Raw genomic sequence first — 57,671 nt, forward strand, 5'->3', positions numbered from 1 at the left:
AAAGTATGATGATGGTCATCACTTCGCTCATCGTCATACGGCCAGGGCGTTGACGCTTGCGTGTACCATCGGTTAACAGCGTTTTTTCCCATTCTGGAATGAAAACAGCGCAAAAATCATCGACATCGCAAAACACTTCCACTAATTTATGCATAGGCCCTCCGGTGTGATGGGGTTTCTCTTGGTCGAAAGATCCGATCACTTGGAGGGCTATTAGTTCAACATTTCTTATCCCGAGTTCAGGTTAATCAGTTCAGAGCCTCACAGGCATTTCAATCCAAGGCGCATTGACGCAGAAATGGTTATTCCCTTTTAAGTCAATGCAACACCGGAGTGGGATGCCTGTGTGGCTCCCGAAGGGCGGCTGATGTTCACTACATGGCAACGTGCTTTATACTGCGTTTAAGGCTTTCGACAGAGCACCACTATGCCTTCAAGCCTTCGCCTTGTCTAAAGCGCGTTGAACTCCCGCTGAATGAACAGATATTTAATACGATTGGTATAACACTCAACTTGTAGGCTTTGCGCTCCATTCTCATATTTTACAATCTTGTAAACTATTTGCGCGAGCTCACAAAACTCGCCATACTGGGTACAGCCAAAAGAACAATAAATAACAGGGAATTGCCAATGGATACAGCGATTAAGACGCCAATTGAAATGCTGGCGCACTGGGCTAATACTCAGGGGGACCAAGTCTATTTACGCCAACCGATCAAGGGTCAATTCCTTGATTTTACTTGGGCTGAAGTTCAAGAAAAAGTTCAACAACTTGCCGGTGCCTTACATCACTTAGGCTTAGAGCGTGGTGATAAAATTGCCGTTCTCTCTAAAAACTGTGCCGAATGGTTTATCACCGACCTCGCGTTGATGCACGGCGGCTATGTCAGCGTACCTATTTATCCTACCGCCAACACAGATACTATTCGCTATGTGCTGCAACACAGTGGCGCAAAAGCCATTTTTCTCGGCAAGCTTGACCATTGGGCTGACCAAGAGGCTGGTGTCGGCGGCGAGCTACTACGCCTTGCCATGCCCTATGATACGATGCCAGCACAATATCAATGGGAACAATTGCTTAAACTAGGCTACCCCTTAGTTAACGCCCCGCTGCCTACTCCAGATCAAGTGATGACACTCATCTATACCTCTGGCTCGACTGGCCAACCTAAGGGCGCGATTCAAACCTTCGCCAGCTATGGCTGGACTTGCCAAGCGGTCGTCCGTGACCTGCGCACCGATGGCGACGATAGACTTTTATCCTATTTACCCTTAGCCCACATCACTGAGCGCGTTGCGATTGAAGGATCATCCTTCTACTCAGGTAGTGTGGTGGCTTTCGTTGAAAGTCTCGACTCCTTCGTTGTCGATGTTCAACGGGCAAAACCAACGGTATTCTTCTCGGTACCACGGTTATGGAGCCTGTTTCAGAAAAACATTATCGACAAAATTGGGGTCAGTAAACTTAATCTATTGCTGAAAATCCCACTGCTTAGCAGCTTTGTGAAATACAAAATCCATAAGGGTTTAGGCTTGAACCATTGTCGTCTACTCGGCTCTGGCTCGGCGCCAATTCCGCCATCACTGATCCACTGGTATCACAGTATTGGTCTTAATATCTGCGAAGCTTGGGGTATGACAGAAAACTGTGCCTATTCGATCATCAACTATCCTTTTGATGCGCGTAAAATTGGTACTGTTGGCCGCCCAGTTGAGGATTGCCAGATCCGCCAAGGCGAGGATGGTGAGCTACTGCTCAAGAGCCCGGGATTAATGACAGCTTATTATCTGCAGCCTGAAGCTACTGCAGCGGCATTCGATGCTGATGGTTTCTTCCACACAGGCGATTTGTGCTCAATTGATGCCGATGGTTGTGTCACTATTACTGGCCGTGTAAAAGACAACTTTAAAACCGCCAAGGGCAAATATGTAGCGCCCGTGCCTATCGAACGTAAATTGGCGCAGGATCCCCATGTTGAACTGATCTGCGTGATTGGTTCTGGTCTGCCGCATCCCGTCGCACTAGTGCAGTTATCCGAAGGGGCAAATCTACAAGCCCGTGAAGAAGTCCGCACCTCACTCAAAGCGACACTCGATAGCGTTAATCCGCACTTAGAGTCACACGAACATGTCGATGCGATTGTCGTGGTCAGTGATCCTTGGACGATTGAGAATGATGCGCTCACGCCTACCCTCAAAATCAAACGCCATGTGCTTGAAAAAGCCTTTAGCGAACGAGTTGACGGCATTCGTGGCGCCCAAGTCCGCTGGGAAGATGAATTAACTCAAAAATAACTAGGCCAAACAATCAGTTGGCGAGCATGGTCATCAGCTAAAACTAAGCACGCCTAGGGTGTGCTTTTTTATGACATATTCTGTCAAAATCCGATAAAACCACGTATCATGTGCGCCAGTCGGCCAAGGGGCAATTCCCTTGTACTTTTCCATTCAATATTAGGTTTAACAGAGTCTAACGATGCTAATTACACTATCGATTATTGGCGGTTTTATTATTTTAACCTTAGGCGCAGAAGCCCTAGTGCGTGGCGCGAGTTCAATCGCTCTACGTTTAGGTATTACGCCACTTATCATAGGCTTAACTATTGTAGCCTTTGGTACTAGCGCACCAGAACTGGCTGTGAGTGTAAAATCTGCTCTAGCAGGAAACAGCGGTATCGCCTTAGGTAACGTTATTGGCTCTAACATTGCTAACATAGGTTTGATTTTAGCCATCACGGCACTTATCCGCCCTATTCAAGTGCAATCTCAAGTCGTAAAGCGTGATATCCCTTTGATGATATTGGCTTCCATGTTGTTCTGGGCACTCTTGTTAGATGGCGAGCTCAGCCTAATTGACGGTGTGATATTGCTGTCACTACTGTTCGGTTATTTAGCCTTTAGTTACATCAGCTCGAAAAATGGTAATGAAGAGGAAGAGATTGAAGCAGGTCCAAATAATCCGCTACTTTCAGCCCTATTTATCTTAGTCGGTATTGGTATGTTAGTCGGTGGCGGTATTTTGTTTGTCAACGGCGCGGTAGATTTAGCCAAGACCTTCGGTATCAGTGAAGTCATTATCGGCTTAACGATCGTGGCGATTGGTACCAGTATGCCAGAGTTAGTAACTTCTGTTCTAGCGGCACTGAAAGGTCAGAGTGACATAGCCATAGGTAACGTTGTTGGTTCTAACATATTCAATATTTTGGGTATTTTAGGTATTACTGCAATAGTACAGCCGGTATCATCACTTGGCTTCCAACCCTTTGATTTCATAGTGATGTTGGCATTTGCCATCATGATTTTACCTTTCGCTTGGACAGGATTTCGTATTGGCCGCCGTGAAGGTTCAGTATTACTACTGTGCTACTTAGGTTACTTGGGCTACCTAATAAACCAAGCGAGCACTCAAGCTGTGGTATAACACTTAGCTGCTCATTTACGATAAAAAAACACCGGAGCCTCTCCGGTGTTTTGCTCTCTAGGTATTGCTGTCCTTTATTAATCACGCACTTTCTTTAAAGCACACCTAATAAAGAATATAAGCAAATAACTCAACTGATGACATTTGTCATGCCAAAGCCATGACCTTTGTGTCTGCACTTCTTCTATCGAATTTCTGATAATGAGCCCGTACCCAAACATTGGGAAACTCACTCAATAAGGAAATACCATGAAAACATTACTCCTCGCCTCCAGCTTTATACTTATCAGTACTCACTCGTTTGCAGCAACGCCATCAAACACTAACATCACCAACGTAGATGCAGCCTCGAATGCGATTAATATAAATCAATTACAACAACTTAGCGGCAGCACTCAAGATTATGATAAAGCCTATGCGAACTATCGCTTAGCCATCAGTGCCAATGTAATGGGGCAGAAAACGCTCGCTAGCAGCGCACTGACTACAGCGCAAACCACATTAGAAGCACTCGAAACCAGCCAAGCGAATGCAGAATCCCTTGCGCTGTTATCGTCGGTTTATGGCATGCAAATCGCCTTAGATAATAGTAAAGGTGCAACGCTCGGCATGAAATCCGCCAAGGCGATTGCCAGTGCCGAACAATTAGAACCACAAAATCCACGGGTCGCATTGGTTAAAGCCATCGCCGCCTATAACACGCCAGCTATGTTTGGCGGCAGCATGCAAAATGCTAAGACCTTAGCCACTACGGCCATAGAAAGATTCGCCCAGCCTTGCGACAATATTTGCTGGGGTGAAGCCGAAGCTTACACGTGGCGCGGGCTCGCTAAACAGGAATTAGGCGATAGCCAAGGGGCGATTGAAGATTGGCAACAAGCGATCAAAGTACAAGCAGATTACGGTTGGGCAAAATTTTTGCTTCAACAAAATCAGCAATTAAGTGCAAAATAGACAAAGTTGTTAACGGGGATCTATGGCGCTGACGATAGCGCCAATCCCTAAAAAGAATAAATTAAAACAGATGCCATCGGTGGGCATTGAACAACCAACTCAGTGACACAGAGGCATCATGATAAGCACTCCCCTTCAGCTCGAACGAAAACTTGCTTGGGTGTATTTGATAAACTTAGTGTTTTATCTGATCCCACTTGCCATAAATCCCTATCCAAGCTGGAAAATCGCCCTCAGTTTTGCCGTGTTAATCCCTTTTATTGCCAGTTATTTTTGGACCTATAAGTGCAATAGCCGTAGCGCCTATCTGCCCATTCTCATTATGGTGGCCATAGCAATAGCGATCACACCAATCAACCCAGGCTCTATCTCGCTATTTACCTTTGCCGCCTTCTTCATTGGCTTTTTTTATCCCCTCCGGACCTGTCTGTTGGCTATTGCAGCCCTCATCGGCCTGTTGTTTGCCCTCAATGAGATTTACCACTTTAACAGTTACTACTTTCCGCTTTACGGCTCGGGATTAGTGCTCGGCGTGGGCATGTTTGGTGTCGCCGAACGCAGACGTTATCGACATAAATTGAAAGAACAGCAAAGTGCCCAAGAAATTACCACCTTGGCCACTATGCTTGAGCGTGAACGTATCGCGCGGGATCTACACGACATTATGGGGCATAGCCTATCTTCCATCGCCCTTAAGGCTGAGCTAGCCGAAAAGCTTATCGCAAAACAAGAATATGAACTCGCATCAACCCAATTGACTGAGCTAGGACAAATTGCGAGGGAAAGTTTAAGCCAGATCCGCCACACAGTGTCAGACTACAAACACAAGGGCCTAGAGAGTTGCGTGACGCAGCTTTGTAAATCCTTAAGGGATAAAGGCTTAAGTGTCGAGCTCAGTGGTGAGCTACCCAAGCTAGGTGCAACCACAGAAAGCCAACTGAGTTTGATCCTCACCGAACTCATTAATAATATTCTTCGCCATAGCGGTGCAAGTGAATGCTCTATCCACTTTTCTAAGCAATCAGATCGCCTGCTGCTCGAAGTCAAAGACAATGCCGTGGCCAAACCTTTTATAGAGGGTAATGGCCTCACTGGTATACGCGAGCGTCTCGACAGTTTAGGCGGCAGCTTGAGCTATAATCTCGAACAGGGATATACATTTACCGTCAGTTTACCTTTGCAGGGAGCAACACATTAATGAAGATTTTATTGGCGGAAGATCAAGCTATGGTGCGAGGAGCACTCGCCGCACTCCTCACGCTTGCAGGGGGTTTTAGTATCACCCAAGCGAGTGACGGCGACGAAGCTCTAAGCTTACTCAAACAGCAAAGCTTTGATCTCTTGCTAACGGATATCGAAATGCCCGGCCGCACAGGCTTAGAGCTGGCCACATGGTTAAAGGAGCAACATAGCCAAACCAAGATAGTGGTCATTACCACCTTCGGCCGTGCGGGCTATATTAAACGTGCCATCGAAGCGGGTGTGGGCGGCTTTCTGCTTAAAGATGCGCCCTCGGAAACCTTAGTCAACGCGATTCAACAAGTAATGGCTGGAAAACGAGTGATAGATCCTGAACTTGCCATGATGGCGATTGGCGATGTCGACCCGCTCAACGACAAAGAACGCCGCGCTCTTCGCCTCGCTAGCGAAGGCAAATCCACCTCCGACATCGCCGAAACTCTTTTTATCGCTGAAGGGACTGTTCGCAACTACCTCTCTGAAGCCATAGCCAAACTCAATGCCAGTAATCGAATCGATGCAGCCCGCATTGCCAAGCAAAAAGGCTGGTTGTAATAACACTCACAGTTAACCACGCTTTCAGCCTAATGATATCTTATCAACAATTTTGTGGTCTTAAGGCCACAGAAGGATATTAGCTATGCTTCCAAACAAAATTTGATAACACCCTAATTCCCCTTGAGATTGCCTTACGCTTATTCTCTGTTAATATATGTATAAATTCACAGTGATTGAGTGCTAACGACTTGCAGCAATTGGATCTTGTTCCGATCACCGACCTCAAAGGCGTCGCCAAAAAGGTCGCGGAGAAACTCGCAAAGCTCGGCATCACAACAGTACAAGATCTGCTGTTTCACTTACCCCTGCGCTACGAAGATAGAACCCAAATCTATCCCATTGCCGCCCTCAGCCTAGGCGGTTATGGCACTATAGAAGCTGAAATCCAATCGACACAAATCATCCAAGGCCGCAAGCGCATGCTGGTCTGCAATGTGCGCGACGATACGGGCAGCTTAAGCCTGCGCTTCTTTAACTTTTCCGTTGCTCAGCGTAATGCCATGCAAAATGGTTTGATGATCCGCGCCTATGGTGAAGTGCGCCGTGGTAGTCATCAAGCTGAGATAGTGCATCCAGAATATAAAGTGGTGTATCCCGGTGAAGATGTTCACCTGAGTGATACCCTAACGCCGATTTATCCCACGACTGAGGGCTTAAAACAGGCGAGTTGGCTAAAGCTGACGGAGCAAGCCTTGGTATTGCTGGAAGAGGGTGGCTTAACTGAACTTCTGCCACCACAATTGCAACCTAACAACATCAGCCTTAAACAAGCGCTGCAGACGCTACATCGCCCTCCTGCGGGGATCTCTCAGTTCGATTTAGAGCTAGGTCAACACCCAGTCCAGCAACGACTCGTGCAGGAAGAATTACTCGCCCACAATCTCAGCATGTTACGCCTAAGGCAGCGCAGTAATTTAGATGCCGCTGTCACCATGCAGGCCACGGGGCAGTTGCTCAATCCCTTCCTCGCGGCTTTGCCCTTTAAGCCGACTGGCGCCCAGCAAAGAGTCGTGGCTGATATAGGCAAAGATTTAGAAAAACCGCACCCTATGATGCGCTTAGTGCAAGGGGATGTTGGCTCGGGCAAAACCTTAGTCGCGGCGATGGCGGCATTACAAGCGATTGAAAACGGTTATCAAGTTGCCATGATGGCACCGACCGAGTTATTGGCCGAGCAACATGCAACTAACTTTGCCGCTTGGTTTGAGCCACTCGGACTTAAGGTAGGTTGGCTGGCGGGAAAACTTAAAGGCAAGGCCAGAACCCAATCCCTTGCGGATATTGAATCTGGCGCAGCCCAGATGGTGATTGGTACCCATGCCATCTTCCAGCAGCATGTAGTCTTTAGCAAACTCGCGTTAATTATTATCGATGAGCAACACAGATTCGGCGTACACCAACGCTTAGGCCTGCGGGAAAAGGGCGTGAACCAAGGTTTCCACCCGCATCAATTGATCATGACAGCCACACCTATTCCCCGCACGCTGGCGATGACGGCCTATGCAGATCTCGACACGTCCATTATCGATGAACTGCCGCCGGGACGAACTCCAGTGACCACAGTGGCGATTGCTGATTTACGCCGTAACGAAGTGCTTGAACGGGTGCGTAACGCCGTCATCACCGACCAACGTCAGGCCTATTGGGTGTGTACTCTGATTGAAGAATCCGAAGTGCTCGAATGCCAAGCCGCCGAAGACACAGCCGAAGAACTGCGCCTCGCCCTGCCCGAGCTCAATATTGGCCTAGTGCATGGCAGATTAAAGAGCGCCGAGAAACAGCAAATCATGGCCGACTTTAAGGCTGGTATTATTCATCTACTGGTAGCGACAACCGTGATTGAAGTGGGCGTCGACGTGCCTAATGCCAGCCTGATGATCATTGAAAACCCTGAACGTTTAGGTCTAGCACAACTACATCAACTGCGCGGACGAGTCGGTCGAGGCGCCATCGCAAGCCATTGTGTGTTACTCTACAAGGCGCCGTTGAGCCATACCGCCACCCAAAGACTGAGTGTACTCAGACAAAGCAATGATGGTTTCATCATAGCGCAGAAAGATTTAGAAATTCGTGGCCCAGGTGAAGTGCTTGGCACTAAGCAGACGGGACTGGCTGAGCTCAAAATTGCCGATCTGGTGCGCGATCAAGCTTTGATCCCACACATTCAGAAATTAGCGAGCCATGTAATGGCGCAAGCTCCCGAAAAAGTCGATGCAATTATTTTACGTTGGCTCGGGCACAGACAGCACTATGTGCAGGCTTAGGCCGTAAATATTAAAGGGTAAAGAACGAGGCGTAACATCTGCCTTTACTCGAAATAAATTGTTTATGTTCAGCTAAGCGCTATAGACAAGCGCATGGAAACTTGCAAAATGAACCTGCGGCCTTCAAATAGCCCGCTCTTGCACTTTAATGTTAGCTGCATGTATTCACCAAGTTACCTTGACACTCAAGCGAAGGATATAAAATGCAAGTTAATCAAGATGATAGAATAACACCTCAAGAGACTTCTTCTAGCAGCAATCGCTTTGCGCTTTTTGCGATAGTGCTCGTCGTGCTACTTTCTGCCGGAGGATATTATTACTACAGCGGTGATTCTGACTCACCTAAACTCATCCCTAACGCCCCTATTGTATTGCCTGAAACACCGCCATCTGAACCTATGACGCTCGAAAGTGCGCCAGAGTCTGAAACCACTGAGACGACGCCTGCCGTTACAGAAACGAACACCAATAGCACTCAAACCACTGCAGTGGCAGAGCCTGAAGTTGTCGTAGAACCTGTGCCTGTGCTGGCTGAAAGTGATGCATTTGTGCAACAAAAAGCCCTCGCCATGATCAATAACAATGTGCTGAGTTCTTCGTTAGTGCAGCAAGATCTCGTCCGCCAATTTGTGGTATTCGTGGATAACCTAGCTCAGGGTGAATTAACCCGTAAAGTTAGCCCACTTAAAGGACCAGAGAAGCTGTTCTCAGTCTCAGAAATCACCAACAAAGTGTATTTAAATCCTGAGGGTTTCCACAGATACGATGCCTATGTTGACTCGATTGCCAAAATGGACGAACAGAGCTTAATCACAACTTACAAGCAACTGACGCCGCTCCTAGAGGAAGCCTTTACCGAACTCGGCTACAGCAACGCCAAATTTAACGACAGAATGCTGCAAGCGATTAAAATGTTACTCGCAGCACCTATTATTGAAGATCCGATTGAGCTGAATTCAATTAGCGTTAACTATCAATTCGTTGACCCTAACTTAGAGGCACTACCCAGTGCCCAAAAACTGTTGATCCGTATGGGTCCAGAAAATACTCGCAAGTTGAAAGTAGCGCTGCGTAAAATCGAGAATCAATTGTCGCAATAGGTTATCAAGCTCATGCCAAAAGGCGCTCAGTGCGCCTTTTTTCATTTTAACCTGTAAGTTAAAGCGTCTGCGAAATCAGATAGCCACTGCGATGTTTGTTACTCAATGTCGAATAAGTGCTGTAAATCACAGCACTTGATCCCATTCCGTTAACCCGCACAATGCAAATGGCTTCATAAAAAGAAGGGGCATAGTGTAGAATGACCACGCTGTAGAGGGCATTTCGAGCGTCATTCTTCTAACGCGTATACTCCTCACTATGGTATGACAATCCATTAATGTTCTAACTTAGTTAGGGATAACTAAGACAGCTTAAATTTAGTGTCGAGGCAAAGTAGTGCAACTAACATTCAGCATTCTCTCTTGGGGCGCTTGGGCCCCCCAATATCAGCACCATCAAAGTTGGCAAACTTGGTGCGAGAGTTCGGCTGAGCTCAATCTCGATACGCCACCACAGTCGGATACCACCGCTCCCGCACTCAAACAAATTCCCGCCATGCAGCGCCGCCGTTTTAGTCGCTTGACTAAGATGATGTTAGAGGTGAGTTTTCAGTGCGAAATGCCTGCAAATTGTCGCTCTATTTTTGCCTCGCGCCATGGAGAGTTACAGCGCACCATTGGCCTGCTCGAAGACATTATCGCCAAACAGCCCTTATCGCCCTTAGGTTTTAGTCAGTCGGTGCACAACACCGCCAGCGGCATTTTTGGCATAATGGCGGCCAATACCGCGCCTTCAACCTCAGTTGCGGCGGGCACCGAAACCCTGTCCCAAGCTATGGTCGAAGCCTTCGCCCAATTACATCAATCGCCAGAGCCATTGTTATTAGTCTTCGGTGATGATCCAGTGCCACCAGTGTACGATGAGTTTACCCAAGAATTTGAATTACCTTTAGCCCTAGGCCTACAGCTCGCGCCCTTCGATACACCCGCTTCGGCCAAGCTCACGGTGAGCCGCATTTCTAAGGCAACAGCTTTAAATCCGCTGACCTATGGTGCATTTATCCACGCCCTAGCGACGGCGCAAAATATTTCAGGCTGCTTATCCCAATGGCATTGGAGACTTGAGCATGTTTGATGCAGCCCACAGCCATCATGCCGCTAAGGGCCATGAAGATTCAATGCTCAATGCCGCTTATACCCTGCCGGAAACTCGCCGCAAAGGGCTGAATTATGTGCCACGTTGGCTAGGTGGCGTGAGTTGTTATATCGCCTTTGGCTTAGGCGGCTTATTAAGCTCCTTGACCATTCTGCCGCTACTGCGTTTTTGGCCAGGCACACCAGAGGCGCGGATTATTCGGGTACAAAAGGCCGTGCATTTAATGTTCAAAGGCTTTGTCGCTATGCTCACTTGGGCTGGTGTGATTAAGGTCAGCAGCCACGATGCCCAAAAATTACATGATGCCAAAGGCGTTATCGTCATTGCCAACCACCCCAGTTTAGTCGATGTGGTGGTATTGATAAGTCTCATGCCCAATGCGGGCTGCATAGTCAAACAAGCTTTGTGGCGTAATCCATTTTTGCGTGGTGTGGTGTCCTGCGCGGGTTATATTCCCAATCGCGGCGCCAAACTCATGCTAGAGGATTGCCGCGAAGTGCTCGCAAGAGGCACCAATTTAATCATCTTCCCCGAGGGCACGCGTACGGTGGTCGGTGCGACCATTAACCACTTTGCCCGCGGCGCTGCCAATATAGCCTTAAGGGCTGAAGCGGATATTTTACCTGTGGTGCTACGTACCAATGTGCGTGGTTTGACAAAGGAGCAACCTTGGTATGAAATCCCAAGGCAAACCATGGGAATGGCCGTTGAAATCGGCACAATCGTTTCTTACCAGAAGTACCAAGCGGCTTTAGGTGAGCATGCAAAAATGGCCCGGCAGCTGACGCGGGATCTTGAACATTACTATAAACAACAACTCGAAAATAATTATGAACTTAAACAATGAAATAAAGCAGTTAATCATCGACTGTCTCGATCTAGAAGACGTCAGCATTGATGATATTGAAACCGATGCGCCGCTATTTGGCGAAGGTTTAGGCTTAGATTCTATCGACGCCCTCGAGCTCGGCTTAGCCATCAAGAAAAAATTTGATGTCAAAATCGAAGCCAATTCGGATGCCACTAAGGCCCATTTCCACAGTGTTGCCAGCTTAGCTCGCTTTATCGAATCACAGCGTCCATAGGAGAGGAATATGCAAAATCGTGAACAAATCCTCGCTATGCTGACCACTATTTTAGTGGACGAATTCGAAATTGATGCCGAGGCGATTACGCCTGAGGCTAACCTGTATGAAGAGCTCGATCTCGACAGCATTGATGCAGTCGACTTAGTGATAAAACTGCAGCAACTGACAGGTAAAAAGATCCAACCCGATGAATTTAAATCAGTTCGCACAATCAATGATGTGATTAATGCTATCGAAGGTTTAGTTAAAACCTAATGCGAGCCTTGCTACAGGTCTTAACCGCCCTAACTTTGCTGGCCTACCCCGTTGCCGTGTATTTAGGGCTCAATTACTTACCTGCTGGCACCATAGCGCTCGTGCTGTGTTTATTGCTGATAATGCGGCTAATGCTACAAAAGCAAAAGGTTAAGACATTAGTTTTACCACTATTGGTGGGGATTATGCTCACGGCAGGCAGTTATCTTGCCAAGCGCAGTGATTGGCTGCTGTATTACCCAGTAGTGATAAATCTCACTATGCTGGCGCTGTTCAGTTATTCACTGCACACTGGCCCTAGCATGATCGAACGTTTAGCCCGTTTGAAAGAACCCGATTTACCGGATGAAGCCACTGGGTATCTTAAAAAAGTCACTCTACTTTGGTGCGGCTTATTTATCTTCAATGGCACTATGGCGGCTTACACCGCTGGCTTTACTAGCTTAGCAACCTGGACCTTGTATAACGGTTTGATTGCATACGTACTCATGGGACTGCTCCTCGGTGGGGAGTGGTTATATCGCAGCTTTTGGTTGAAGAAAACATGACACAGCTACTCAAAAACTGGTTAACCCAAGGGCCCTTTGCCCAACAACTGATCAGCTTTAATCACCACGACATAGTCACAGGTGCATTATTTACCAATCAGGTGGCGTATTTTTATGAGCAACTGCTGGCCGCGCCAGAGAAAAAATGGCTGCTCGCGAGTGATACCAGCGATCTGTTTGCTGTCGGTTTATGTGCGGCGCTGTTAGCAGGCAAGGAAATTATCTTACCAGCCAACACCCAAACGGGCACGCTGAGCGAGTTAACCCACCAGTTTGAAGGCATATTGTCGGACAAGCCATTGTGTGAAAGTCAGGCCTTTATTCTACTGAGAAAAGAGCTGAGCCTGCCGAGCAAGCCTTGGCCGGCGAGCGAGGCTATCGGTGAACTTGTGCTATTTACCTCCGGCAGCAGTGGCGAACCTAAGGCGATCCGTAAAACACTTCAGCAATTAGACGTTGAAGTCTCAGTGCTCGAACATACCTTTGCCGAACATTTACCCCATTGCAGTGTGGTTTCAACGGTTTCCCACCAGCATATCTATGGCCTGTTATTCAAAATTTTGTGGCCACTCGCCGCCAGTCGGCCGTTTTTAAGTGAGCAGATTGAATACCCAGAAACCTTAAGCTATTACACAGCCTTACTGCCAAACCTATGTTTGATCAGTAGCCCAGCCCAGTTATCGCGTTTACCTAAGGCCTTAGAGCACGAGCGGCAGCTGCGCTCACCTAGCTTAGTGTTTAGCTCTGGCGGGCCCTTAAGTTTTGCGGCGGCTCAGGGGATCAGCCAATGCTATGGCCATCTGCCCATCGAAATTTTTGGTAGCACAGAAACGGGCGGCATCGCCTATCGCCGTCAGCATGAGGCCGATGAACCTTGGCAAGTGTTTGACAGAATATCGATAGATCAAGATCCTAACGACGGAGCCTTGCTACTTAAATCACCCTATTTGGCCGACGATGAATGGTTGCGCTGCGAAGATAAAATCGAACCAACCGAAAATGGCCAGTTTAGACTCAAGGGCCGACTCGATCGCATCGTTAAGATTGAAGAGAAACGCCTATCACTGGCACAAATGGAAACGCTGCTCTGCAGTCACGCCTATGTTGAGCAAGCCGTACTTGTCGTATTGCCGCAGTTTAAATCCCAACTGGGCGCGGTAGTGACCCTCTCCGCACTTGGCCGCAGCGTGCATCAAGAGCAGGGAAAACTCAGTATCAACAATGCGTTAAAAGCACATTTACTAACACAATTTGAGCGAGTCACCCTGCCACGCCGCTGGCGTTATCCCGATATTTTGCCGCTGAACACTCAGGGTAAGCGTGTCACTGCCCAGTTAGTCGAGTTATTTGATCATGATTAAATCGAGTTTACCGCCGATCCTGCATTCCAATATCGGCATGGATAACATTGAATTACGTCTGTTAGTGGCGGCCGACCTTGAATCTTTTAAGGGACATTTTCCCGAGCAAGCCGTACTGCCAGGCGTGACGCAATTAGATTGGGCGGTGCGTTTAGGCTGCCAATATTTCGGCTATTGCGAAGCCGTAGCCAACTTAGAAGTGCTTAAGTTTCAGCAACTCATACTGCCGGGGCAAGAAGTCACCTTAAGCATTAGCAACAATGCAGCTAAGGGAAAACTCACCTTCGCCTATAGCGATGGTGAAAACCGCTACGCGTCAGGTCGTATCGCCTTCGATATCTCGCCAGTTAACTGCAAGCCTTCTGATACCAACAGCAGCGATGGGGCGAGCCAGTGCTAACACCTCCCAGCGACTTAGTAAAGTCGGCGCCCATCAAGCTCGCCTTAGTGATCCCCAATTACAATCACAGTGCCGCAATTGCCCAGACCTTGGCCGAACTCGCCCAATTTAATCTGCCCTGTTATTTGATTGATGATGGCAGCAATGACGAAACCCGTTATCTACTGCAATCCTTAGCCCAAACCTATCCTTGGGTGACTTTGCTGCTGCATCCTTACAACCGTGGTAAAGGCGCTGCTGTGATGACGGGCCTACGCCGAGCCTACCGCGATGGCTTTAGTCATGCACTGCAGGTCGATGCCGATGGTCAACACAATCTAGCCGATATTCCAGCTATGGTAGCAAGGGCGCAGGCTAAACCCGATGAACTGATTTCAGGCAAACCCGAGTACGATGAATCCGTGCCTAAGGGCAGGCTCTATGGCCGTTATATCACCCATTTTTGGGTGTGGGTCGAAACCTTAAGCTTTGATATTCAAGATTCTATGTGTGGCTTTCGCGTTTATCCGCTGGCCGCTACTGAGCGATTACTGCGCCAGCAAGCCTTAACGGAGCGAATGGATTTTGATATTGAAATCCTCGTAAAACTCTACTGGCAAGGGATGGAAATTTTATTCCAGCCGACTAAGGTGATTTATCCCGAAGGTGGTGTTAGTCACTTTCAAGGTGTGGCCGACAATGTGCGCATCACTAAACTGCATACCAAGTTATTTTTCGGCATGCTCAAACGCCTGCCTTGGCTATTGAAGCGTAAATCACAGCAACAAGCCGCGCAAAACTCCCATTGCTCGTCAGCAACACAATCGACTTCAGCAACATCATCAACTTCAGCCACCCATTGGTCGGGCATGAAGGAGCGCGGCAGTTACTGGGGCATCAAACTGTTAGCCGAGAGCTATCGTATTGGCGGCCATTGGTTGTGCCGCGCCATTATGTATCCTGTGATTTGCTATTTCTTTCTCACGGGCAAAGTCACCCGTAACGCCTCGTTAGACTTCCTGCGCCGCGTACAAGTACTTGAGCCGCAACATCCTAAGCTCAATCAGCCCATAGGCTGGCGCGATAGCCTGAATCACTTTTTAGCCTTTGGCAATGCCGCACTCGATAGAATCGATGCCTGGTGCGATCGCATCCAATTGAGCCAAGTGGATTTCCCCGATCGCCAAGTGCTGGCCGACCAACTCGAAAGCGGTAAAGGCGCCGTGTTATTAGTGTCGCACCTCGGTAATTTAGAGCTCTGCCGCGCCATTTCGGTCCACCAGCGCAAGGTCAAAGTAAACGTCATGGTGTTAACGAGCCATGCTGAAAATTTCAATAAGGTACTCAAACAGTTAAACCCTGATAGCACGCTTAATCTTATTCAAGTGACCGAGCTTAACCCCGCGACGTCTATGCTGTTGCAGCAAAAAATTGAAGACGGTGAACTGGTGGTGATCGCGGGCGATAGAACCTCGCCGAATACCCAAGGTCGCGTCATGTATGCGCCGTTTATGGGTCAAGATGCCGCGTTTCCCCAAGGGCCGTTTATTTTGGCTGGCTTACTCGATTGCCCTGTGTTTTTAATGTTTTGCCTACGGGAACAGGGCCGTTATCGGGTGCATTTAGAGCACTTCGCCGAAACACTAAAAGGCCCAAGGGCGGGCAGAATGGACAGATTACAGCAGGCGGTAAATCGCTACAGCGAACGCTTAGAATACTTTGCCAGACGCGAGCCTTTGCAATGGTTTAACTTCTTCGATTTCTGGCGTAAAGACAGCGAGTTAGAACGCGCATCAGCCAATTCAGTACAAGCCGATGCTGTAACAACAGAATCAGCATCATCGCAGATCCCAGAGCAGGATCATAAGACAGACAGGACAAGTCATTCATGAGCCACACCCAAGCCGCCGACTCAAAGAATCAATCAGACTTAAAAACTGTTGAGTTCGGCCGTCAATTTCTTACCTTAGAACAAGTGGTTGCCATCGCCAAGGGCGCACCAGTCAAGCTCTGTGACGATGCGGATTATCAAGAATACATTCAAAAAGGTGCGCGCTTTATCGATAGCCTGCTGCACGAAGAAGGCGTGGTTTATGGTGTAACAACTGGTTATGGCGACTCTTGCACAGTCAATGTGAGCTTAGATCTGGTCCACGAATTGCCACTGCATTTAACCCGCTTCCACGGCTGCGGTTTAGGCGAGACCTTAAGCATAATGCAGGCCCGCGCGGTGATGGCTTGCCGTTTAAACTCCTTAGCCATTGGCAAATCTGGCGTGACCTATGAGCTATTAAAGCGCATCGAAACTTTGCTCAATCTCAACATAGTCCCTGTAATCCCAGAAGAAGGTTCGGTCGGTGCCAGTGGTGATTTAACACCGCTGTCGTATTTAGCCGCCGTGTTAGTCGGTGAGCGCGAAGTGATTTACCAAGGTGAGCGCCAAGCGACTCAAGATGTCTACGCTAAGCTCAACATTATCCCGCATGTCCTGCGTCCAAAAGAAGGCTTAGCCCTGATGAACGGCACGGCTGTGATGACGGCCTTGGCCTGTTTAGCCTTCGATCGCGCCCAATATCTTGCCCGCTTAAGTAGCCGCATTACCGCTATGGCTTCGTTAACGCTAAAAGGCAACTCGAACCATTTTGATGAAATCTTATTTGCCGCTAAACCGCATCCGGGACAAAACCAAATCGCCACTTGGATACGGGAAGATTTAAATCACCACGAACATCCGCGCAATTCGGACAGGCTGCAGGACAGATATTCCATCCGCTGCGCACCGCACATTATCGGCGTATTGCAGGATGCGCTGCCCTTTATGCGTCAGTTTATCGAAACCGAAGTCAACAGCGCTAACGACAACCCGATTGTCGACGGCGAAGGCGAGCATATTCTCCACGGGGGGCATTTCTATGGTGGGCATATCGCCTTTGCGATGGATTCACTGAAAAATACTGTGGCTAACTTGGCCGATCTTATCGATCGCCAAATGGCACTGGTAATGGACCCTAAGTTTAATAATGGCTTACCCGCTAACTTATCCGGCTCAACCGGCACGCGCCGCGCAATTAATCATGGCTTTAAAGCGGTGCAAATTGGCGTATCGGCGTGGACAGCAGAAGCACTCAAGCACACTATGCCCGCCAGCGTGTTCTCGCGCTCGACCGAATGCCACAACCAAGACAAGGTGAGCATGGGCACTATTGCCGCCCGCGACTGTATGCGCGTGCTGCAATTGACCGAACAAGTCGCGGCGGCAGCCCTGCTCGCCATGACCCAAGGTATTGGTCTGCGTATCGCCCAAAATGAACTGGACGAAGCCTCGCTCACCCCTTCATTGGCGAAAACCCTCGCTCAAGTGCGCGGTGATTTTGAGACCTTAATCGAAGACCGGCCGCTTGAAGCCGTGCTGCGCCAAACCATAGCTAAAATCCAAGCGGGTGAATGGGAAGTGTGCCGATGAAATCATTGCTCACTATCGATATGGAAATGCAAATCCCCTTCCACGATGTGGATTCCATGGGGATCACTTGGCATGGTAATTACCTGCGTTATTTCGAGATTGCTCGCTGCAAACTGCTCGATGAGCTGGGCTATAACTACCGCCAAATGCAAGCATCTAACTATGCGTGGCCAATTATCGATTTGCAGATTAAATACGTCAAAGCCAGCACCTTCGAGCAAAAAATCACAGTCCGCGCCGAGTTAGTCGAGTGGGAAAACCGCTTAAAGATCAATTATCAAATTCGCGACGTTGAAACCGGTGCGCGCATCACTAAGGGTTATACCATTCAAGCGGCGGTCGATATGTGCACCCAAGAATTGTGTTTTGTCACCCCAGAGGTGTTCCGTGACAAAATCGCCACCCTGCTCGCTAAGGTGGAAGACTAATGAACTCAGTACTCGCCAAGAGCTCTGCGCTGACGAAGAATCCTGTGCTGACAAAGTGTGCATTATTTCTCTGCTTAGCTTTTGCTTTGATAAGCCTGCCACTCAAGGCTGAGACTTTAGCCGCGCCCGACGCTTATCAAACACTCTTTAGCCAAAGTGCAGATACCGCGCAGCTTGTCACCTTAAGCCAAAAACTTAACTTGGGCGAAACGGTGAGAGGTCAGTTTGTGCAATCTCGGCAGTTAAAGGTGCTCAAAAAGCCGTTAATCAGCCAAGGTCAGTTTATCTTCGATCAAACCCAAGGACTGATTTGGCAGCAGATAAAGCCCTTCGAATCCCTGCTGATTTTAAAAGATAAGCAGCTTATTCAGCGCGATAGCCAAGGTCGAGTCCAAGTCAGCAAGGCCGATGCCTCGGCGAGCGCCGCCGCTATGGGGGATTTATTGCCCAGCCTAGTGCGCGCTATGCTCGGCGGTGATATTTCCGGTTTAAGTGAAAACTTTGAACTGCACTTCCTCATTACAGACAAGTTAAGCCCAGAGAGGTTGAGCACAGACGGCCAATGGCAATTGGGCCTAACGCCCAAAGATCCCTTAATGAAAAAAGCCATCGCCAATATGGTGTTAGAGGGTGGCGATACCTTGCAATCCTTAGTGCTGCTGAGCGCAGCGCCGAATGTGAGCCCACAGGATATGACCCGCATCGACTTTAGTGCGCTTTCCCAAGGTAAACTCAGCGAAACCGAATTGACGCAGTATGCTGTGGCGATAGAGGCGAATAAACCTTAACCATGGCCTCCAACTTCGCCGTGCGCGCCAATCAAGCGCTAATACAATCATCCCCTAAATGGCGCCTCGCCATTTGGTTGCTAGTGATGCTGTCTGCCAGTCTATGGACGTTGCAACTCTGGCAAAACGGCGCACGGGTGCAGAGCGATATTCTCGCCATGCTGCCGCATTTACAGCAAGACAAACTCACCGAACGCGCCCTTAACCAAGTAGAAGCCACGCTCGCCGATCAAGTCTATATTGCGCTCGTCGCCAAGGATGAAACCACGGCAATCGCTGCGGCTAAGCTGTTGATGCAAAAGCTTGAAACAGACCTTGTTGCTACTGGCAAAAATGCTGCACTCACAGAGATTCGCAGCGCCGATATGCAGCTCGGTGAAGCCTTGGGGCAATACTATTTCCCCCACAGATTTAAATTACTGACAGCGCCACAAGCTGAGGCGTTAGCAACGAAAGACATTGGAAATCTGATTGAAGCGGCCACAGCGCAGCTTTACAACGCCTTTAGTTACGCCAATAGCAACTTGCTTGCCCAAGATCCGCTGCTGTTATTCCCCGCCAATTTACTCGCCCTCGCGCCGAGTTCAAAAGTCAGAGCCAGCCAAGGTATTCTGCTGGCTAATCAAGGCGATAATGTCGCTGCGGTTGTTATGGCAAAGGGCCAAGAAAGTGCTTTTAATCCCAATGCGCAATTGGCGCAGATGACGGCATTAACCCTAGGATTGGATGCGGTTAAACAAAGCTATCCCGATATTACCCTGCTTAAGGCTGGTGCCCTGTTTCACGCGATTGCAGCGACCCAAACGGCTAAGAGTGAAATATCGATCCTCGGTCTTGCATCTTTACTTGGGGTAATAGCTTTAGTCTGGCTGGCGTTTCGTTCTGTGATGCCGCTACTGCTAGCAATCGTGACTATTTCCAGCGGGCTGTTGCTGGCCGTAACTTTTACCTTAAGCGTGTTTGGCGAGCTGCATTTACTCACCTTAGTGTTTGGTACTAGCTTGATTGGCATTGCCATCGACTACAGCTTTCATTTTTACTGCGAGCGCTTAAGCGATACCGAACGGAGCGCTCAGGCGACGGTCGCGTATATCTTCCCCACAGTGACACTTGCCTTTATCACCAGTGCGTTAGCTTATGTGGGCATAGGTTTAGCGCCGTTTCCAGGAATGCAGCAAGTGGCGATTTTCTGCGCCGCGGGGCTGCTCGGGGCTTATCTCACCCTCATTCTCGCCTACCCACAGTTAGCGGGAAGTCGTTTGCCATCTGGCTCCCGCCCATTAGCGTTAGCGGGGAAGTACCTTGCCAACCTCACTCAGTTATCCAACAGATTGACCACGCCTTTAGGCATGAGCATGTTTGCTTTAGTGATAGTGGTGTGGTGTCTGGTTGGCGTAACCAAGTTAACCGTCGATGACGATATTCGCCATTTGCAGCAAAGCCCCGCGAGCGTGACTGAACCTGAAAATCAGCTCAGGCAGCTGCTCAGCGGCGGCACAGATAATCAATTCTTACTGGTACGCGCCGCGAGTGAAGAAGCACTGCTGCAACAGCTTGAGCGAGTGTCGCCACAGCTCGATGCCGCTATTGCGAACCAAGAGTTAGGCAACTACGTCAGCCTCAGCCGGTATCTTCCCAGCCATCAAAGGCAAGACACGGCTTATCGCTTACAGGGTGATATCTATCAAACTCAGATAGATACTGTGCTCACAAGCCTTGGGTTGGATGAGAACTTAAAGCCAGAGCTGCAAGCAAGCTACTTAGCAGCTAAAGAGCAATATATCGCCCCAGCGGATTTCTTTACGCTAGAGGCAGGTAAGCAACTCGCACCGCTGTGGCTAGCACCAAATAGCAAGGCCACCGACTATGACGATCTAAATGATGGCGGCGCGATAAATGATGATGGGGCGAGCGCTGAGTATGGTGCCATTGTCTTGCTTGGTGGCATTCAGCAGATCGATGCGCTCAAGGCGCGCTTTGCCCATGATGAAAGCGTACAACTTATCGATAAAGTCGCGGATATCTCCGCCGTCATGGGCCATTACCGACTGTTAACCCTAAAGCTGTTAGCGCTCGCACTCGGTATCGCACTCTTGTTGTTTAGCCTGAATTTTGGCATTAAAAAAGCCGCGGTTGTCGTTGCCGTTCCAGCCCTTGCGGCCTTGCTAACGCTTGCAACCTTAGGCTTAACGGGCTCGCCACTGAGTCTGTTCCATGCACTCGCGCTCATTTTAGTTTTCGGGATTGGGATAGACTACAGCTTGTTCTTTGCCTCTGCTCAAAACCACGGCAAGGCAGTGATGATGGCGGTATTTATGTCCGCCTGCTCGACCCTATTAGCCTTTGGTTTACTCGCCTTTAGCCAGACCCAAGCGATTCATTATTTTGGTTTAACCCTGTCGCTAGGTATAGGTTTAACCTTTTTACTTTCGCCACTGATTTTAACGACTAAAAAGTCCTGATAACGACAAGGAACGTACTTTACATGCCTACACCCGCTCACGATTTATCGGCTATGCCAAATTCACTTGCCGTCGATGTGGCTATTATCGGCGCAGGACCTTCAGGCGCCATTGCCGCCAGCTTGCTACACCAACAAGGCAAGCGCGTGCTGGTGTTAGAAAAACAACATTTCCCCCGTTTTTCCATCGGTGAAAGTTTACTGCCCTGCTGCATGCAATTAATCGAAGAAGCCGGCATGTTAGACGCACTCAATGCCGCCGGATTCCAGCATAAAAATGGCGCCGCCTTTCGTCGCAATGGCACTTACACTACCTTCGACTTTACCGATAAATTTACCCCTGGGCCTGGCACCACATTCCAAGTGCAGCGCGCCAGTTTTGATAAACTGTTAGCCGATACCGCCCAAAGCCAAGGGGTCGAAATCCGCTACGGCGAAACCGTCGAGGCGATAGATTTAACCGAGAATCCATGCTTAATGGTGCGCAATGAACAGGGCGAGCTTTATCAAATCAGCGCCCAATATGTGCTTGATGCCAGTGGTTTTGGCCGTGTGTTACCCCGCTTGCTCGACTTAGAAAGTCCGTCTTGCCTACCACAGCGCAGCGCCATCTTTACCCATGTGGAAGACAACATCAGCGATCCTAACTTTGATCGAAATAAAATTTTAATCAGCGTCCACCCAGAGCATAAAGACATTTGGTATTGGCTCATTCCCTTTAGCAATGGCCGTTGCTCACTCGGCGTGGTTGCCGAACCGCAATTACTTGCGCGTTTACAAGGTTCGCTTGAGCAACAATTGATGAGCATAGTCAATGAAGAACCAGGACTAAAAGCCCTACTGGCAAACGCTAAGGTGGTGCAAGAATGCGCCACACTCAAGGGTTATTCAGCCAATGTGTCACGGCTTGCGACCGACAAGTTCGCCCTACTGGGTAATGCCGGCGAGTTCCTTGATCCGGTATTTTCCTCCGGCGTCACTATCGCCATGCAATCGGCATCGATGGCGGCAAAATGTGTGACTAAACAACTCAATGGCGAAACGGTTGACTGGCAAGCCGATTACTCTGCGCCTTTAATGCAGGGGGTGAATACCTTCCGCACCTATGTGCAAGCTTGGTATGATGGCCGCTTTCAGGATGTGATCTTCTATGAAGAACCGAATCCACGCATCAAGCAAATGATTTGCTCGATTCTGGCAGGCTACGCTTGGGACCTCAATAATCCCTTCGTTAAAGACTCGGAGCGCCGCCTGAACATGGTGGTCGAATTGTGCCAAAACCAAGTTGCCATTCCTGAATTTGCAGAGGCGTAACCGCATGTCGCTTAACTTTGACGCGAAATGGCGAATGTTCCCCGCGCTACTGATCATCAGTCTGGGGCTGACGGGATGTAGCGAACTGCTGTTCAGGCAAACCTGTGTCGGCCTCGCTAAAGACATGCGTTATTGCTTGGCGCCACTACCCCATGATTTTGCGCCCGCAGCCGATAAGCCTCTGACTAAGCCGACGGCCAAACCCGCCGACATTAGCAGCCAGCAAACCGACAGCAAAGTTAAGCTAACTTCGCCCCAGTCCTTTAGCCAAAAGGTCAGCATTAAAGTGGGTGATAAATCCCACGAGCTGCTCACTCAATTAGAGTTAGAGAATGAGCGCATGACGCTCGTTGGCTTAGCGCCACTCGGACAGGCTTTGTTTACCTTAGTTTATGATGGTAATACACTCAGCAGTGAACAAAGCGTGCTGCTAGGGAACAGTTTTAAAGCTGAGTATTTAATGGCGATGATGCAACTGATCTATTGGCCTGAGCAGAGTATTCGCGCCCATTTAGAAGGTGGTCATTTAGTCACAGGTCTTTGCGATACGATTGGGAGAAATCAGGGCGATACGCTTGAAGGCACCCGAGTGAATACAATCCCCTGTCGCCAGATCTATAGTCAAGACACCTTGATCAGTAAAAGCGGCCAGCAAACCCATGTGGTGCAAATCCGTTATCAACAAAATATCGGCGATGCTCTTTGGCAAGCCCACATCAGCTTAACTATGCCACAAGCTAAATTTGAGCTAGAAATCGAACCTATTTAATCTGTTAGCATCCGCACTTAACTGTGCCATGGTAAAAAGACACACAATGATGAACAGAGTAGCTATTACACAGATTGGATTGTGTACCCCGCTAGGGCAAGATCCCCAGCAGGTTTTAGACCGCCTGATCGCCGGTGATACCAGTGCGATGCTACGCAGTGACACTCTCCTGTTCGAGCACCCAACCTTAGTTGCCCCCGTGACGGCAGCACTACCAACCATTCCCGAAAAACTCATTCAGTTCGATTGCCGTAACAACCAATTACTGCTGTGCGCCGCACTGCAAATTGCGACCACAGTTGAACAAGCGAAACGGGATTTTGGTCATGCCCGTATTGGTGTTGTGCTAGGCACAAGCACGTCAGGGATTTCAAAAGGTGAAGCCGCGCTGAGCTACCGCAATCAATACGGATACTTTCCCGCGGATTACCACTATTTCCAGCAGGAGCTCGGCAGCACCAGCGACTTTTTACGCCAATATTTTGAGCTAGATGGTCCTTGCTACACGATTTCAACCGCCTGCTCATCCAGCGCCAAAGTCTTTGCCAGTGCCAAACGCCTATTACAGGCGAATCTCTGTGATGTTGTGATTGTCGGCGGTGTCGATAGTTTATGCCAACTCACAGTCAATGGTTTTCACGCCTTAGAATCTGTCTCTAAAGGCCACTGCAATCCTTTTAGCATCAACCGTGATGGCATCAATATCGGCGAAGGCGCGGCGCTTTTCGTCCTGACTTTGGGCGAGTCAGAGGTCATGCTAGCGGGTATTGGCGAGTCGAGCGATGCGCACCATATGTCGGCGCCACACCCCGAAGGCGAAGGCGCGATCAAAGCCATGCACGCGGCGTTGCAAGATGCACACATTGCAGCAAAAGACATTAGTTACATAAACTTACACGGTACAGCTACGCCTAAAAATGATGCGATGGAAAGCCGCGCCGTGGTTGAGGTGTTTGGCGTGAACACGCCCCCTTGTAGCTCGACCAAGCCCTTAGTCGGCCATACCTTAGGTGCCGCTGGCGCCATTGAAGCCGCCTTCTGTTATTTATTACTTTCAGCACATAATCACCGCCAAGCCCTGCCGCCCCATCAATGGGACGGACAAGTCGATCCACAGGATCCGCCCATTGTCTTGGTCGAGCGCCATCAAGTCGCTGCTAAGGGCGCGCTTAATTATGTGATGAGCAATTCCTTCGCCTTTGGCGGCAGTAATGCCAGCCTAATTTTCTGCCGTAACGAGGCCTAGTACCATGCAGTTACTTAAGATTAACCAACCCTTTGCCGAACAGGATATTGCCGATTTTATTCCCCATAGGGCACCGATGATTTTGCTCGATAAAATCATTGGCTATCGGCGCGATAACCTAGAGACCGAAGTCACTATCACGGCCAAGAGCCCCTATTTCGATGATAAATATCAAGCCGTACCCAATTATGTGGGTATCGAATATATGGCCCAAAGTATTGCCGCCCTTGCTGGGGTTGAGGCAAAGCTTCGCAATGATAAAATCCGCGTCGGGTTTCTATTGGGATCGCGCAAATTAACCTTGTATGCAAAGCAATATGAGCTCGGGCGCACCTATCGCACCCAAGTCAGCCGCCTCTATCAAGAGGAGTCGGGATTAGCGGTATTCGATTGCCAAATTTATCTGCTGCCCGAAGCCGGCACTGAGCTAGAAAAGAGCTTAGTGGCCCAAGCCAATGTGAATGTGTTCCAGCCTCAGGACACACAAGCCTACCTTGCAGGCAATCAAGACGCGGCAAATAGAAGTCTTGGGCACTAAAGCAATGATGTAGATAAAAAAGCCTTAAAGCGCCTTAACAATCGACCTTTTTACCATAAATACATGAAACCCCATACCGACACATAACGATAAAATGGGGTGGAGAAAACAGATGAATAACAGAGTATTAGTTACCGGTTCGAGCCGTGGTATTGGTAAAGCCATCGCCCTAAAACTCGCCGCTGCGGGTTTCGATATCGCCCTGCATTACCACAGTAACCAAGCGGCTGCCGATGACACTGCCGCGCAAATCCGCGCGCTTGGAGTGAATGCGAGCCTGCTGAAATTTGATGTCGCCGACCGCGCAACCGTCAGAGCCGCCATTGAAACCGACATTGAGGCCAATGGTGCCTATTATGGCGTGATCCTCAATGCTGGTATCAACCGCGATACCGCCTTTCCTGCTATGACAGAAAGTGAGTGGGACAGCGTCATCCACACTAACTTAGACGGCTTTTATAATGTCATCCATCCCTGTGTGATGCCTATGGTACAAGGCCGCAAGGGCGGGCGTATCATTACCTTAGCCTCTGTTTCTGGGATTGCGGGCAACCGTGGCCAAGTCAATTACAGCGCCTCAAAAGCGGGTATTATCGGCGCAACTAAGGCATTGTCATTAGAACTAGCAAAACGCAAAATCACCGTCAACTGTATCGCTCCCGGCTTGATTGAAACCGACATGGTGGCCGATATTCCTAAAGATATGGTCGAGCAATTAGTGCCGATGCGCCGCATGGGTAAACCGAGTGAAATCGCCGCCTTAGCTGCATTTTTAATGTCTGACGATGCCGCCTATATCACTCGCCAAGTGATATCGGTCAATGGAGGCATGATCTAAATGAGCGAGCCGACAAATCAAACCCGCTTAGGGAAACGAGTGGTTGTCACTGGCATTGGCGGCATTACCGCCCTAGGCCATGATTGGGAGGCGATAGCGGCAAGCCTTAAGGCGCAGAAAAACTGTGTTGTCACTATGGGCGAATGGGATAAATACGATGGCCTCAATACCCGCTTAGCCGCGCCCATTAGCGACTTTGAAGTGCCAAGCCATTATTCGCGCAAGAAAATTCGTTCTATGGGTCGGGTTTCCATCATGGCGACCCGCGCCAGCGAGCTTGCATTAATCGATGCGGGATTGTTAGACGATCCTATCGTGTCCTCGGGTGAAATGGGTATCGCCTACGGTTCATCCACGGGCAGTACCGATGCCATCATCGCCTTTGGCGATATGTTGAAAACCGGTGATATGTCGGGCGTCACCGCCACGAGTTATATCCGCATGATGGCACACACCACAGCGGTAAATGTCGGGGTATTTTTTGGCTTAAAAGGCCGAATTCACACCACCAGTAGCGCCTGTACCTCGGGGAGCCAAGGCATAGGTTACGCCTATGAAGCCATCAAATACGGTCATCAAACCTTAATGTTGGCAGGCGGCGGCGAAGAACTCTGCCCCACAGAAGCTGTCGTGTTCGATACCCTGTTTGCCACTAGCACTAAAAACAGCACCCCCGAACTCACGCCACGCCCCTTCGATGCGAGCCGTGATGGCCTCGTGATTGGCGAAGGTGCTTGTACACTGGTACTCGAAGAGCTAGAACACGCCAAGGCGCGCGGCGCCAAGATTTACGCTGAGTTAGTCGGTTTTGGCACGAATTCAGATGGCCAACACGTCACCCAACCGAATGCGCAGACCATGGAAATCGCTATCAGGTTGGCGCTCAAAGATGCCCAGCTTGAGCCTAGCGCCATAGGTTATGTGAACGCCCACGGCACGGCAACGGATCGCGGTGACATCGCCGAGAGTCACGCGACCCATGCAGTTTTTGGTGCTGGTATGCCGATTTCATCCCTTAAAAGCTACACGGGCCACACCTTAGGCGCATGCGGCGCGTTAGAAGCTTGGGTGAGTATTGAGATGATGAATGCGGGCTGGTTTGCGCCAACACTCAATCTTGAAAGTATCGACCCACAATGCGCTGATTTGGACTATATCCGTAACGAACTGCGCCCAATCGATACAGATTATGTCATGAGTAATAATTTCGCCTTTGGCGGCATTAATACCTCGCTGATTTTTAAACGCTGGAAAGATTAACAACAGATACAAACCCTATAAGGACATACCCATGAAACCACTCTTTGCAGGCATGCTGCTTAGCATCAGTTTATTAAGCTCGCCTTTATTGGCTCAGGAATATACGGTTGAAACCTATCAAGAAATCTTTAAGGGTGATAACCAATTCAAGCAAAAAGAAGCCATTGAATCACTCACCATCGCTGGTTTATCCGATCCTGCCATTTTTGATGCGCTCGAAGCCAAGCTACTCGCATCTTTGCCCCAAGCCACTGAAAAAAATGCCATTGACTACAGTGCTTGGTTAGTCAAAGGCTTAGCTTATTCAGGCAATGATAAGTACAGCGAAACCATCAACAAGATTGTTAATGGTGATTATCCTAAAAAACTCAAAAAATACGCAGGTCAAGCTTTAGAAAACATAACGATATATAAAAAATGGAATGCGATTCTTGCGGATAAAAGCCAATATACTGCCGATCAAAGTCAGCAAAATAATGCCTTTGCCAATGCCCTACGCAGCAATGATTTAGAATTAATGCGTCTCGCAGCTAAACGCATCATAGATGACCGCCAGTACGATGATTTTATCCTTGCCGTACTCAGTAACGAATTGAAAACACCACGCTTAATGGCCGATGACAAACTCGCCATCGATACCTATGCCAACATGGCAAAAGCGCTAGCTAGTTCAGGGAATACCGCTTACCGCGATGTGATTGAAAATATGGCAACCACGAGCTCAAACAAAAAACTCAAAAACTACGCCGAGAGTTATTTGAAGAAATACTACTAAACCTACCCGTTTTACGCTTAATCGAGTAAATCATGGCCGAGCTTATCCTCGGCCATTTTTATATTCGCCTATACAGGCTTGCCATGGTAATCACTCACTACACTGTGAAAGAACCTAGAGGCTCTAAGTTGATAAACGAGAGTTACGGAAGGCGAAGAGGCAGTTAAACATAGATATTGTTCAGAGTGAGGCCAACCATGGTACAGGCTCGACGACACGCAGCCAGTCCATCCTTGGATGCTCGACCGCCCCGTCCATGGGGCGGACGGTCGTCTCGCCAATCACCACGGTTTGCCTTTCGAGCACAGGCAACATCTGTAAGCTTAAAAAGCTAGAGTCACATTAATAATCTGAAAGTAGAACAGTTATAACTAAAAACTAATATACTAAACGGTAGGAGGCTTATTATATTTTTATTATGAGAAATCGTTAAAAAGATGAAGATATTGCTCAAACTCACTTCCGGTTAAAAGTTTGACACTATCATCGCTTTTCATCTTTCGGATTAAATTCTCAATAGAGATTTCAACGCCAACCTTATTATTCCGATGCAAACAAATAAGATTTTCCAGATACTCGCATTTCCCAAAATTATCAAACCTGCTTATTAAGTTGTTTAAGTTATTACGAAAACCCTGTTCAATTTGATAAAGCTGACTAGGTTGATAAGCATGCTCCCTAACATTAACCATACTATTCCAAACTAAAGTGTATTGTTCCAGAGCCTTTTGCGCATTATCTCCATTTGGATCACCAATATAACTTATTTCTCGCTCACATCCAGACCAATTATGTTTGCCAGAACGATACATAGTCGAATAATTCAACTTGAGCTTTGGATAAAGTTCGTAACTAAAAACACTTCCAATGAGCTCTATAAATGAAAAAGCTGTGTTTGATGGAAAATTAACTAAAGCAGCGTCTAACCTAGCGCAAAGTTGTTCCGTTCTTCGCAATGAAACCTGATGAAAAGCACAAAACAGTGCTACTATTTCGTACGCAACATCTTTAGTTACTGCTGGGTACATTAGTACAGGATCAAACTCTATTATGGAGAAGAAATCGTTTGCCTTGATAAAATCCAAATAGTTTGGCTCAGATAAAGTTAACCGCCTTTGAAAAAATCGACTTAAATATTCTTCTGAATCAAATTTTTCACCGTAAACAGCCTTAATTGAACACTCTAGTTGCTTAGTATCAGTAGACATCACGAAAACCAACTTAGGAATATCAAACAAGTGCTTTATCACCTCAAGCATTTCAATTGCATATGTAGGTCGACAGCGATCTAATTCATCAATAAAAATATAAACTTTATTTTTATTAGACAGTTCACAAACTTGCTTTATTAAATTAGATAACTCCATTTTAAACTCAACGGCAAACTCTTTATGCTTGTTATGTATTGAAAATATCTCTCTCCCAAACTCGCCTAAACGATTCTTTGATACACTTTGATCATTAGCCGTATCTTTAACTGCCACACCAATTTCTTTAAGTAAATCGCCAAACTCACTACCTAGAAAATGTTTACCTAAAGCCATGGTGATTACTGGCAAAAAGTTTTTTGCTAACTTCCAGCCAGCATTGAATATTTTACTTTCGGTTTCCGAAAAGTCTGTTATTCCACTCTGACATTTTAATTTAGTCAACAGTTCAGCGGTGACAAGGGCAAGTGGATCGTTTAGATAATCAGATTCCCATGCGTCGATTTTGATCGCAACATATCTTTGCTCCCCAAGTTTACGACACCAATTATCGACAAAGAAGGTCTTACCCGTACCCCACGCGCCGTTAAGATTCGCTACATATGCTTTTTCATCACTTCGAGTATCCAAGTACTTCGTAAACGCATCAGCCTGCTTCTCTCGAATTTGCCTGTAAGCACAGGTTGAAAAAGCTAGTGAAGATGTAGAGTCATTCATGAGTTTTTATTCCATATTTCGTATACTTTGCGGCTCAATGTTACTGCCAATCAATATTTCCTTATTAGTTTCTCTTTTATATGATATTTGACGCTCAAATAACACTGAAATCAAAGGAGTACACCATCCCCTCGGAGTTGCCGCAGGGCATTAGCGTTCGTTGCGTGATCGAGGCATGGATGCCGAGATAGCGTCAGTCGAATCAGGGACGAGCGTCTGACGCGATAGCATAAGGACGCTTAATGCCCAAGAGGCTTTCAACTCCGTTGGGGACGCCGGGGGATATCCAAAAGGGGAACAGGCGCTTTTCCCCTTTTGGTCGGGTGTGGGGTGAAACCCCACGACTTTGATTTTTGCTTTGATAAAAAGTTTGTGGCCTAGCATTTGCTTATCCACCACGGCGCAATTGCAAACAGATAACAAAGCAATGACGCCATTATGGATAAGCCACAATTATAGGGAGTAACCGATCTGCCATGAAATCCACCATAAGAGCCATGAAAATCACCTTAGATGACCTTAAAGGGCCTGAGATTGCGGCTTTACTGCAGGAACACCTCAACGATATGTGGGCAACCTCACCGCCTGAAAGCGTTCACGCATTAGATCTTGATGGCCTGCGTCAGCCCAATATTCGCTTTTGGACCCTATGGGATGGCAATAATTTAGCGGGCTGCGGTGCACTAAAATGGTTAGATACCGAGCACGCCGAGATCAAATCCATGCGCACCGCCGCGCCCTATAAGCAGCAAGGTATAGCGTCTAAAATATTGCAGCACTTGATTAACGATGCCAAAGCCGCAGGTATCAAACGTCTGAGCCTAGAGACAGGTTCGATGGACTTCTTCAACCCCGCTCGCCTGCTCTACTGCAAATTTGGTTTTGAAATCTGTGGCCCCTTCGCCGATTATCGACTCGATCCCAATAGCGTGTTTATGACGAAGAGAATCTAAAACACATGCGCCTTAGTCTTTGAAATTCATCTCTAAGGCGCTTTGCTGCAGTTAAGTATTCGCTCGCTTAACTACTGATGCAGTTCTGTGCCCGTTCCACCAATGGATAATAAACCCAAGTAACAACCCCCAAAATGCACTGCCGATGCCCAGCACACTAAAACCCGATACCGTGACCAAGAAAGTGATCACCGCTACTTCGCGATCTTCCGTTTTAGCTAATGCGGCGGTCAGGCTATTGGCGATAGTGCCAAGCAGTGCTAATCCGGCGATGGCCAGTACTAATTCCTTCGGGAAAGCGGAAAACAGGCCAACCACAGTGGCGCCCAATAACCCAGTGATAAAGTAAAATACCCCGCCCCACACCGCAGCCCAGTAACGGGTCGCGGGATTCGGGTCTGCTTCTTTACCCATACAAATCGCCGCTGTGATAGCGGATAAGTTAAAGGCAAAACCGCCAAAGGGTGCGAGAATGACCCCGATTAACCCTGTGCTCGTGATCAAAGGTGAAATGGGCGGCCTGTAACCATTACCATGCAGCGCAGCAACGCCCGGCATATTTTGCGAGGCCATAGTCACCACAAACAGCGGCAGCGCCACGCCAATCACACTCGCCAACGAAAACTCAGGTGTAGTCCACACCGGCATCGCCAGTTGCAACTGAACGGCATCTAGCTTGAGTAAATCTAATTGAAAACTCATGCCTATACCCACCAACAAGGTCAGCAAGATGATGTAACGCGGCGCAAAAGGCTTAACGACGACAAACACCAACAACATGATCAAAATTAGACTCAGCTGGGTTTGCATCGCCTGAAATAGCCCTAGGCCAAATTGCAGCAGAATCCCCGCCAACATGGCTGAAGCGACTGACTGCGGCATGATACGAATAAGTTTATCCATCCAGCCCGCCACCCCGCAAAGAGTGATTAAAATCGAACTCACCAGAAAAGCGCCTATGGCTTGGTTTACGCTCAACCCCGCTAGGCTAGTCACCATCAGCGCCGCGCCCGGTGTAGACCAAGCCGTTAGAATAGGATTCTTGTAGTAAAGCGATAACCCTATGCTGGTCACGCCCATGCCCACACCTAAAGCCCACAGCCATGAACTGATCTGTGCAGGTGTCGCCCCCACAGCCTCCGCCGCTTGAAAGATGATCACAGCCGAGCTGCTATAACCCACTAATACCGCAATAAATCCCGCTGATATTTTTGATAAACTCCCTGCATCTCGCCACATATCCACTCCCTTTCTCTGCAATTGATGTCGCCATTACTTTGTGCGCTATAACTTATAAAATGAACAAGATAGCTTTTGTGCGCTATAACGTACGAGATGGACAAGATAGCACCTGTGCGTTATAACGTACAAACTAAATTTTCATAAAAATGATGGGGCCATTGTGCAGACGATAAACAGCTATCTCGCCACCACGCTTAAAGCACTTCGCAACCAAAAGGGATGGAGTTTAGATAAAGCCGCCCAAGAGACGGGCGTTAGTAAGGCCATGATAGGACAAATCGAGCGCGGTGAATCAAGCCCAACTATTGCGACGCTGTGGAAAATTGCCAGTGGATTCAATATCTCGCTGTCGACCTTTCTCGAACCCACACCCCAGAGCCAAGGCGCAGTATTCCGTAAGCCCGACGAGTTACGCCAACAACCCGCCACCGACGGCATGCTAGTCGCCTCACTCTTCCCCTTTGAAGAGCGCTTCGGTTTCGAGATGTTTGAACTGACCCTGCTGCCAAACTATGAGCGGCTTTCTGAGCCCCATGAAACGGGTGTCACTGAGCATGTCATTGTCTTGAGCGGTACTATGGAAGTGCTAGTCGATGGTGAGTGGCAACCACTCAAGCAAGGTGAAGCGGTACGATTTGCGGCCGACAAACCCCATGGCTATCACAATCTAAACGAGCAAGCCGTGGTATTCCACGACATCATTCACTACCAACGAGGCAGTGAATACAGCTTGTAGCAGCTTATCTAACGCCAGTAATGCAGAGGTTCGAGTACCAACAACGCCAAAGACCAAACCATTACTACCGATAATCTGCAGCGCTTGCACTCGCCAATTCATTAGAATAAACTTATTGAAAATTTTCTAATGGTAGGGGCAATGCTATGTTTCAATCTTTACTGGCTAAGTTATCCGGCAGCCACTCAGGCGAAAAATGTTGGCAATTGATTGAGCAAGGCGCACGGGTGATTGATGTGCGTTCACCAGAGGAATTTGCCTCCGGTCACTTGCCCCAAGCCATTAATGTGCCATTGCCAACGCTCGATCAATGGTTACACCAAGTTGACAATAAACAGCATCCCTTCGTGCTCTATTGTGGCGCGGGTATTCGAGCGCAAAAAGGCTGCGACATTCTCAAGGCCAATGGCTTTAGCTGCGTGGTAAATGGCGGTTCGCTTAAAGATTTAGTCTGCTGCCAGCCGAGCTAATTTAAGCCTTGGTTGTGCGGCGCTAATCAGGCCAGTCTGTACATTGTGATGACTTAAATATCTGCGAGGTGGTGTATGCATAAAACAAATCATGCCAAAGCGTTACAGTTTGAAGCCACACAGGGTAACACTGCTGAAAAGCCGCTTGAAACTGAGCGCCATGCACGCTTTAGCATCAGTCGTAATCGCGACCAAGCCAGCACTAAGGTGCGTTATGTTGAGACAAGCACCCTAGCCAAAGGCTGCAGCCTTTGCGAATAAACAGCTAAATCTGCGACTTAAAACTAGCCGCTCGAGTCTAGTTGCTCAAACCTAGCCACTTAAGCCAAGCGTGCTTAGCTGAAATGGACATACAAAAATGCCAGCCTATTAAAGGCTGGCATTATTTATTCAGCTAAATCAAATGACTCAGCTAATCAACGGAACAATTAAGCTTTCAGCTGATCGATACTGTGTTTCGCTTCGCCCATGCCTTTGTCGTGTGCTTCAGGACCCATGTTCAGCGCTTCGGCGTAAACCACTTCAACATTAGTGATCCCCATAAAGCCTAAAACCGTTTTCAAGTAAGGTACAACATGATCCGTTGGGCCATCTTTGTGAGCGCCGCCACGGGTCGTCACCAACACGGCGCGTTTACCTTCCACTAATCCTTTTGGACCCGTTTCAGTATAAGTAAAAGTCACACCGGCACGGGCGACAAAATCGATCCAGTTTTTAAGTTGAACCGGAATCGTAAAGTTGTACATAGGTGCAGCGATAACAATCGTATCGTTCGCTTTTAATTCAGCGACTAAGGTATCTGATAAGGCGAGCATTTCTTGCTGACGTGCCGATAATTCTGCACCACCGCGTAACCCAGAAGCGATTTCACCGTCTACCATAGGTAGTACGTCTTTACCGCCTAAATCACGCACTGTAATAGCGGCGCCTTGGGTTTCCCAGTGACTCGCTAAGTGGTCAATTAACACGGCAGATTGTGAATAACCGCCAAGAATGCTTGATTTTAAAATTAAGACTTTAGACATAATCTGCTCCGAAAATAGGTAAATGACTCAGAGTCAGATGGAATATCTCAACTCTATGACGCTAGTGTATTAGCCCATAAAAAAGAAATAAAGCGGATAAAATCTGAGATTAGCTTCGATTTTTTAGAAAGGTTATACATCACCTTCGACGTACAGATACACTAAATTGCTTTCGACGCATTCATACTTTCGACGTACTAACATACAGGCCTTCAAAAACCGCACACAATGAATCCATACAATACAATTGCACTTCCAGCTTCACCTTAACTCTGCGCCCCCTTTGTAACGGGCTGAGATCCACATCTGGCCATTGCACTTTTACCACAGGGTCACAAGTCACAGGAGCAAGATAACGAATATGGGCATCGGCGAGCACAATATCACCCGCCACGCCCACCAACTGTTGATTTAGCCAGACTGCACCCCAGCCTGTTAAGGTCATCAAGGTATAAATGCTGCCCGCAAACATGGTCTGATGCAGATTAATATTGGGCGTCATCGGCGCTGTGACTCGAAATTCTCCCTCGCTGTAATCGAGTGGCACTATCTGCATAAACTCGCTAACGGGGATCGTACTGTGCCAAGTCTGGCGTAATTTAATGAGTAATTGATCCATGTGCATTCCCTTAATACTCCCTCTTGGTACAAGCGACATTGATTATGCCTAGCACCCCATCACTTAGACTCCTAGATAAACATCACGATAGAAGCTACACCTGCAGATTAAAGGTCACTGGGCCATCATTGACTAAGGACACTTGCATATCGGCGCCGAACTGTCCGGTTTCTGTGTGAACGCCCTTAGCACGGCAGAATGCGACAAACTCTTCATACAAGCCTAAAGCTTGATCCGGCGTACCCGCCCCTGAAAAACTCGGCCTCAAGCCTCGGCCTGTATCAGCGGCCAAGGTAAATTGTGACACGACTAATAAAGACCCACCGACTTGTTCTAGATTGAGATTCATCTTGCCATTTTCATCGGAAAAAACGCGATAACTCATGACTTTAGTCGCCAATTTTTCCATCTTCTCGCGGGTATCTTCTTGCTCGACACCGAGCAGAACCAACAAGCCTTTATCGATTTCACCTAAGGTTTGGTTATCAACCACCACACTGGCGCGACTCACTCTTTGAATTAAAGCAATCACAACTTTTCCTTTTAGATTAAGGCTTAACGGGAACCATTTGCGGCATTAGCGGTAGCGGGCGGATATATTGCTCTACGCCATCAGGCAAAGATTGTACGACCTGCGCTAAGCCGCCATTCGTCCACAGCATAAAGCGACGTAATTCTTCTATTTCAATACGGTCGGCAAAGGTCACTGTACCTTGCACTTGAATCACTGCGCCTTGGTCCAACAACACAAACTTGGCAAAATTAAGCTTCTGATTCAAGGTGCCAATCACGGCAGGCAACTCTTGGCTGGCCTGCAATTGCGGATGCACTGCATAGAAGCGATTCATTAAAATACGGTCAATGCCCGCCGAATTGATACTCGGCTCAAGCAAGAATTGGTTATTGCCAAACTGCACAGCCACTTTAGTCGGCGCAACTTGGGTGGCGAGATAATTTGCGTTAATCAGCGCTTGGTACAAGCGATCAGCGGCAGTTTCATTGGTCAACCCACCGAGTTCAACAACTTTGGGCGCGACAGGGGCACTCACGACCTCCTGAGTCGCCACTGGGTCAATCGCGCTGGTTTGCGAGGGCGCCGTAGCGGCACAGGCGGTTAATCCGAGTAAACTGGCACTGATGAGCAATGTTTTCATTGTATTTCCCTTTGATGTATCCACAACCACATAGCATGGATTTCTGCTGTAACCGCCAAAAACAAAGACTCACTATTGAGCATATGTCCGCCATCGACAACAGATTGAATTGTAATAGCATGCTCCAACCCAGCCAAAAAATCGCGTAATAGCGTCGCTGGGCAAATCGCATCCTGCATTCCTTGCAATAACACACTACGCGCCTTCACTCTAGGCGTCACGCGCTGTAACACATTCATGGCATTGAAGTAATTATGTCGAGCAAAGTGTAACTCGATATTGGCTAATGCTAATACGGATTCGGGTAACAGCCTTGGTAGCACTAACCTCGCCCCCGCAAGCTGCAACTCCCACTGCACCCAACGCCGCGCAAAATGGTATCGCACATTTTCATCGGCTGATGCCAAACCTAGATGATATGAATCCAGTAATTCAGTCAGCGATAACTGAACCGGAAAAATGTCATTGAAGAGTCGATAAGCAGCAGGTTGCAATTTTGCCGCGCCGTCAGCGCCATAGAGCCAGTCGAGACCTTCTTTGGATGGAATAAATAACGCCCACAGTACCTGTGAAATCACCCGCTCTGGGAATAATCCGCTGTAAATTAAGCCTAATGTGGCCCCAAAAGAGCCACCGGCTAAACACCAACGCTCAATACCCAATGCAAGGCGAATCGCCTCAATATCGCTAATCAAACCAGTGAGATGGTTGTTGGCTAAATCGCCAAAGGGTAAAGATTGCCCAGAACCGCGTTGATCTAAAAGCAAAATCCAATATTGATCGCCATTAAATAAAGCTAAATCACCGATATCACAACCCGCTCCTGGACCGCCGTGCAAATACAGCAGTGGGATACCTTGTGGATTACCGTATTGCGCCAGATGCAATTGCTGACCATTGCCAACGTTAAACCAGTCGCGACGGATAAAAGATGGGAAGGATTCAGGCATTCAGTGTCATCGCCATTAATAATCCTCTAATGGGGTCATTCAGATTTAGCCACCGCCTTGAGTGCCGTCACCTCAGCCGAAGTTAACACCGCAGCGGAATTTTCTTGGGAGGCATTTTCTAGGGGCTTAGCATTCAGAGCGGTTTCGTCATCATCTGAGCTCGACTCATAATCTAAATATTCAGGCATCGCGGCGGTAATTTCCGCGCCGAGTAATACTATCATCCACGATAAATACACCCAGACAAAGATAATGGGGATCACGGCTAAAGCACCATAAATCGCTTCATAACTCGGAAACTGAGTAACATACAAAGCAAAGGCTTTTTTACCTAACTCAAACAAGATTGCGGCAACAATCGCCCCTAATAGTGCATGTAGAAACTTCACTTTTTGATTAGGCACCACCATATACAACAGCAAGAATGCCGCAACTGAGAACAGCATGGGCAAACGCTCAAGAAACACGGGCACCACACCCGACAACTGACCATCAAAAACCTTCAATGACACCACGTAGGAAGTGGCAACCAAACTGGCCCCCACCAATACCGGGCCCAAAGTGATGACCATCCAATACATAGAAAAAGCCACCACCACTGAACGCTTCTCTTTAGTACGCCAAATGTTATTGAGCGATTTATCAATGGCAGAAATCAGCAAAATGGCAACCACGACTAAGGCCGCAATCCCGACCGCAGTCCCCTTAGAGGCATTGGCCACAAACTCATTGATATACACTTGCACAGTATCGCCAGCGGCGGGTAAAAAATTCTGATAAACGAAACCTTCTATCTGTCCACGTATCCCCTTAAATACCGGAAAAGCTGACAGCATAGACATAGTCACCGCCACCATAGGCACGAGTGACAACAGTGTGACATAGGCTAAATGTCCGGCGCGGATATTGATTTGATCTTCAACTAAACGCCGTCTCAAATGCAGCAGGAAGTGCCAGATCCCGAGGAATAAGGCGCGAATTTGTGCCAGTTCTATCTTCTTAGTCACGGGTTTCTCTTGATTCTGTTGGTATAGACTCGTTATCTTCGTACAATAAACACTTAATTTACAAGTCTAAGGAGTGAATTGATGTCTCAACAAGGATCTGCAGGTAACGTTATTTCTGCTATTGCTAGCCTATTTTTTCCTGGGCTAGGCCAATTATTGCAAGGCCGAATAATGGCCGCACTGTTATTTTTCATTATCACAGTGGTGGGTTATGCCCTCTGGTGGCTGATTGTACCCGCGGTAATAGGTGCTATCTTTCATCTGTGGAGCATTATCGATGCGGCGCGATTTAAAGCCGATTAATTAATTTCATTCAGCGACGGAACACCCAATGAAAAGACTGATAGCTTCAGGGCTGATTGCCACAAGTCTCCTGCTTAGTGGTTGCCAGAGTGCCTACTACGGCGCAATGGAAAAGGTCGGTTACCATAAACGCGATATTATGGTCGACAGAGTTAAAGATGCGAAAAAATCCCAACAGGATGCTCAAAAAGAGTTCAGCTCAGCCTTAGAAGAAATGCAAGCGCTGCTCAATTACAGTGATGGCAACTTAGAAAAAGCCTATAGCAGAGCCAAAGATGAATACGAATCGGCTCAAAGTGCCGCCGACAACGTCAGCAACCGCATCAATAAAGTCGAAGATGTAGCCGAAGCACTGTTCGATGAGTGGCAAAATGAAATTAGCGAGATCAGTAAAGCCAACCTACGCCGCAACAGTGAAACTAAACTCAAAGAAACGCGCCGAGCCTATGAACAATTGATTAAAAGTATGCGCCGTGCCGAGTCAAAAATGCCGCCGATACTCACCGCCATGAAAGACAATATGCTGTATCTCAAGCATAACTTGAACGCCCAAGCCATTGGTGCGATTAAAAGCGAATTTGCGAGTCTGCAAACCGATATTTCGGCCCTGATTAAAGAGATGAACACCTCGATTAACGAATCGAGCAAATTTATCGAAGCACTCGAAAAATCAAAAAATTAATCCAAATGCCCTACTGAATTCCTAAGCCCTAGCAAACTAAATTGCTGGGGCTTTTTATTTTTCGTGTGACCTCACCCTCAGTCCCTGCAAGCCATACTTTATTTGTGCAAGACTAAAACACTTAGCTTTGTGAGCTATGGCGCGCTTTAATTGATTGATAGCGCGAATCTTAGATCTGACGCACAATTTCACTTATTACTCAAAAACTTATCCTCAGTTCACCACTCAGAGCCAGTACTTGTAACTTATTAGCTGTATTCATCACTATGACTTTTATCGAATCACTCACGCTGATGTTGGCACTCATGTATCTCGCCTCCCTCAGCTATTGGAGCGGCCAGAAATGGGGTGCGGTCGCCACACTGTTGCTCAGTATCGGTGCGGTGGCAATGAGTCTTTATTGGCCACTGGCTCTCGGGTTTCTTATTGCACTGCCACTGATGCTACTTGGGCATAAATTTGCGCCTGATGCACTCAAGGGTGAAATTAAAATCAATACCCTTCGTGAAGGGACTCAACATGTCTTAGCGCTATCGCTCTTGCTGGTTGCCATACAATACACAATCAATACCGTACTGCTTAAGCAAGGAATCACACCTTGGCTAATGCGCCCAGACGTAGTCGATGCCTTTTTACCGATTGCGGGTGGCATTGAGCTTAAAGCCATTATCAGCCTCAATTTGTGGGATCAAACCCATCCTGCGGCAGCAGTCATGCTAGCGGCGGTATTACTCACAGGTTTACTCTGCAAGCGGGCATTTTGCGGTTGGGCTTGCCCATTAGGTTTAGCAGGGGAATACCTGTATTCCTTTAGAAAACGCTTTATTAAATCAGAGCTTACACCACCCGCTTGGCTAGATTGGCCACTGCGAATGTTGAAATATCTATTACTCCTAGCACTTTGCTACATAGTCATTGGTATGCCAGCACAATCCATCCCCCATTATCTTGAAGGTAATTATCATAAGATTGCCGACTTGAAGATGGCATTGTTCTTCCTAACACCCAGCCTAATCACGCTACTGGTATTTGCGCTGATCCTCGCTTTAGCTGCATGGCGTCGTCAGGGATTCTGCCGTTACTTGTGTCCCTATGGTGCAATGCTTGGGATCTTAAGCTTTGCGAGCCCATTAAAAATCCGCCGCAATACCCAGCACTGCCTTATCGAAGCAAAAGGGATGAAATGCGACAAGTGCACCCGCGCTTGCCCAGCAAACATCATAGTGCACACCAAAACCACGGTTCGCAGTGACGAGTGCCAAGCCTGCATGCGCTGTGTCGCAGCTTGCCCTAAATCCGCCGCCCTCGGCCTTGGACTGAAATCCGGCCACAGACTCGGTCATAAGGGATTGCTCGCATTAGTGCTTATCGCATTATTTATCCTACCGCTGGGCGCTTACTTAGCGGGGTTCTGGCATAGCCAAACACCAGACAACATCCGCATGGAATTGATCCAAGTGATTAATAGAATTGGGCACTAGAACACGCGACATCACTAGAACACCTAAAATGACACATATGACGGGATCCAATTGCGATGGAATAAAACACTAACGAAATTGAAAAACAGCAGCAGATAAGACTAGAAAACCTCAAAATGGGAACCTTTAGGTACAACTAAAGGTTGACCCACTTAGTAGGAATAATCTGAAAGGATTAAAATAAAATCATATAGAACAGATGCTTAATTGACACAAAATCTAATTACTGGTCTAATTCGCGCGCATTTAATAAAGGAATGTATTAACCAAAGGAATTATTGTGTGAAAAAATCATTATTGATCGCTCTTACTGCTCTGCCATTATTTGCTTATGCTGGCCCATTCGATTCAATCGTTAAATCAGCAACTCAATCTGTCACTGACACAGTGAATGATACGGCAACCAATGCGTTAGACAGCGCAACGAATGAAGCGATTAAAAATACATTCGGCATTAAAGAAGGCTCAACCAAGCAAACAATCACTGAAAAATTAGGTGCGCCTGCTAGCACTTATAATGAAGCGGATCTAGAAGTTTGGGCCTATGATCTCAGTGCGTTAAATGCAGCTTCTCCAATGCTGGCAGAAACCACTAAAACTTTGCTGAAAGATAATGAAGTCGCTCAGAAAAATGTGACTATCAGCTTCAAAGGTGAAAGTGTCAATGCGGTAAAATTGGCAGATAAAGCTAAGTCATAAGCTTGACTGCTCACTCGATAGGGCTCTAAGTCCTATCGAGTATCCCGACGTCCTCGGCCGCACCACAGCGATGATAAGCGTCAACAATAAAGCCACTGCCAAGTAATACTATCCAGAAAAGACCTCACGTGCCGTCCAGTGACACACTCAGCTAACGCAATCCAGTAACCTCTCATCAGCAACCCCCTGCTAAGCAATACCAACAAGCTTTGCCTGATTTTGAATAATCCCAGCAGGCTTGTGTTAAATAATACTTGGGCTAAATGATACATTAAGTGAATACAAAACAATTTTGTCTCACAGACCATACTGCAGATAATTGCTTACATCACTCTCTGCAGTATTTTTAATATATACGTCATAAAATTGATTACAATCAGGCAACAGCTAGACTTTATCGCAGATAATATTCCTATACGGATATTAGAAAAATGGTTTTATGTTCCCCAACGGAGCTAACCTATGCGACCCGACCGACAGCAATTGATCCATTCGTTATTTGACGAATATATTGAGATGTATGCCTCCCGTGATGACAGGCTAACTCGTCGCTTTAGTGATAACTTTAGCGGCTATGCAGGGAGCAGTGACCAGCTTGTCACCAGCAGGGAAGAATGGGTGCGAATCACTCGTCAGGACTTTGCACAAGTGCCTGAGCGAATCCACATCGAAATGTTAGATCTTTCTTTACAAGACCTTGCCGACAACCTCGTGGTTGTGACTGCCTTTTTCCATATCCACTTACCTATCCCTAATCCTATGCTTTCCCGCGAGACAGCACGGCTAGTGTTGATATTTCACCGAGAAAACAACGACTGGATGATTGTCCACAGTGGCATATCCATCCCCTACGGCTTAGCCCACAAAGGGGAAATTTACCCGATCGCGCGATTAGAGGAACGTAACCTCGAACTTGAATCCATGATCACAGCTCGAACCTGTGAGCTAGCAGAAGCCAATAGGCAACTTGAAATACTCAGCAATACCGACGGTTTAACCAATATCGGCAATCGCCGCCTATTTGACATGATGTTACAAACGGAGTGGAGTCGGGGACAAAGGAGCAATTCCTCACTGGCCCTCATCATGCTCGATATTGACCACTTTAAACAATTTAACGATCACTATGGCCACCTCGCCGGAGACGATTGCCTTAAACAATTAGCGAGTACACTGTCCCAGTCCGGTCGCAGAGCGGGCGAATTAGTCGCTCGCTACGGCGGCGAAGAATTTGTCATTCTATTACCGAATGTCGATAATCAAACCGTACTTGAGACAGCACAGCACATTCATCAACTGATCCAATCCATTGCCATTCCACATGAAAATACCGACCTTGGGATTGTGACAGTGAGCGCAGGCGTCGCCTATCTGCAACCCTCTAACAAACAAAATGCTTTAGAACTCGTTCGCCAAGCGGACGCCGCCCTCTACCGCGCAAAATCCGCTGGCCGCAATTGCATACGGGTGATGGATGAGGACTACTAATACCAATCGTATTAAATATCTGTTCATTCAGCGGGAGTTCAACGCGCTTTAGACAAGGCGAAGGCTTGAAGGCATAGTGGTGCTCTGTCGAAAGCCTTGAACGCAGTATAAAGCGCGTTGCCATGCCGTTAACATCAGCCGCCCTTCGGGAGCCACACAGGCATCCCACTCCGGTGTTGCATTGACTTAAAAGGGAATCACCATTTCTGCGTCAATGCGCCTTGGATTGAGATGCCTGTGAGGCTCTGAACTGATTAGCTATTTATAATACCCATTACTCAATTTATCCCAACAAAAAGCCCTGCACAGTTTCCTATGCAGGGCTTTTTAAACCGATTGACTCACCTTAAGGGCGAGTCACCTGAATTAACAGGCTAGCATTAACCGCGGTTAAAGCGCTTGCGATCGTTTTCAGTCAAGTGTCTCTTACGAACACGAATGTTCTTAGGCGTTACTTCAACTAATTCATCATCATCGATGAACTCAAGCGCTTGCTCAAGTGTCATTGTGATTGGCGTAGTCAACACTTGGGCTTCGTCAGTACCAGAAGCACGCATGTTGGTCAGCTGCTTACCTTTCAAACAGTTAACTGTCAGATCGTTTGAGCGAGCGTGAATACCAACCACTTGGCCTTCGTATACTTCAGCGGCGTGGCCGATAAAGAGACGACCGCGATCTTGCAGACCGAACAGTGCGAAGGTCAATGCCTTACCCGTTGCGTTAGAGATCAATACGCCGTTAGCGCGTTGACCGATATCGCCACCTTTGTGCGGACCGTAATGGTCGAATGAGTGATAAATTAGACCAGTACCAGAAGTCGCGGTCATAAACTCAGTTTGGAAACCGATTAAACCACGGCTTGGGATGATGAAGTCGATACGTACACGACCTTTACCATCAAGCTGCATGTCTTTCATTTCAGCTTTACGGGTACCTAATTTCTCGATTACTGTGCCTTGATCTTCTTCTTCAACGTCAACAGTCAAGGTTTCAAATGGTTCACACAGTTCACCGTCGATAGTTTTCAGAATAACTTCTGGACGTGATACGGCTAACTCGTAACCTTCACGACGCATGTTTTCAATCAAGATTGATAAATGCAATTCACCACGGCCAGATACACGGAAGCGATCTGGACTTTCTGTTTCTTCAACACGCAGTGCCACGTTGTGGACTAATTCTGTTTGCAGACGCTCCAGAATGTTACGTGAAGTCACATACTTACCTTCTTTACCTGCAAAAGGTGAAGTATTAACTTGGAAAGTCATGGTCAGAGTAGGTTCATCAACAGTCAAAGGTGGCATAGCTTCTACTGCACCAACGGCACAGATAGTGTCAGAAATTTTCAGCTCGCCTAAACCAGTGATAGCAACGATGTCGCCAGCGTTAGCAATTTCAACTTCAGTACGGTCTAGACCCATGTAACCTAATACTTGGCCCATTTTACCGTTACGAGTTTTGCCATCAGCGCCAATAATAGTCACTTGTTGGTTCGTTTTAACGCTACCACGCTTGATGCGGCCGATACCGATAACACCCACGTATGAGTTGTAGTCGATTTGCGAAATTTGCATCTGGAACGCGCCTTCGGCGTCAGCATCTGGGAAAGATACTTTTTCAACGATAGTTTGGAACAGCGGCGTCATATCATCGCTCGCTACATCCGGATCTAAAGTTGCAAAACCGTTTAACGCAGAAGCGTAAACGATTGGGAAATCTAGCTGCTCGTCAGTTGCACCTAAGTTATCGAACAGGTCGAATACTTGGTCAATAACCCAATCTGGGCGTGCACCTGGACGGTCAATTTTGTTGATAACAACGATTGGCTTTAGGCCTTGAGCAAACGCTTTCTTCGTTACGAAGCGAGTTTGTGGCATTGGACCGTCAACGGCATCAACCAGCAATAATACTGAGTCAACCATAGACAGAACACGCTCAACCTCACCACCGAAATCGGCGTGGCCTGGGGTATCAACGATGTTAATACGGTAGTCGTTCCACTTGATGGCAGTATTCTTTGCCAGAATCGTGATCCCACGTTCCTTTTCAAGATCGTTGGAGTCCATCACCCGCTCAGTGGCTTCTCCTCGGGTTGCAAGGGTGCCTGACTGTGACAGCAACTTGTCTACCAGGGTCGTTTTGCCATGGTCAACGTGTGCAATAATGGCGATGTTACGTAAATTCTCTAGCACGGATAAACCTCTTACCATCAAACAAAAATAGGGATATTTCAGTAATTCGTTATGGCGATCGAGCTCGATCCGCCACAATAAAAAGCGTGCCATTCTACTCCAGAGCGGCCTTGGCGCACAGGATTATTTTTGAACACTTATAAAACAATCCGCCAATCCTTGGGTAATTTCCGCCAATCATCCACTGAATGAAATCCTCTATAGGCAGAGTTAACGCTCTGTTTAATTGCCATATTCATAGGAAAAATCTGAGTTAAGCAGCTGAATTTGCTATTTTTCGTATTCAATGTTAGCACTGCTAATGTCGATTTAAGCATCAGCGAAATCGACTTAGGTACAGAGAAATTACCACGTGAACACACTGCAATAAATTCTGCGGCACACTTAATCTAACGTTCATGTTGGCGTTTATACCCTATGACATTAAGGCTCACTTCATTGTCACGGGATACCTTTTTACGCATCACTGATTTCACTTGGTCTGTGAACAGCAAAGACATTTCGCACATGAGAACGAACTCTTTCCTAATAATATGATAATAAACCACTATTGGATTGATAATGCGTGGCATAGTTGGACAGACTAGCGTGGTTTTATGACAATTATGCGGCGGTTATGCGGTGGTAAATAGTCCCGTTCTGTGCTGCAAGTATGTGCGAGCTTCAGTGAGGCAGTACTTACTTATACTGTGAAAGCCAAAGCGTCATTGCCATCTCAGTGCCATATAAGCGGTGCATGTTATCGCTGTGCATCCCAGCTTAAGGTTTGCATGAATCAATTCAGTGCGCACCAAAATGGAGTAATGCACCAAAATGCCACAGACAAAAGCACCATTATGGTGCACACGCGAATCCAATTAAGTGCAACAAAGATTTTAAACCATTTTAATCAGTAAGTTAAATTATTGGCATGGATATCGCTTTATAGCTCGTAAGTTTGGCTCAAGATAAATCACTTGAGTTAAAAGATTATAAAAGGGGCATCCCTTTACCCTACCGGAGGCTTGAGAATGTCAGTTGAATCAGTTTTAAAGCAACTTGAAGAATTAGAAGTTAAGTTCGTTGATTTACGTTTTACCGACACTAAAGGTAAAGAGCAGCACGTATCTATTCCTTCTCATCAGGTAGATGCTGATTTCTTCGAAGACGGCAAAATGTTTGACGGTTCTTCTATCGCAGGTTGGAAGGGCATTAACGAATCAGACATGGTACTGATGCCAGATCCAACGACATTCGTACTGGATCCTTTCACCGAAGAAACCACAGCGCTGATCCGTTGTGACATTCTTGAACCCGGTACTATGACAGGTTACGACCGTGACCCACGCTCAATTGCTAAAAAAGCAGAAGCTTACCTGATCTCTACTGGTATCGCTGATACTGTATTGATTGGACCAGAACCAGAATTCTTCCTATTTGACGATGTCCGTTTCGGTACTGACATGTCAGGTTGTTTCGTTAAGATCGACGCTAAAGAAGCGGCTTGGAACTCAGGCACTAGCTACGAAGGCGGCAACACAGGTCACCGTCCATTTGTTAAAGGCGGTTACTTCCCAGTTGCACCGGTTGACTCATCACAAGACCTACGTAGCGCTATGTGTTTAGTGTTAGAAGAAATGGGCCAAGTGGTTGAAGCGCATCACCACGAAGTGGCGACTGCAGGTCAAAACGAAATCGCCACTCGCTTCAACACCTTGACTAAGAAAGCGGATGAAATCCAAATTCTGAAGTACGTAGTGCACAACATGGCACACGCTTACGGTAAGACGGCGACTTTCATGCCTAAACCCATCGTTGGTGACAACGGTAGCGGCATGCACGTTCACCAATCTCTGGCGAAAGACGGTGTTAACTTGTTCGCTGGCGACAAATACGCAGGTTTAAGTGAAACGGCGCTGTACTACATTGGTGGTATCATCAAGCACGCTCGCGCGCTGAACGCTTTCACTAACCCAAGCACTAACTCTTACAAGCGTTTAGTGCCACACTTTGAAGCACCTGTTATGTTGGCCTACTCTGCCCGTAACCGCTCTGCATCAATCCGTATTCCAGTGGTACCAAGCCCTAAAGGCCGTCGTATCGAAGCACGTTTCCCAGATCCACATGCAAACCCATACTTAGGTTTCGCAGCGCTGCTAATGGCAGGCCTTGACGGTATCCAAAACAAGATCCACCCAGGTGAAGCGATGGACAAAGATCTGTACGATCTGCCTCCAGAAGAAGCGGCTGAAATCCCACAAGTGGCAACGTCATTAGAAAACGCCCTTGAAAATCTGCAAGCTGACCATGAGTTCCTGACTAAAGGCGGCGTGTTCAGTGAAGATTTCATCCAATCTTATATCGTACTGAAAACAGCAGAAGCTGAGCGCGTAGCACGTACAACTCACCCACTTGAGTTTGAAATGTACTACAGCCTGTAATGGCTATCGCTATACAACCGGCTCGCTTTATGTAATTGATACAGAAAATATAAAAGCCTCGATAGCAACGCTATCGGGGCTTTTTGTATTTTGAAGGTATATACAACTTTTATTCTGATTCAATCATCGCGTTGTTCTCTAAATAGGCATCATCGTCAACCACTCTTTTATCATTCAGAGAAGGCACGCCAGACACCGCGGCAACAGCAACAATAGAGATAGATGGTTAAAAACCGATCTAAACTAAACATGGATGCAGCAGAAAAACCACCTATATAGTCGGAAGTTAACTACCGCGCCATTATTGTTAAGTGTCCACGCTTTATTCAACTAGGCTGGTTATTGTCAGGGGCAAAATCTACCAGTTGGGCAGGTTCGCCTGACTCAAATGACGCAAATGGTACACCATCTAACACGCGCTCATTTTTAAATACACGGATTTCAGAATCAGGTAACTGCGTCATCAGTAATGACAAGATAGTGTGCATCTTATCCAATGGGCAATGAAGACGAATGCTTGCGCGTAAGCCCATTGTTCGTACATCCGATTGGCAGGCAATAAATGGACGATTCCGCGTTACCTTAATCAAATGACGATGCCCATTTTTTATAGGGCTCTCATAAGTTGTCTCTACATTTTTAAAACCGGTGAAGAAAAATGCCATCACGGCAAAACCACCCGCGCCGACCAAGGCGACCGGGCCTAACAACGCCACGCCAACGATGCAAACCACTACCCCAAACCAAGCCAGCCCCCGCACTACCGCGTAGGCGGCATCCGGAATAACGTCATGATAGGTGGTAACCAACCCCTCGGTGGTGAGCCGATAATGGTACTGTTTGTCTGCAAACCAGAGGTAGCGGATAAATGGCGCAAAAATCAGTGCCATGAAAAAAAAACCATACCATTGGTCAGACTCATACCAATGCGCCACCAAGCCAATCAGCACCATTATCACGCAGGGAATAATGACAACGAGCCACCCCATGCCATACACGGTCGCTACCTTAATATCCCACTCATAGAGGGTCGGTGCCTCGCGTACCCGCTGCTGACGTAGCTTATTGAGCCGGTCTTGCTCCTCTTGGGGTAATTGCAGGAACTCACTGCGCGGCAGGTCTTCATACCGGCTGTCGTCCAACGGTTGTGTCTCTTGCTCTGTCGACGCCGACTGCTGCGGCGCTGCTTTATTGTTCATCCTGTTACCTCTCGGTAGACTCTACTTGTAGCGTGGCCATCGCCAGGCAGTAAATCCAGTCATCCATTTTAAATCAGCAACATAATATGCTCTCGGCCTACCCTCAAGCGAATATTTACTGAAACAGTTTTAAGGAAAGTAATAAAAGTAGCTAGATGGCCAGCGAGGGAAGTGGAGACTGATTTTAAAGAGTATGTTCAAAACTCATCTGAGTTCTGCGAGGACACGGCATACAAACCTCCATGATTAATACCAATCCAAAACTATAGTCGCCGTTAACAACTAGGTTATTGAGGTTGGTTGTATCTCGTTTCTGTTGATGAATAATTGACAGATATAATCATATAGTTAGAATGCCAAGCTGTTGAAACAGAACAGGTTGGCGTCAAATGAAACCTGATCTGGTTCCTTATCACTAACGCTCTCAGTTGATCAAGTGAGTAGATCATACCGAAGCAATGCAGTTTTTCACATATAAACAATGGAGTGGTTATGCGTTGGTTGACTTGGTTGGTCGTGTGCTGTTCTCTCACGGGATGTGCAACGATAACGTCGAGGATGGGAGAAGATTCAACTTGGGGTCACTCTTTCTCAAGTGTGCAAACGGCTGTTGATAATGGCGAGGAGTGTATGATTATCTCCGCGTTGGCGGCCCCGCCCTTGCTGCTCTTTACCATCCCGCTGACACTCGTTGATATGAGCAGTGCGTTGATCATCGATACTGTTATGCTACCTGCAGATTTAGCGATCACGCCCAGCGATCCCAAGCTCCACACCCCGCGACCTATGGTCTGCCGCTATGACTATAAGATTTAAGCATGATCGCACCCAATAAATAACCTCAAGTTGCCCGTGTGACGGTGAGTTAACGCCGGCATACGGGAACGACCATGTCGCGGTTTACCTCCCAGAGTGTTGTGCCTTGTTAGTTGTAATTACGTAGTACAACCTAGCCTAGCAAGCCATTTTAAATCATTTAAGTTAGCGATTTGCTTTAATCACATCTAGTAACAGCTTGATATCGGCCATATTGTTATAAATATGCGGAGAAATCCGGATCCCCATACTGCGGGCGTCAACACTAATATTCGCGTTCGCCAATGCCGTCATCATTTGATGCTGCTGTTTACCGAACTGCAGAATAAGCGTGCCGCTGCGCTTTTCAGTATCCCGCGGCGACACAAACTCATGGTCGAGCTCTTGTGCCACAGCATCAATCAATTGCTGATTGTATTTACGCAGCAACGGAGTACCTAAACCAGCAAGATAATGAATGCTATGGGTGGCAATGGCATAAGGCGCGATTGATGGTGTCCCTCCCCAAAAGCGCAGTGCGGAATGCTGGTAACGAAAATCATGGATATCAAATTCGAACGGATTCTCGTGGCTAAACCAACCCACATCTTTAGGCTGACAACTCTCCAATATGGCGGGATTAACCCAAAGATAGGCAGCACCAGGGCCGCCGCAGAGCCATTTCACACTCGAACCGATTAAAAAATCGGGTTGTAGGCGCGCGAGATCCAGCGGAATAATCCCCGCCGATTGCGCTACATCCACTAAGCTCAAACAACCTCGCTCACGGGCTATGGTGAAAATATTAGCTAATGGCGCCTGCTGCCCCGTATTCGAGTAAGCATGACTAACAAACACCAGGTCCACATCACGGCTGATATGCGCATCCCACACATTAGGGTCGGTGATATCGAGCCCTTTAGGAATAAAACGTACTTCGCAACTGGCAGGCAGCGCTTTTTTAAGGGCAAAACCCATGCTGGGGAAATCAATCTCACTCATTAACACAACGGCGTGTTCGCGGTTCAATCTGTCGAGGGACATGACAATTTTAGTCAGCGCACTGGAAAGATTGACCTGAGGGCAAAAATCCTTTTGGTGGCCGTTAAATAGTTTAGATAAAGCAAAGGTAAAATCATCAATCACACCCAGCCACTGGCCCCAAGGTTCACGCCCCGACTCCTGCCAAGGCGCAAAAAAGGCTTCTTTAAAGACCTGCTCGGTCGATTTTAATGGCCGGCCAACGGAATGGTTTAATAGATATCCTGGACCTGCTAGGTAAAAGTCCTTTTTAAAATCTTCAAACATAGTGTTATCTCAAACTCTCTTTTAGTTTTTTAATATCACAATAACGAGTCCTAATATCGCTGCGCTGAGCGGCGGCGCGTCGGTCTCTGAGTCGCTCCAATGAGCCGAGTAGCACATGCAGTGGCGGACCACTCGCGGTAACTTTAGCTAAATGCTGCTGCTCCATACTTGTCGAAGGCTCAGCAATATATTTAGTTACTAACTCATTATGGTGCTGAATCGCAGTCTCGCCATGTAATTCGCAGACTTCGATAAAGAGTCGCAAGTTTTCTTGATACCAATCTTGGGTTGAGCAGTCTTTTGCCAACAAGAAGTCATCCATCAAATTCGGCCGACGCATGCACTCGCGCAATATCTGTTGATCCTCCGGCATCATGTATAAAAACTTGTCCACCAGCATTTGTGAATAGGAGACTTCGTTTGCAAAACAAAGACCTAGCGTTAAATCGATGACATTAATTCCAGCAAAATCACCTGCATTGGCGCCACGATAAATGACCGAGCCCACCCGATAAGGTTTGTAGTAAGGGCGAACACAGTAAAAGAAACGGTCCGTATCTAATCGATTAAATAATTGGGTATTCGACTCAATCACATCTTGCAAGGCCTGTTTAGCGACTCGCAGTAAATCGTGACTGATGGGATGGGAAATGCCCAAAGGCTGGATCTTTAATAGCGCATCGGCGGCGCGTTTATAGGCCAAAATGCCCTTAGTGTTGTAATCCACAAACAGCTTTTCGGCGCTCAGATCGGTAAAGCGCTTATAAATGCCATTGTGGGCACGATTGTGAGTGGTTAAATGTGCGGTGGCAAAGCGCGGCGTGACGCCTATTGAAGCGCCAATATGCATGGCGAGCGCAGAAGCCTCAGCTAATGGCGATGTCGTTTCCCGCGAGGGCTCGGTAATTTCATGGCGCCGACAGGCCGCCATATACAAGCCCACATTGCCGAGTAAATCGAAGGCACTGTCGAAACCTTCATCAGTATTCCCCTCATCGAGCAAGGTTTTAATAAACTCTCGCCCTTCGCTCTCCAGCGCCAACTTAGCTTCTGCGCCGATATCGAGCACATTGGCCCGATCTGTTTGTTGGTAGTAAAGCTGTTCTAGCTCGGAATTGAGTTCTACAAAGCGGCTGCGGATCCAATCATCAAAGGCTTCGGTATTAAAGGTGGCAGGTTTCACGGGCTTATCCTTGAGTATTGTTATCGTTCTTTTAAACGGAGTGAGCTCAAAGCGTTAGCCCAATCCGTAAAACTCGTAACCAGAATGCAACTTATCGCCACGTGTTTCTAGCGTTAGGTCAAATTTCCGAAAAAACTAATGCCATTTTTTATTTACACCATGCGCCAGCGCAATTTTTCAAACACTTTTACTCCGCAGAATGTTCCTGAAGACACTCATCACTCAACTAATAGCTAAGCGGTAGTTCCGCAGAGGTAAATCGGATGATTTTAATGGAATTTATAGTAGTGCTTAGCTGCCTACTGCTAGGTACCCGCTACGGCGGCATGGGACTAGGCCTCATCAGCGGTATTGGCTTATTTTTACTGATTTTTGTTTTCGGTTTAGCGCCGGGACAACCGCCAGTGCAAGTTATGCTAACCATACTTGCAGTCATTGGCTGTGCAGCCGTATTGCAAACCGCAGGTGGATTAGATGTGATGATGCAGTATGCCGAGCGCTTACTGCGCCGTCATCCACAATACATCACGATTCTAGCGCCGCTGACCACGTGGACGCTGACCTTCCTTTGCGGTACTGGCCATGTGGTTTACACCATGTTCCCGATTATTTCCGATATCGCGCTGAAGAAAAATATTCGCCCAGAGCGTCCAATGGCGGTGGCCTCTGTCGCTTCACAAATGGCGATTTGTGCTTCGCCCGTGTCGGTAGCTGTGGTGTCTATGGTGTCGATTCTGGCATCACAACAGGGTGTAGGCCGCGCTTACAATCTGCTCGAAATTTTAATGGTGTCAGTGCCAGCATCGCTTTGCGGTGTCATGGCCGCTGCACTTTGGAGTCTGCGTCGTGGTAAAGATTTAGATAAAGATGAAGAATTTCAAGAACGCATTAAAGATCCAGTCCAAAGAGCCTTTATCTATGACAAGAGCGAAACCCTGTTAAATCAAAAATATCCGAAGGAAGCTTACTGGGCAACGGGGATTTTCTTCACCGCTATCGCTGCTGTGGTACTGTTAGGTTCATTTAGTGAATTGCGTCCCGCCTTTGACGTTAAAGGTAAGTCGACCTTACTCTCGATGAACTTAGTTATCCAGATGATGATGTTAATTGCAGGTGCTTTTATCCTGATGACCTGTAAAGTCAAACCGACCAACATCTCTAATGGCCCCGTTTTTAAAGCGGGCATGGTAGCAATTTTCTCAGTATTTGGTGTGGCTTGGATGAGTGATACTTTCTTCATCAGCCATATGGATGTACTGCAGGAAAACCTGTCCCATGTAGTACAAAGCCAGCCTTGGACCTATGCCTTAGTGCTGTTTCTCATCTCTAAGCTTGTAAATAGCCAAGCGGCAGCACTCACTGCAATCGCACCTATGGGACTCGCCTTAGGGGTCGATCCAAAACTCTTAATCGCCTTCCTCCCTGCAAGCTACGGTTATTTCGTGCTACCAACCTATCCAAGTGATCTAGCCTGTATCGGCTTTGACCGTTCAGGTACGACTAAAATAGGTAAGTTCATTATTAACCACAGCTTTATCATTCCAGGCTTTATCGGTGTAGCGACAGCATCGGCTGTCGGTTATCTACTCGCAACCGCTTTACTCTAACCTCCACAAATAACAAAGGCCGCAGATGCGGCCTTTGTTTTAGATAACCTTAGATCACCCAAAAGTATTAACTTGTGCCAATATAAAACCCATACCCTAGACGCCCATATTCTTCAGAACATAAAATACGCAGCCCGAAAGTGAGATAAGTATCTTACTCAACAACTCTTTTTAGCTTGCCGTACTAAAGATGATTAGACGCTTATCCATTCTATTAGCTTTTTTCGCGATACTGATGGGGCTCGTATACTGTGCCTACAGTCTGATAACTCGGATTAACTTTAATTCCCACCATCAAGTAGGAGAAGTCATCGACACTCTAAACGGGGTTAATATCTATTATAACGGAGGAGTTAATACCCATTCAGGACGCAACCTATCTATAGATGGTTATAACTTAGGTATTCAATATCAATGTGTTGAATTTGTTAAGCGCTATTTTTACCAACGCTACCAGCATAAAATGCCTGACGCTTTAGGCCATGCTAGAGACTTTTTTGATAACAAGTTAAGCGATGGCATGTGGAATGAAAAACGCGCTATGCGGCAATACACTAATGCGAGTCAGACCAAACCTATGCAGGATGATCTACTCGTGTTTTCTCCATGGATATTTAACCCCTATGGTCACGTTGCGATCATTGCCTCAGTTACCGATAGCAGTATTGAAATTGCTCAGCAAAATCCCGGCCCCTTTGGCCCATCACGCGAACGGTTGGCATTAATTCAACAAAACGGCCTCTGGTATATTGATGCGCCTCGAGTAAAAGGTTGGTTAAGATGGCAGGCCCCGGAAATCACGGCCTCCCCGATTGCAGAATCCGCAAATACGCCATTCCCCAGTAAGGTTCACTGAGAAATAACAATAATGTCAGTATTAACTTGGATTAAACAACGCCTTATGCGTAATAGTGATAGCCTCAAGCAATCTAGGCCACAAACTGAGTTACACACTGTTTTTCATCAAACCCAGATGCCCAATATCAGCTTGCCAATCATACAAACCTATCCACTCGTTGTACCTATGGACAGAGAAGATATTTTTGCTTATCAATTGCATTGCTTGCTGACTTACCAAGGGAAAGAGGCCTTAAACACTTTACTTAGCCAGGCAGGCTTTAACACATTGCCCGAGCAAACGGTCAACTTTAACGGTTTTATCGAACATCCAACCCAAGCGACCTGCGTATTACTGAACCAATATGACGATTTTGCGGGTGTGTGCATAACCTTAGTGACCAATGACAAACCCTTGCTAGAAGCATTAATCAGATTCAAATCCACCCCGCCCAATCCATGGGAAAGCTTTCCTAATATCGATCCCGATACCCTCGGCAGTCTTCAAGGTAATATCGACTTTTGGTGCAGCTATTTTTGGCGCCCCTATTGGCTATCGCTTTCAGAAGCCGAGCGCTTGCAATATCCTGAAAGTTGGCGGGAATTTAGCGATTTTCATTAAAACTTAAGGTACGCAAACACTTAATGCAGGATAAAAAATGAAATTGAAATATGTTGGATTAGCACTGACGTTACTGCTACTTGGTGGTTATCTGATCCCTGAGTCACCCGCGATCCCAGTAAAGGGTGCCAGCAGTAAAGATTGGAACAGCCAAACCTTTTGGTATGAACCTTGGGGTCCATCGGGCGTTCACAAGGGGATAGATATTTTCGCCGCCAAAAACACCGCAGTGATTGCGCCAACGCCTATGCTGATCTTGTATCGAGGTGACTTCTTCAAAGGAGGAAATGTAGTGGTTGGTTTAGGTCCGAAATGGCAAATTCATTACTTTGCCCATTTAGCCCAAATTGAATCAGCCACGGGATTGATTACCTACCAAGGTGACACTTTGGGCACTGTCGGCGATACGGGCAATGCACAAGGTAAACCGCCCCATTTGCACTATTCCATTTTGAGCTTATTGCCTAAACCTTGGCTGATGGATACTTCAACCCAAGGTTATAAAAAGGCCTTTTATCAAAACCCTATCGAGTATTTAACTGCACTATAGGCTTAACTACTTACTTTAATCAGCTTATTGGCAGTGCAATATCAAGCTGAGGTTCTGCGGTTTTTGATGGGGTTTCATGCTCAACTGCCGCAGTTAATGCTTCTCTCTCTGCCTTCGCAATATATTTAGGTCTATTGCTAGATTGCAGTTTGGCATTGGCCTTTTTTGCTTTGCTCTTCAAGGTTTGATTAATCTTCTTTTTACGGTTCATCAGAGTACCAATGCGAGATACGGTATAAAGGGGCGCGATTATAGCCTTCCATCAACACGCCAGACAATCGAAAGCACTAAGGCAAACGCGTAGCCCAATCAAATAATCAAACCTGCGACTAAAGCATAGGTCAGCCTAAATCAAAGACAAATGCCAAAAAAGGTAATGCTTTACCGACATGAACTCGCACTATATGCATGGCCTTTACAGTAAAACCTCTCGATACCGAGTGCTGTGTCGCAATTTATTCATACTGTCGTCAAATCATGCAATTTCCTGTATGGCGTGACTAGACAAGCTGTAATTCCTCCCCTAAAATCGCGAATAATAAAAATCGTTATCATTTGCAATACAATTTAATGGAATATTAACCTATGCCAAGGGAGCCGGTGTAACAAACTCATTCGCCCTTAGCAGGAAGTTATATGACATTCAAAACCTCGTTTGTTGCTTTAGCCGTATTGGCAGCGTTAACCCAATCCGCTGCGGCCCAAGATGCCACCGACAACAGTCCAAACAACAAAAATAAAGACATAGAAAAAATCACTGTCACCGCGAGTCGAATGGATAAATCTCCCAGCTCGATCCCCAATACTGTCACTATCATCGACCGCGCCCAATTAGAAGAACAGTTCCGCACCACTAAAGATTTATCGACTATTATCGGTAACTTAGCGCCTAGCTTTTCACCGAGCCGCCAGAAGATGAGTAACACAGGTGAAACCCTGCGTGGTCGTCCGCCATTGATTATGATCGACGGCGTGCCTCAATCGAACCCACTTCGCAGTGGTGGTAGAGAGGGACAAACTATAGATCCTGCCATGATTGAACGCATCGAAATCATTCACGGCGCCAATGCAATGCATGGTCTCGGTGCCCAAGGCGGCATCATCAACTACATCACTAAAAAGCCAACAGGCGACAGCGAACAGGTTGCGAGTTTCGATGTCACTGTGCCTGATTCAATGAAATCCAATGGCTTAAGCTTTGGTGCTAGCTATGCGTTTTCTGGCGAGTCAGAATTTATCGACATGATAGGTTCGGTTAGCTACCGCAATAATGGCGTCTATTACGATGCCAATCATAACGTAGTGGGTGTCGACACGACTCAAGGCGAGTCGATGGATAGTCAGAGTAAAGACTTCTTCATCAAGCTTGGTCATAACTTCGATGAGTCACGCCTTGAATTAATGGTTAACCATTACAATGCAGACAACAATGGCGATTGGATGCCCGTTGCAGGTGACAAGCCCAATGGTGTACCCACAGGTGCAGTTAAAGAAACTCAGCCATGGGAAGCCGCCAACAACCAAGTGACCACCACAAGTTTGACTTACACCCACGCCAATATTGGTGGCCAGCAACTTAGCCTGCAACTCTTTAATCAAGATTTTAAAGCAGTTTATGGCGGTGGCTGTTTCGATAGCTTCTACGATCCATCCTTCGAAGGCAGCGATCAAGTCATCCAATGCGGTGTTGGCAGTAAAGGTGAAAGCTTGTACTACGAGCAATCGCGTAACTCTTCGGTTAAATGGGGTTTAAAAAGCGCCTTGATCGCTAAGGATATTGCCGGCTCAGGAATTGATGTAGCCTACGGTGTCGACCTTTTCCGCGACACCACTGAGCAAGACTTAGTAAAAACTGGCTTTTCATGGGTTCCCGAAAGTACCTATGACAACGTTGCGCCATACTTGCAGTTAGATTATGACTTAATTGAAAATTTAACCTTATCGACCGGTGTTCGTTACGAACATGCCGAGTTAAGTGTCGATGACTACAAAACCCTGTGGGGTGCAGGCAATAAGCAAATTGCGGGCGGTTCAGCCACCTTCGATGAAACCTTATTTAACGTCGGTATCTCTTATAAAAT

The 57,671-nt window shown here is 47.3% G+C and carries 55 protein-coding genes and 1 pseudogene (1 of these 56 running past the window's edge); 42 read left to right on the plus strand and 14 right to left on the minus strand.

What is annotated here, in order from left to right; all coding sequences use genetic code 11:
• A pseudogene (locus L5M28_RS09970) lies at positions 1 to 142 on the minus strand (IS982 family transposase); the annotation flags it as partial.
• Positions 143 to 630: 488 nt separating this feature from the next.
• Between L5M28_RS09970 and L5M28_RS09975 the strand changes: the two are divergent.
• From L5M28_RS09975 to L5M28_RS10100, 26 genes are all read left to right on the plus strand, one after another.
• Complete coding sequence (locus L5M28_RS09975; protein WP_212600293.1) at positions 631 to 2,295, plus strand: AMP-binding protein; 1,665 nt, start codon at positions 631 to 633, stop codon at positions 2,293 to 2,295.
• 181 nt (positions 2,296 to 2,476) lie between these two features.
• Positions 2,477 to 3,421 (plus strand): calcium/sodium antiporter, encoded by a 945-nt coding sequence (locus L5M28_RS09980; protein WP_105251158.1) that lies wholly within the window; start codon positions 2,477 to 2,479, stop codon positions 3,419 to 3,421.
• 249 nt (positions 3,422 to 3,670) lie between these two features.
• The gene (locus L5M28_RS09985; RefSeq protein WP_263197159.1) at positions 3,671 to 4,375 is read left to right on the plus strand and encodes a tetratricopeptide repeat protein; all 705 of its coding nucleotides are present in this window, start codon (positions 3,671 to 3,673) and stop codon (positions 4,373 to 4,375) included.
• A gap of 118 nt (positions 4,376 to 4,493) precedes the next feature.
• A complete protein-coding gene (locus tag L5M28_RS09990) occupies positions 4,494 to 5,573 on the plus strand; it encodes a sensor histidine kinase (RefSeq protein WP_263197161.1) in 1,080 nt (359 codons plus the stop codon).
• Positions 5,573 to 6,169, plus strand: a complete 597-nt coding sequence (locus tag L5M28_RS09995; protein WP_113941110.1) for a DNA-binding response regulator — start codon at positions 5,573 to 5,575, stop codon at positions 6,167 to 6,169. The genes L5M28_RS09990 and L5M28_RS09995 overlap by 1 nt, the downstream gene beginning before the upstream one ends.
• A 191-nt stretch (positions 6,170 to 6,360) precedes the next feature.
• Positions 6,361 to 8,436: an ATP-dependent DNA helicase RecG gene (gene recG / locus L5M28_RS10000; protein ID WP_263203222.1), complete on the plus strand. Its 2,076-nt coding sequence runs from the start codon at positions 6,361 to 6,363 to the stop codon at positions 8,434 to 8,436.
• Between the two features lie 203 nt (positions 8,437 to 8,639).
• Positions 8,640 to 9,536, plus strand: coding sequence for a DUF3014 domain-containing protein (locus L5M28_RS10005; RefSeq protein ID WP_263197164.1), 897 nt, complete (start codon positions 8,640 to 8,642; stop codon positions 9,534 to 9,536).
• A 337-nt stretch (positions 9,537 to 9,873) separates the two neighbouring features.
• Complete coding sequence (locus tag L5M28_RS10010; protein ID WP_263197166.1) at positions 9,874 to 10,611, plus strand: beta-ketoacyl synthase chain length factor; 738 nt, start codon at positions 9,874 to 9,876, stop codon at positions 10,609 to 10,611.
• The gene (locus L5M28_RS10015; RefSeq protein ID WP_263197167.1) at positions 10,604 to 11,479 is read left to right on the plus strand and encodes a lysophospholipid acyltransferase family protein; all 876 of its coding nucleotides are present in this window, start codon (positions 10,604 to 10,606) and stop codon (positions 11,477 to 11,479) included. Before L5M28_RS10010 ends, L5M28_RS10015 begins: the two co-directional genes overlap by 8 nt.
• Complete coding sequence (locus L5M28_RS10020) at positions 11,463 to 11,717, plus strand: phosphopantetheine-binding protein (protein WP_011787697.1); 255 nt, start codon at positions 11,463 to 11,465, stop codon at positions 11,715 to 11,717. Before L5M28_RS10015 ends, L5M28_RS10020 begins: the two co-directional genes overlap by 17 nt.
• Before the next feature lie 9 nt (positions 11,718 to 11,726).
• Positions 11,727 to 11,975, plus strand: coding sequence for an acyl carrier protein (locus L5M28_RS10025; protein ID WP_011787696.1), 249 nt, complete (start codon positions 11,727 to 11,729; stop codon positions 11,973 to 11,975).
• Positions 11,975 to 12,523 carry a hypothetical protein gene (locus tag L5M28_RS10030; protein ID WP_219251361.1) on the plus strand — a complete coding sequence of 183 codons (549 nt, stop codon included), beginning with the start codon at positions 11,975 to 11,977 and terminating at the stop codon, positions 12,521 to 12,523. The genes L5M28_RS10025 and L5M28_RS10030 overlap by 1 nt, the downstream gene beginning before the upstream one ends.
• The gene (locus tag L5M28_RS10035) at positions 12,520 to 13,884 is read left to right on the plus strand and encodes an AMP-binding protein (protein WP_263197169.1); all 1,365 of its coding nucleotides are present in this window, start codon (positions 12,520 to 12,522) and stop codon (positions 13,882 to 13,884) included. The genes L5M28_RS10030 and L5M28_RS10035 overlap by 4 nt, the downstream gene beginning before the upstream one ends.
• Positions 13,877 to 14,284 (plus strand): thioester dehydrase, encoded by a 408-nt coding sequence (locus L5M28_RS10040; RefSeq protein WP_263197171.1) that lies wholly within the window; start codon positions 13,877 to 13,879, stop codon positions 14,282 to 14,284. The genes L5M28_RS10035 and L5M28_RS10040 overlap by 8 nt, the downstream gene beginning before the upstream one ends.
• Positions 14,278 to 16,155, plus strand: a complete 1,878-nt coding sequence (locus tag L5M28_RS10045; RefSeq protein WP_263203223.1) for a glycosyltransferase family 2 protein — start codon at positions 14,278 to 14,280, stop codon at positions 16,153 to 16,155. Before L5M28_RS10040 ends, L5M28_RS10045 begins: the two co-directional genes overlap by 7 nt.
• The gene (gene hutH, locus L5M28_RS10050; protein ID WP_263203225.1) at positions 16,152 to 17,726 is read left to right on the plus strand and encodes a histidine ammonia-lyase; all 1,575 of its coding nucleotides are present in this window, start codon (positions 16,152 to 16,154) and stop codon (positions 17,724 to 17,726) included. Before L5M28_RS10045 ends, hutH begins: the two co-directional genes overlap by 4 nt.
• Positions 17,723 to 18,154 (plus strand): acyl-CoA thioesterase, encoded by a 432-nt coding sequence (locus L5M28_RS10055; protein WP_212600283.1) that lies wholly within the window; start codon positions 17,723 to 17,725, stop codon positions 18,152 to 18,154. The genes hutH and L5M28_RS10055 overlap by 4 nt, the downstream gene beginning before the upstream one ends.
• Positions 18,154 to 18,942, plus strand: coding sequence for an outer membrane lipoprotein carrier protein LolA (locus L5M28_RS10060; RefSeq protein WP_263203227.1), 789 nt, complete (start codon positions 18,154 to 18,156; stop codon positions 18,940 to 18,942). The genes L5M28_RS10055 and L5M28_RS10060 overlap by 1 nt, the downstream gene beginning before the upstream one ends.
• A gap of 2 nt (positions 18,943 to 18,944) precedes the next feature.
• Complete coding sequence (locus L5M28_RS10065; protein ID WP_263203228.1) at positions 18,945 to 21,404, plus strand: MMPL family transporter; 2,460 nt, start codon at positions 18,945 to 18,947, stop codon at positions 21,402 to 21,404.
• Between the two features lie 23 nt (positions 21,405 to 21,427).
• Entirely contained in the window at positions 21,428 to 22,717 is a 1,290-nt protein-coding gene (locus L5M28_RS10070) for an NAD(P)/FAD-dependent oxidoreductase (RefSeq protein ID WP_263203229.1), read from the plus strand.
• Between the two features lie 4 nt (positions 22,718 to 22,721).
• On the plus strand, positions 22,722 to 23,486 hold the full coding sequence (locus L5M28_RS10075) for a DUF3261 domain-containing protein (protein WP_263203230.1): 765 nt from the start codon (positions 22,722 to 22,724) through the stop codon (positions 23,484 to 23,486).
• Between the two features lie 46 nt (positions 23,487 to 23,532).
• Entirely contained in the window at positions 23,533 to 24,732 is a 1,200-nt protein-coding gene (locus tag L5M28_RS10080) for a beta-ketoacyl-[acyl-carrier-protein] synthase family protein (RefSeq protein ID WP_263203232.1), read from the plus strand.
• 4 nt (positions 24,733 to 24,736) lie between these two features.
• Positions 24,737 to 25,270, plus strand: a complete 534-nt coding sequence (locus L5M28_RS10085; protein WP_168826494.1) for a hotdog family protein — start codon at positions 24,737 to 24,739, stop codon at positions 25,268 to 25,270.
• A gap of 112 nt (positions 25,271 to 25,382) precedes the next feature.
• Entirely contained in the window at positions 25,383 to 26,108 is a 726-nt protein-coding gene (locus L5M28_RS10090; RefSeq protein ID WP_263203233.1) for a 3-ketoacyl-ACP reductase FabG2, read from the plus strand.
• Positions 26,109 to 27,368: a beta-ketoacyl-ACP synthase gene (locus tag L5M28_RS10095; RefSeq protein WP_263203235.1), complete on the plus strand. Its 1,260-nt coding sequence runs from the start codon at positions 26,109 to 26,111 to the stop codon at positions 27,366 to 27,368. It abuts the gene before it with no gap.
• 31 nt (positions 27,369 to 27,399) lie between these two features.
• The gene (locus L5M28_RS10100; RefSeq protein WP_014609652.1) at positions 27,400 to 28,143 is read left to right on the plus strand and encodes a hypothetical protein; all 744 of its coding nucleotides are present in this window, start codon (positions 27,400 to 27,402) and stop codon (positions 28,141 to 28,143) included.
• Between the two features lie 416 nt (positions 28,144 to 28,559).
• Here L5M28_RS10100 and L5M28_RS10105 read toward each other — a convergent pair whose 3' ends face one another.
• On the minus strand, positions 28,560 to 30,068 hold the full coding sequence (locus L5M28_RS10105) for a KAP family NTPase (RefSeq protein ID WP_263203236.1): 1,509 nt from the start codon (positions 30,066 to 30,068) through the stop codon (positions 28,560 to 28,562).
• Positions 30,069 to 30,544: 476 nt separating this feature from the next.
• On the opposite strand from L5M28_RS10105, the gene L5M28_RS10110 reads away from it, so the two are divergent.
• Positions 30,545 to 31,021, plus strand: a complete 477-nt coding sequence (locus L5M28_RS10110; RefSeq protein ID WP_263203238.1) for a GNAT family N-acetyltransferase — start codon at positions 30,545 to 30,547, stop codon at positions 31,019 to 31,021.
• Between the two features lie 51 nt (positions 31,022 to 31,072).
• Here the strand turns inward: L5M28_RS10110 and L5M28_RS10115 are convergent, their stop codons facing one another.
• Entirely contained in the window at positions 31,073 to 32,260 is a 1,188-nt protein-coding gene (locus L5M28_RS10115; RefSeq protein WP_263203239.1) for a benzoate/H(+) symporter BenE family transporter, read from the minus strand.
• Positions 32,261 to 32,423: 163 nt separating this feature from the next.
• Between L5M28_RS10115 and L5M28_RS10120 the strand changes: the two genes are divergently transcribed.
• The 3 genes from L5M28_RS10120 (at position 32,424) to L5M28_RS10130 (ending at position 33,730) form a co-directional block, all read left to right on the plus strand.
• Positions 32,424 to 32,999, plus strand: a complete 576-nt coding sequence (locus L5M28_RS10120; protein ID WP_263203241.1) for a helix-turn-helix domain-containing protein — start codon at positions 32,424 to 32,426, stop codon at positions 32,997 to 32,999.
• A gap of 146 nt (positions 33,000 to 33,145) precedes the next feature.
• On the plus strand, positions 33,146 to 33,469 hold the full coding sequence (locus L5M28_RS10125) for a rhodanese-like domain-containing protein (protein ID WP_105251132.1): 324 nt from the start codon (positions 33,146 to 33,148) through the stop codon (positions 33,467 to 33,469).
• 75 nt (positions 33,470 to 33,544) lie between these two features.
• Positions 33,545 to 33,730, plus strand: coding sequence for a hypothetical protein (locus tag L5M28_RS10130; protein WP_168826480.1), 186 nt, complete (start codon positions 33,545 to 33,547; stop codon positions 33,728 to 33,730).
• Between the two features lie 167 nt (positions 33,731 to 33,897).
• Here the strand turns inward: L5M28_RS10130 and azoR are convergent, their stop codons facing one another.
• The 6 genes from azoR to L5M28_RS10160 form a co-directional block, all read right to left on the minus strand.
• The gene (gene azoR / locus L5M28_RS10135) at positions 33,898 to 34,494 is read right to left on the minus strand and encodes an FMN-dependent NADH-azoreductase (RefSeq protein WP_105251130.1); all 597 of its coding nucleotides are present in this window, start codon (positions 34,492 to 34,494) and stop codon (positions 33,898 to 33,900) included.
• A gap of 181 nt (positions 34,495 to 34,675) precedes the next feature.
• A complete protein-coding gene (locus L5M28_RS10140) occupies positions 34,676 to 35,113 on the minus strand; it encodes a thioesterase domain-containing protein (RefSeq protein ID WP_263164379.1) in 438 nt (145 codons plus the stop codon).
• 94 nt (positions 35,114 to 35,207) lie between these two features.
• Positions 35,208 to 35,645, minus strand: a complete 438-nt coding sequence (dtd, locus tag L5M28_RS10145; RefSeq protein ID WP_263203242.1) for a D-aminoacyl-tRNA deacylase — start codon at positions 35,643 to 35,645, stop codon at positions 35,208 to 35,210.
• Between the two features lie 16 nt (positions 35,646 to 35,661).
• Positions 35,662 to 36,267 (minus strand): hypothetical protein, encoded by a 606-nt coding sequence (locus L5M28_RS10150; protein ID WP_219234718.1) that lies wholly within the window; start codon positions 36,265 to 36,267, stop codon positions 35,662 to 35,664.
• Complete coding sequence (locus L5M28_RS10155; RefSeq protein ID WP_263203245.1) at positions 36,264 to 37,217, minus strand: alpha/beta fold hydrolase; 954 nt, start codon at positions 37,215 to 37,217, stop codon at positions 36,264 to 36,266. The genes L5M28_RS10150 and L5M28_RS10155 overlap by 4 nt, the downstream gene beginning before the upstream one ends.
• A gap of 35 nt (positions 37,218 to 37,252) precedes the next feature.
• Positions 37,253 to 38,224: a virulence factor BrkB family protein gene (locus L5M28_RS10160; protein WP_173497436.1), complete on the minus strand. Its 972-nt coding sequence runs from the start codon at positions 38,222 to 38,224 to the stop codon at positions 37,253 to 37,255.
• Between the two features lie 81 nt (positions 38,225 to 38,305).
• Here L5M28_RS10160 and L5M28_RS10165 point away from each other — a divergent pair, with 81 nt between their 5' ends.
• From L5M28_RS10165 to L5M28_RS10185, 5 genes are all read left to right on the plus strand, one after another.
• On the plus strand, positions 38,306 to 38,527 hold the full coding sequence (locus L5M28_RS10165; RefSeq protein WP_006079786.1) for a hypothetical protein: 222 nt from the start codon (positions 38,306 to 38,308) through the stop codon (positions 38,525 to 38,527).
• A gap of 28 nt (positions 38,528 to 38,555) precedes the next feature.
• Complete coding sequence (locus L5M28_RS10170) at positions 38,556 to 39,209, plus strand: DUF2959 domain-containing protein (protein WP_263164370.1); 654 nt, start codon at positions 38,556 to 38,558, stop codon at positions 39,207 to 39,209.
• 266 nt (positions 39,210 to 39,475) lie between these two features.
• On the plus strand, positions 39,476 to 40,690 hold the full coding sequence (locus tag L5M28_RS10175) for a 4Fe-4S binding protein (RefSeq protein ID WP_263203247.1): 1,215 nt from the start codon (positions 39,476 to 39,478) through the stop codon (positions 40,688 to 40,690).
• 282 nt (positions 40,691 to 40,972) lie between these two features.
• Complete coding sequence (locus L5M28_RS10180) at positions 40,973 to 41,389, plus strand: hypothetical protein (protein ID WP_105251122.1); 417 nt, start codon at positions 40,973 to 40,975, stop codon at positions 41,387 to 41,389.
• A 462-nt stretch (positions 41,390 to 41,851) separates the two neighbouring features.
• Positions 41,852 to 42,877, plus strand: a complete 1,026-nt coding sequence (locus L5M28_RS10185; RefSeq protein WP_263203249.1) for a GGDEF domain-containing protein — start codon at positions 41,852 to 41,854, stop codon at positions 42,875 to 42,877.
• A 380-nt stretch (positions 42,878 to 43,257) separates the two neighbouring features.
• Here the strand turns inward: L5M28_RS10185 and typA are convergent, their stop codons facing one another.
• The gene (typA, locus tag L5M28_RS10190) at positions 43,258 to 45,069 is read right to left on the minus strand and encodes a translational GTPase TypA (protein WP_105251119.1); all 1,812 of its coding nucleotides are present in this window, start codon (positions 45,067 to 45,069) and stop codon (positions 43,258 to 43,260) included.
• 1,010 nt (positions 45,070 to 46,079) lie between these two features.
• Here typA and glnA point away from each other — a divergent pair.
• Complete coding sequence (gene glnA / locus L5M28_RS10195) at positions 46,080 to 47,489, plus strand: glutamate--ammonia ligase (protein ID WP_113941334.1); 1,410 nt, start codon at positions 46,080 to 46,082, stop codon at positions 47,487 to 47,489.
• 326 nt (positions 47,490 to 47,815) lie between these two features.
• Here glnA and L5M28_RS10200 read toward each other — a convergent pair whose 3' ends face one another.
• Positions 47,816 to 48,688: a hypothetical protein gene (locus L5M28_RS10200; protein WP_263203250.1), complete on the minus strand. Its 873-nt coding sequence runs from the start codon at positions 48,686 to 48,688 to the stop codon at positions 47,816 to 47,818.
• A gap of 558 nt (positions 48,689 to 49,246) precedes the next feature.
• On the opposite strand from L5M28_RS10200, the gene L5M28_RS10205 reads away from it, so the two are divergent.
• Positions 49,247 to 49,504: a YceK/YidQ family lipoprotein gene (locus L5M28_RS10205; RefSeq protein WP_251068942.1), complete on the plus strand. Its 258-nt coding sequence runs from the start codon at positions 49,247 to 49,249 to the stop codon at positions 49,502 to 49,504.
• Between the two features lie 165 nt (positions 49,505 to 49,669).
• On the opposite strand, the gene L5M28_RS10210 is transcribed toward L5M28_RS10205, so the two are convergent.
• Positions 49,670 to 50,791, minus strand: coding sequence for an aminotransferase class V-fold PLP-dependent enzyme (locus L5M28_RS10210; protein WP_263196916.1), 1,122 nt, complete (start codon positions 50,789 to 50,791; stop codon positions 49,670 to 49,672).
• A 4-nt stretch (positions 50,792 to 50,795) separates the two neighbouring features.
• Positions 50,796 to 51,974 (minus strand): PrnB family protein, encoded by a 1,179-nt coding sequence (locus L5M28_RS10215; RefSeq protein ID WP_263203252.1) that lies wholly within the window; start codon positions 51,972 to 51,974, stop codon positions 50,796 to 50,798.
• A 263-nt stretch (positions 51,975 to 52,237) separates the two neighbouring features.
• On the opposite strand from L5M28_RS10215, the gene L5M28_RS10220 reads away from it, so the two are divergent.
• The 4 genes from L5M28_RS10220 (at position 52,238) to L5M28_RS10235 (ending at position 55,590) form a co-directional block, all read left to right on the plus strand.
• The gene (locus L5M28_RS10220; protein WP_105251110.1) at positions 52,238 to 53,581 is read left to right on the plus strand and encodes an anaerobic C4-dicarboxylate transporter; all 1,344 of its coding nucleotides are present in this window, start codon (positions 52,238 to 52,240) and stop codon (positions 53,579 to 53,581) included.
• Between the two features lie 235 nt (positions 53,582 to 53,816).
• The gene (locus L5M28_RS10225) at positions 53,817 to 54,437 is read left to right on the plus strand and encodes a CHAP domain-containing protein (RefSeq protein ID WP_251068941.1); all 621 of its coding nucleotides are present in this window, start codon (positions 53,817 to 53,819) and stop codon (positions 54,435 to 54,437) included.
• A gap of 12 nt (positions 54,438 to 54,449) precedes the next feature.
• On the plus strand, positions 54,450 to 55,040 hold the full coding sequence (locus L5M28_RS10230) for a hypothetical protein (RefSeq protein ID WP_263203254.1): 591 nt from the start codon (positions 54,450 to 54,452) through the stop codon (positions 55,038 to 55,040).
• A gap of 37 nt (positions 55,041 to 55,077) precedes the next feature.
• The gene (locus L5M28_RS10235) at positions 55,078 to 55,590 is read left to right on the plus strand and encodes a M23 family metallopeptidase (RefSeq protein ID WP_105251107.1); all 513 of its coding nucleotides are present in this window, start codon (positions 55,078 to 55,080) and stop codon (positions 55,588 to 55,590) included.
• A 19-nt stretch (positions 55,591 to 55,609) separates the two neighbouring features.
• On the opposite strand, the gene L5M28_RS10240 is transcribed toward L5M28_RS10235, so the two are convergent.
• Positions 55,610 to 55,801: a DUF2986 domain-containing protein gene (locus L5M28_RS10240; protein WP_263203256.1), complete on the minus strand. Its 192-nt coding sequence runs from the start codon at positions 55,799 to 55,801 to the stop codon at positions 55,610 to 55,612.
• A 425-nt stretch (positions 55,802 to 56,226) separates the two neighbouring features.
• Between L5M28_RS10240 and L5M28_RS10245 the strand changes: the two genes are divergently transcribed.
• On the plus strand, positions 56,227 to 57,671 hold the 5' portion of the coding sequence (locus L5M28_RS10245; RefSeq protein ID WP_263196909.1) for a TonB-dependent receptor. The gene runs 733 nt beyond the window's last position; 1,445 of the gene's 2,178 nt are visible here — the first part of the coding sequence; the start codon lies at positions 56,227 to 56,229; the stop codon falls past the right edge of the window.

It is taken from the genome of Shewanella sp. SW32, assembly GCF_025653365.1.
In the GTDB taxonomy this organism is placed as follows: Bacteria; Pseudomonadota; Gammaproteobacteria; order Enterobacterales; family Shewanellaceae; genus Shewanella; species Shewanella oncorhynchi.

What these genes read in the sequence shown, in the direction of transcription:
- azoR (WP_105251130.1), bottom strand. Translation starts at nt 34,494, where the DNA reads ATGTCTAAAGTCTTAATTTTAAAATCAAGCATTCTTGGCGGTTATTCA.
- L5M28_RS10235 (WP_105251107.1), top strand. Translation starts at nt 55,078, where the DNA reads ATGAAATTGAAATATGTTGGATTAGCACTGACGTTACTGCTACTTGGT.
- L5M28_RS10125 (WP_105251132.1), top strand. Translation starts at nt 33,146, where the DNA reads ATGTTTCAATCTTTACTGGCTAAGTTATCCGGCAGCCACTCAGGCGAA.
- hutH (WP_263203225.1), top strand. Translation starts at nt 16,152, where the DNA reads ATGAGCCACACCCAAGCCGCCGACTCAAAGAATCAATCAGACTTAAAA.
- L5M28_RS10225 (WP_251068941.1), top strand. Translation starts at nt 53,817, where the DNA reads ATGGGGCTCGTATACTGTGCCTACAGTCTGATAACTCGGATTAACTTT.
- L5M28_RS10080 (WP_263203232.1), top strand. Translation starts at nt 23,533, where the DNA reads ATGATGAACAGAGTAGCTATTACACAGATTGGATTGTGTACCCCGCTA.
- L5M28_RS10210 (WP_263196916.1), bottom strand. Translation starts at nt 50,791, where the DNA reads ATGTTTGAAGATTTTAAAAAGGACTTTTACCTAGCAGGTCCAGGATAT.
- L5M28_RS09975 (WP_212600293.1), top strand. Translation starts at nt 631, where the DNA reads ATGGATACAGCGATTAAGACGCCAATTGAAATGCTGGCGCACTGGGCT.
- L5M28_RS10240 (WP_263203256.1), bottom strand. Translation starts at nt 55,801, where the DNA reads ATGAACCGTAAAAAGAAGATTAATCAAACCTTGAAGAGCAAAGCAAAA.
- L5M28_RS10140 (WP_263164379.1), bottom strand. Translation starts at nt 35,113, where the DNA reads ATGGATCAATTACTCATTAAATTACGCCAGACTTGGCACAGTACGATC.
- L5M28_RS10175 (WP_263203247.1), top strand. Translation starts at nt 39,476, where the DNA reads ATGACTTTTATCGAATCACTCACGCTGATGTTGGCACTCATGTATCTC.
- L5M28_RS10110 (WP_263203238.1), top strand. Translation starts at nt 30,545, where the DNA reads ATGAAATCCACCATAAGAGCCATGAAAATCACCTTAGATGACCTTAAA.
- L5M28_RS10100 (WP_014609652.1), top strand. Translation starts at nt 27,400, where the DNA reads ATGAAACCACTCTTTGCAGGCATGCTGCTTAGCATCAGTTTATTAAGC.
- L5M28_RS10090 (WP_263203233.1), top strand. Translation starts at nt 25,383, where the DNA reads ATGAATAACAGAGTATTAGTTACCGGTTCGAGCCGTGGTATTGGTAAA.
- L5M28_RS10170 (WP_263164370.1), top strand. Translation starts at nt 38,556, where the DNA reads ATGAAAAGACTGATAGCTTCAGGGCTGATTGCCACAAGTCTCCTGCTT.
- L5M28_RS10075 (WP_263203230.1), top strand. Translation starts at nt 22,722, where the DNA reads ATGTCGCTTAACTTTGACGCGAAATGGCGAATGTTCCCCGCGCTACTG.
- L5M28_RS10035 (WP_263197169.1), top strand. Translation starts at nt 12,520, where the DNA reads ATGACACAGCTACTCAAAAACTGGTTAACCCAAGGGCCCTTTGCCCAA.
- L5M28_RS10115 (WP_263203239.1), bottom strand. Translation starts at nt 32,260, where the DNA reads ATGTGGCGAGATGCAGGGAGTTTATCAAAAATATCAGCGGGATTTATT.
- L5M28_RS10230 (WP_263203254.1), top strand. Translation starts at nt 54,450, where the DNA reads ATGTCAGTATTAACTTGGATTAAACAACGCCTTATGCGTAATAGTGAT.
- L5M28_RS10060 (WP_263203227.1), top strand. Translation starts at nt 18,154, where the DNA reads ATGAACTCAGTACTCGCCAAGAGCTCTGCGCTGACGAAGAATCCTGTG.
- L5M28_RS10205 (WP_251068942.1), top strand. Translation starts at nt 49,247, where the DNA reads ATGGGAGAAGATTCAACTTGGGGTCACTCTTTCTCAAGTGTGCAAACG.
- L5M28_RS10025 (WP_011787696.1), top strand. Translation starts at nt 11,727, where the DNA reads ATGCAAAATCGTGAACAAATCCTCGCTATGCTGACCACTATTTTAGTG.
- L5M28_RS10200 (WP_263203250.1), bottom strand. Translation starts at nt 48,688, where the DNA reads ATGAACAATAAAGCAGCGCCGCAGCAGTCGGCGTCGACAGAGCAAGAG.
- L5M28_RS10070 (WP_263203229.1), top strand. Translation starts at nt 21,428, where the DNA reads ATGCCTACACCCGCTCACGATTTATCGGCTATGCCAAATTCACTTGCC.
- L5M28_RS09980 (WP_105251158.1), top strand. Translation starts at nt 2,477, where the DNA reads ATGCTAATTACACTATCGATTATTGGCGGTTTTATTATTTTAACCTTA.
- L5M28_RS10085 (WP_168826494.1), top strand. Translation starts at nt 24,737, where the DNA reads ATGCAGTTACTTAAGATTAACCAACCCTTTGCCGAACAGGATATTGCC.
- L5M28_RS10185 (WP_263203249.1), top strand. Translation starts at nt 41,852, where the DNA reads ATGCGACCCGACCGACAGCAATTGATCCATTCGTTATTTGACGAATAT.
- L5M28_RS10155 (WP_263203245.1), bottom strand. Translation starts at nt 37,217, where the DNA reads ATGCCTGAATCCTTCCCATCTTTTATCCGTCGCGACTGGTTTAACGTT.
- L5M28_RS10015 (WP_263197167.1), top strand. Translation starts at nt 10,604, where the DNA reads ATGTTTGATGCAGCCCACAGCCATCATGCCGCTAAGGGCCATGAAGAT.
- L5M28_RS10130 (WP_168826480.1), top strand. Translation starts at nt 33,545, where the DNA reads ATGCATAAAACAAATCATGCCAAAGCGTTACAGTTTGAAGCCACACAG.
- L5M28_RS10150 (WP_219234718.1), bottom strand. Translation starts at nt 36,267, where the DNA reads ATGAAAACATTGCTCATCAGTGCCAGTTTACTCGGATTAACCGCCTGT.
- L5M28_RS09985 (WP_263197159.1), top strand. Translation starts at nt 3,671, where the DNA reads ATGAAAACATTACTCCTCGCCTCCAGCTTTATACTTATCAGTACTCAC.
- L5M28_RS10040 (WP_263197171.1), top strand. Translation starts at nt 13,877, where the DNA reads ATGATTAAATCGAGTTTACCGCCGATCCTGCATTCCAATATCGGCATG.
- L5M28_RS10220 (WP_105251110.1), top strand. Translation starts at nt 52,238, where the DNA reads ATGATTTTAATGGAATTTATAGTAGTGCTTAGCTGCCTACTGCTAGGT.
- L5M28_RS10095 (WP_263203235.1), top strand. Translation starts at nt 26,109, where the DNA reads ATGAGCGAGCCGACAAATCAAACCCGCTTAGGGAAACGAGTGGTTGTC.
- L5M28_RS10055 (WP_212600283.1), top strand. Translation starts at nt 17,723, where the DNA reads ATGAAATCATTGCTCACTATCGATATGGAAATGCAAATCCCCTTCCAC.
- glnA (WP_113941334.1), top strand. Translation starts at nt 46,080, where the DNA reads ATGTCAGTTGAATCAGTTTTAAAGCAACTTGAAGAATTAGAAGTTAAG.
- L5M28_RS10005 (WP_263197164.1), top strand. Translation starts at nt 8,640, where the DNA reads ATGCAAGTTAATCAAGATGATAGAATAACACCTCAAGAGACTTCTTCT.
- L5M28_RS09995 (WP_113941110.1), top strand. Translation starts at nt 5,573, where the DNA reads ATGAAGATTTTATTGGCGGAAGATCAAGCTATGGTGCGAGGAGCACTC.
- L5M28_RS09990 (WP_263197161.1), top strand. Translation starts at nt 4,494, where the DNA reads ATGATAAGCACTCCCCTTCAGCTCGAACGAAAACTTGCTTGGGTGTAT.
- L5M28_RS10165 (WP_006079786.1), top strand. Translation starts at nt 38,306, where the DNA reads ATGTCTCAACAAGGATCTGCAGGTAACGTTATTTCTGCTATTGCTAGC.
- L5M28_RS10030 (WP_219251361.1), top strand. Translation starts at nt 11,975, where the DNA reads ATGCGAGCCTTGCTACAGGTCTTAACCGCCCTAACTTTGCTGGCCTAC.
- L5M28_RS10020 (WP_011787697.1), top strand. Translation starts at nt 11,463, where the DNA reads ATGAACTTAAACAATGAAATAAAGCAGTTAATCATCGACTGTCTCGAT.
- L5M28_RS10065 (WP_263203228.1), top strand. Translation starts at nt 18,945, where the DNA reads ATGGCCTCCAACTTCGCCGTGCGCGCCAATCAAGCGCTAATACAATCA.
- L5M28_RS10105 (WP_263203236.1), bottom strand. Translation starts at nt 30,068, where the DNA reads ATGAATGACTCTACATCTTCACTAGCTTTTTCAACCTGTGCTTACAGG.